Genomic DNA, 57,671 nt, shown 5'->3' with positions numbered 1-57,671 from the left:
GGCGGCCAGACCGGCGGCCCGGCATTGAATACCTCGCTCAACACCGCCGAGGCCGCAAAGGCCTACGCATTGGTCGCCGGCAAGCGCGATGCCTCGTTGCCGCTGCCCGCCCGCGAAGGCGCGGCCAGCGGTCTCGGCGCGACCCTGGGCGCGGCGGCCAAGCTCGGCGCAGGCGCACTGGGCGGCGTGGGCATGAGCCAGGTGCTGGACCTGATCGCCGGGCGCACCGGCAGCAGCGAGGCCGGCGGCGACGATGCTGCCGCGATGAGCTGGCCGTCGGCCAATGACCGCTGGACCGACGTGGCCGCCAGCGATGCCGCCGACGCCAATGCCGCGGTCAACGCGAGCGCCGCCAGCAACGCCGCCGCCAGCCTGGGCGAACGCACCCCGGAAGGCTTTGTCGCCAAGATCTGGACGCACGCGCAGAAGGCCGCGCGCGAACTGGGCGTGGACCCCCGCGCGCTGGTGGCGCAGGCCGCGCTGGAAACCGGCTGGGGCCGTCGCGGCATCGGCAATGGCGGCGATTCCAACAACCTGTTCGGCATCAAGGCCACCGGTTGGAACGGCGCCAGGGTCACCACCGGCACCCACGAATACGTCAATGGCGTCAAGACCAGCGAAACCGCCGATTTCCGCGCCTATGGCTCGGCCGAGGAAAGCTTTGCCGACTACGTGCGCCTGCTGAAGAACAACAGCCGCTACCAGGGCGCACTGCAGGCCGGCACCGATATCCGCGGTTTTGCACGCGGCTTGCAACAGGCTGGCTACGCCACCGATCCGGGCTATGCGGCCAAGATCGCGGCGATCGCCAACGGTCCGACCATCGACCGTGCGGTGGCCGCGATCGGCAACGCGGCGGCCGATCTGTCCAACCGCTATGCCAGTACCGCCGAGCCGGCCGGGCTCGGCACCATCCGCCGCTGAGGTAAACGTCCATGTCCATCATGTCCACCGGGACCAGCGCGCTGATCGCCTTCCAACGGGCGTTGTCGACCGTTAGCCATAACGTCGCCAACATCAATACCGAAGGCTACAGCCGCCAACGTGTGGAATTCGCAACGCGCACGCCCACCGACATGGGCTACGCGTTCGTGGGCAATGGCGCCAAGATCACCGAAGTGGGCCGGGTGGCCGACCAGCTGGCCATCTCGCGGCTGCTCGACTCCGGCGGCGAACTCTCGCGCCTGCAGCAGCTGTCCTCGCTGTCCAACCGCGTGGACGCGCTGTATTCCAACACCGCCACCAACGTGGCCGGGCTGTGGTCGAACTTCTTCGATTCCACCAGCGCGCTGTCCTCCAACGCCTCCTCCACCGCCGAGCGGCAGAGCATGCTCGACAGCGGCAATTCGCTGGCGACCCGCTTCAAGCAGCTCAACGGGCAGATGGACAGCCTGAGCAATGAAGTCAACAGTGGGTTGACGTCTTCGGTGGACGAAGTCAATCGCTTGACGCAACAGATCGCCAAGATCAACGGCACCATCGGCAGCAGTGCCCAGAGCGCATCGCCGGACATGCTCGACCAGCGCGATGCGCTGGTGTCCAAGCTGGTGGGCTACACCGGCGGCACCGCGGTGATCCAGGACGGCGGCTTCATGAATGTCTTCACCGCCGGGGGCCAGGCGCTGGTGGTGGGTACCACCGCGGCCAAGCTCACCACCGTGGCCGACCCGTACCAGCCCACCAAGCTGCAGGTAGCGATGCAGACGCAGGGCCAGAACGTCAGCCTCAGCGCCAATTCGCTGGGCGGCCAGATCGGCGGCCTGCTGGAATTCCGCAGCAGCGTGCTGGAACCGACCCAGGCCGAACTGGGCCGGCTGGCCGTAGGCATGGCCAGCACCTTCAATGCCGGCCACGCGCAAGGTATGGACCTGTACGGCGCGATGGGCGGCAACTTCTTCAACATCGGTTCGCCCACCACCGCCGCCAACCCCGCCAACACCGGTAGCGCCGCGCTGAGCGCCAGCTTCAGCAACATGTCGGCAGTGGACGGCCAGAACGTCACGCTCAGCTTCGACGGCGGCGTGTGGAAGGCCACCAGTGCCAGCACCGGCTCCACCGTGCCGATGACCGGCACCGGCACCGCGGCCAACCCGCTGGTGCTCAACGGCGTCAGCCTGGTGGTCGGCGGCACCCCGGCCAACGGCGACAAGTTCCTGCTGCAGCCCACCGCTGGGCTGGCCGGCACCCTGTCGGTGGCCATCACCGATCCTTCGCGGATCGCCGCGGCCACTCCGGTCAAGGCTACCGCCACGGTCGCCAACCTGGGCACCGGCAAGATCAGCGACGTCAAGGTCACCAACGCGCAGAACCCGGCGCTGTTGACCCCGTCGTCGGTGGAATTCATCGACGCCAACCAGTACACCATCGATGGCGCCGGCCCGTTCGCCTACACCGCCGGCCAGACCATCAGCGCCAATGGCTGGAGCTTTGCGCTGGATGGCGCGCCCAGGGCCGGCGACACCTTCGGCGTTGGCCCGATGGGCGCCGGCTCCAGCGACAACGGCAATGCCAAATTGCTGGCCAAGATCGACGACGCCAAGGCGCTCAGCGGCGGCACGGTCACGCTCAATGGCGCGCTGTCCGGCCTGACCACCTCGGTGGGTTCGGCCGCGCGCGCGGCCAGCTACGCCTCGGATGCGCAAAAGGTCATCGACGACCAGGCGCAGGCCAGCCGCGACTCGATCTCCGGCGTCAACCTCGACGAGGAAGCCGCCAACATGCTGAAGCTGCAGCAGGCCTACCAGGCTGCCGCACAGATGATCTCCACCGCCGACACCATCTTCCAAGCCATCCTGGGCGCCGTACGCTGATGACCGACCGTATCTCTACCAGCATGATGTACAGCCAGTCGGTCGCCTCGATGGGGGCCAAGCAGGCGCGGCTGAATCAACTCGAATCGCAGCTCTCCAGCGGGCAGCGCCTGGTCACCGCCAAGGACGATCCGGTTGCCGCCGGCACCGCGGTGGGCCTGGATCGCGCGCTCGCGGCCATCACCCGCTTCGGCGAGAACGCCAACAACGTGCAAAACCGGCTGGGGCTGCAGGAAAATGCCCTGTCGCAAGCCGGCGACAAAATGGCGCGCGTCACCGAATTGGCGGTGCAGGCCAATAATTCCTCGCTCAGCCCGGACGATCGCAAGGCGATCGCCTCGGAACTGACCGCGCTGCGCGACAGCATGGTGAGCCTGGCCAACAGCACCGACGGCACCGGCCGCTACCTGTTCGGCGGCACCGCAGATGGCAGCGCGCCGTTCATCAAGAGCAGTGGCGGCGTGGCCTACAACGGCGACCAGACCCAGAAGCAGGTCGAGGTCGCACCGGACACCTTCGTCAGCGACACCCTGCCCGGCAGCGAAATCTTCATGCGCATCCGCACCGGCGACGGTACCGTGGACGCGCACGCCAACGCCGCCAATGCCGGCACCGGCCTGCTGCTGGACTTCAGCCGCGATGCCAGCACCGGCAGCTGGAACGGCGGCAGCTACAGCGTGCAGTTCACCGCCGCCGACACCTATGAAGTGCGCGACAGCACCAATGCAGTGGTGGGCACCGGCACCTACAAGGATGGCGAAGACATCAACGCGGCCGGCGTGCGCATGCGCATCAGCGGCGCACCGGCGGTGGGCGACAGCTTCCAGATCGGCCCCTCGGGCACCAAGGATGTGTTTTCCACCATCGACGATCTGGTCGGCGCGCTCAACTCCGACACCCTGACCAAGCCGCAGAAGGCGGCGATGATCAACACCTTGCAGTCGTCGATGCGCGACATCGCGCAGGCCTCGTCGAAGATGATCGACGCGCGCGCCTCCGGTGGCGCGCAGTTGTCGGCCATCAACAATGCCAACTCCCTGCTCGCTTCCAACGAAGTCACGCTCAAGACCACCCTGTCGTCGATCCGCGATCTGGACTACGCCACCGCGATCGGGCAGTACGAACTCGAGAAGGCCTCCCTGCAGGCCGCTCAAACGATCTTCCAGCAGATGCAGTCGTCGACCTTGTTCAACATGATCCGCTGATTTCGCGCAGGAAACCTGCGTTTTGCTTCGCTCCTGCACGGCAGTCCCGGTGCAGGCGGACGGAGTTTATTGCTTGAAGTTTTATACCAACGCTAAAGATCCACGGGGTGCTGCCGAATAAACCAAACCCCTTGATACGCAACGCTTACGCTTTTCGTCCTGCGGCAGAAAAACAGTAAAAAGATACTGAATTTCGCTAAAGGTTCCTGACGCAACGCCGTTATTCATCTCAGCAGCGGCAACGGCCAACTTGATGGCCCCCCTGCGGAGGCTCCGGGCAAGTCCCCCTTGCCGGAAAAATCGCTTAGGAGAAATCAAAATGGCACAGGTAATCAACACCAACGTAATGTCGCTGAACGCTCAGCGTAACCTCAACACCAGCAGCGCCAGCATGTCGACGAGCATCCAGCGTCTGTCCTCTGGTCTGCGCATCAACAGCGCCAAGGACGACGCCGCCGGTCTGGCGATCTCCGAACGCTTCACCACCCAGATCCGCGGCCTGGACGTCGCCTCGCGCAACGCCAACGACGGCATCTCGCTGGCCCAGACCGCCGAAGGCGCGATGGTCGAAATCGGCAGCAACCTGCAGCGTATCCGCGAGCTGTCGGTGCAGTCGTCCAACGCCACCAACTCGGCCAGCGACCGTGACGCGCTGAACTCCGAAGTCAAGCAGCTCACCGCCGAAATCGACCGCGTTGCCAACCAGACCAACTTCAACGGCACCAAGCTGCTGAACGGCGACTTCTCCGGCGCGCTGTTCCAGGTCGGCGCCGACGCCGGCCAGACCATCGGCATCAACAGCATCGTCGACGCCAACGTCGATTCGCTGGGCAAGGCGAACTTCGCCGCCTCGGTGTCGGGCGCTGGCGTGACCGGCACCGCGACGGCCTCCGGCTCGATCACCGGCATCTCGCTGGCGTTCAACGATGCCAGCGGCACCGCCAAGACCGTCACCATCGGCGACGTCAAGATTGCCAACGGCGACGACGCGGCAGCGATCAACAAGAAGGTCGCAGCGGCGATCAACGACAAGCTCGACCAGACCGGCATGTACGCCTCGATCGATACCGGCGGCAACCTGAAGCTGGAATCGCTGAAGGCCGGCCAGGACTTCACCTCGCTGACCATGGGTACCTCCAGCGCCACCGGCGTCACCGTCGGTGCCGGCCTGCAGACCGCCTCGGCGGCCTCCGGCTCCGCCGCAGTGACCCTGAGCAACCTGGACATCTCCACGTTCGCCGGCTCGCAGAAGGCCCTGGAAATCGTCGACAAGGCGCTGACCGCGGTCAACTCCTCGCGCGCCGACATGGGTGCGGTGCAGAACCGCTTCACCTCCACCATCGCCAACCTGAGCGCAACCTCGGAAAACCTGTCGGCCTCGCGTAGCCGTATCCGCGACACCGATTACGCCAAGGAAACCGCCGAGCTGACCCGCACGCAGATCCTGCAGCAGGCCGGTACCGCGATGCTGGCCCAGGCCAAGTCGGTTCCGCAGAACGTGCTGAGCCTGCTCCAGTAATCGGCCGCACCGCTTCGCAGCAAGCCCAAAGCCCCTCTTCGGAGGGGCTTTTTTTTGGCGCAGAGCGGCGTGATATCGCGGTGCGCCGTCCCCGCGCAGTGTCCTTGACACCGTTCGCGGCATGGAAATTGCATCGACCGAGGTCGTGAACGAGATGGGTCGCTGCCGCTAAAGTCCTCGCGGATGCGGCCGATACCCGTCACGTAATCCCATGCGTCCGTCTGTTTCGGACGCCCAGACGAGGAACGCAACATGGCATCGGTGATCAGCACGTCCGCCTCGGGGCTGGATATCCCTACCGTGGTGTCCACCCTGGTGTCCCGGCAGAAAGACCCCGAGCAGGCGCGCATCAACAAGGCCGGCACCGCCGCGACCACGCAGCTGTCGGCGATCAGCCAGATCAAGAGCAGCATGACCACGCTCAAGTCTGCGCTGGACAAGGTCGTCAGCAGTGCCGATACCAATGCCTACAAGGCCACGGTGCCGACCGATGCCGGCTTCACCGCCACCACCACCAGTTCGGCCGCGCCGGGCAACTATTCGGTGGAAGTGGTGTCGCTGGCAACCGCGCAGAAGCTCGCCTCCGGCGCGTTTACCGCCGATGCCACGGTCGGCAGCGGCACGCTGACCATCGGTTATGGCGACCAAAGCATCACTGTGGACGTCAGTGGCACCGACAAGCTCACCGACATCGCCGCGGCCATCAACAAGGCGGCCGGCGGCAAGGGCGTCACCGCCAGCGTGGTGACCGCCAACGACGGCCAGCATCTGGTGTTCAACGCGGTCGAATCCGGCACCAAGGGCGCATTGACGGTCAGCGCCAGCGATCCGAGCCTGAGCGGCCTCACCTACGGGCCGGGCGTCACCGGCGGCTTGAACCAGACCGTGGCGGCAGCCGATGCGCTGGTGCGCGTGGACGGCTTCGAGCGTACCTCCAGCTCCAACACCATCAGCGACATCGTGCCCGGCGTGGTGCTCAACCTCACCAAGGCCGCTGCAGGCACCAAGGTCGATCTGGGCATTGCCGCCGATACCAGCGGCCTGAAGGGCAACCTCACCGCGTTCGCCGCGGCCTACAACACGGCCAACACGCTGCTGGCCAAGAGCAGCAGCTACGACGCCACCACCAAGACCGCCTCGGCGCTGACCGGCGACTCGCTGGTGCGCAGCCTGCAGCAACAGCTGCGCGGCCAGGTCAGCGGCAACCTCACCGAGCTCAAGGCGCTGGGCCTGACCATCGACAAGGATGGGGTGATGAGCTTCGACGGCGGCAAGTTCGATACCGCCATCGCCGCCGACGGTGGCGCCGCAGCCGAGGTCTTCGGCAAGGACAGCAAGTTCGGCGGCACCTTGACCAAGCTGCTGGACAGCAACGTCAACGTCACCAACGGCACCCTGACGCTGCGCTCGGACAGCCTGAACAAGGCCATCAAGGGCTATGAGTCGGAGCTGGACGATCTGGATGCCCGCATGGAGAAGCTCAGCGACCGCTATACCGCGCAGTTCACCGCGATGGAAACCATGATCAGCAAGCTGCAGAGCAGCACCAGCTCGCTCAGCAGCCTGCTGACGAGCTGATTTCCGTGATGCAGATCCTCAAGTCCTGTCAGGGTATTGCCGATACAAGAAGGGCCTATCGTGATTTCGGCCTTGTCTTCCGGCAGGAGCGTCGTCGCAGGAGCGCAGCGCTCCGGGACCCGCGAAGGTCAGCCCATTGAGGAGTCATCCATGTACGGTTCCAATCGTCAGTACGCCGAGCAATACCGCAAGGTCGGCGTGTCCACCAGCGTGACCGAAGCCGACCCGCACAAGCTGGTGTCGCTGCTGTTCGCCGGCGCCTGCCAGCGCATCCGTCTGGCCCAGGCCTGCCTGATACAGGGCGACCAGGCACGCAAGGGCAAGGCCATCGGCGAAGCATGCGCGATCGTCGGCCATTTGAACGGCTCGCTCGATCACGAAGCCGGCGGCGAGATCGCTGGTAACCTGTCGGCCCTATACGACTACGTCATGCAGCGCCTGACCGCCGCCAATCTGCACAACGACGACACCGCGTTGACCGAAGCGCTGGATCTGCTCAGCGAAATCGATTCGGCGTGGAACTCCATCCCCCTCGAACAACGCGGCCTTTCCGCCGTTTCGTGAGTCCGACCATGCATAGCGTGCAAAGCCTTCAGGCCGAAATGGCCGACATCCGGATCGCCATGGCGAACGAGGAATTCGAAGTCATGCCGCTGATGCTGGATGCGCACGACCTGCACCTGCGCCAGTACGCGCAGCACGTGGACCTCGACCAGGACCGCGATGCGCTGCAGACCCTGCTGACGATGCACCAGGACCTGATGCGGCTGATGCGCGAGCGCCAGCGCAAGTTGCTGGACCTGATTCGCGCGCAGCGCACCTCGTCTTCGGCCAGTCGCGCCTACGCACGGATCGGCCGGATCTGATGTCCGCACTCGGCACACTCGCGCCCGCGGCCGAGGCCGAGCTGTTTGCCGACACGCTCAGCTGCGAGTTGCGCCTGCCGGCCGGCTTCCGCGCCGGTGGCGACGCCGGCGCGCAAAGCGCCGCAGAGACCCTGCTGCGCAGCCTGGGCCAGGTCGAGGACCTGCGCAGCGAAGAAGCCAGCGAAGACCGCGGCGAGCTGCCGCTGCTGGTACAGCGCATGGATGCCAAGCTGGATCTGATGCTGGCGCTGATCGGCCGCCTGGTGCGCCAGGGCGACAGTGGCCTGGTCCAGAACCTGGTGCATTGGTCGGTGCGCGGCATTCGTCTCAATTGCGCGACCGGCCATGCAGCGGGCACCACCGGCGTGGTCTGCCTGCAACCGTCCGACTGGCTTCCTGAACTTGTACAGCTTCCCGCACAGGTGCTGGCAAGCGCGGGCGACGGCCACGACCAGTGGGTGTGGCTGCGCTTCGCACCGCTTGCACCGGGATTGCAGGATGCTCTGCAACGTCATCTGTTTCGTTTGCACCGCCGCCAGATCGCCGAAGCCCGCCGCCAGCGTTGAAGTCGCTAGTTGGCGTCAGGCGCCGGGTCGGCTAAGGTGCCCTATACCGAAAAAGGTCTCTTCTGCGCCGTGCGAGTCATCATCGTCGACGATCACACCCTTGTCCGTGCAGGCCTGTCCAGGCTGCTGCAAACCTTCGCCGGTATCGATGTGGTCGGTGAGGCGAGCAACGCGCAACAAGCATTGGATATGACATCCCTGCATCGCCCGGATCTGGTTCTGATGGATCTGTCGCTGCCAGGGCGCAGCGGACTGGATGCCATGACCGATGTGCTGCGCGCCGCGCCGCGTACGCACGTGGTGATGATGTCCATGCACGACGACCCGGTGCACGTGCGCGACGCACTCGATCGCGGCGCGGTGGGTTTCGTGGTGAAGGACGCAGCCCCACTGGAGCTGGAGCTGGCGCTGCGCGCCGCGGCCGCCGGCCAGGTGTTCCTGAGCCCGCAGATTTCCTCCAAGATGATCGCCCCGATGCTGGGCCGCGAAAAGCCGGTCGGTATCGCCGCCCTGTCGCCGCGCCAGCGCGAGATCCTGCGCGAGATCGGTCGCGGCCAGAGCAACAAGGAAATCGCCGCCGACCTGGGGATCAGCGTCAAGACGGTGGAAACCCATCGCGCGCGCATGATGGAGTCGCTGGGCTGCCGGCGTGCGAACGATCTGGTGCTACTGGCGGCCAAGCACCACAACGAGCTGGTCTGAGCGACTCGCCACACGCTGTTTGCCCGGCCGTCAGGATGGTGAAAAGGGTACCGGGGCCATTTCGGCCTCAAACAGTGACGGAATTCCGTCAGGCACGCTCGAGCTCGCCGAAAATGTCGGGAGATTCCCGACGCGCTGTCGGGAAAATCATGAGTTGCCTCACCCGACTCCCCGATTAGAAACCCGTCGTGTTGTCCTGCAAGATGCGTTCCATCGCTGCTGCATGCAGTGCCCTTCGGAAGCGCTTCGATGAAGACGACCATTTCCGCCCAGCTTGGCCAGCAACTGCACCTCACCCCGCAGTTGCTGCAGTCGATCCGTCTGTTGCAACTGGACGGCATGCAGTTGGAACTGGAGATTCGTCGCGCGCTGGAAACCAATCCGTTGCTGGAGTTGGAAGAGCTGGCCGATAACGGGGACGCGGCCACCACCGACGACGATGGCGCTACCGATGTGGCCGCGTTCGACGAGCTGCCGGAAAGCACGATGTGGGACGTGCAGGGCAGCAGTTGGAACGACGGCGACGACGACCGCATGCAGCGCGTGGCCGCGGGCGAATCCACCGACCCGCATGTGCGCATCCTGCGCGAGCTGGCACTGGACCTGGACGAGGCCGCATTGGGGGCCGCCGCGTTCTGGCTGGAGCATACCGACGATGCCGGCTACCTGACCGACGCACTGTCCACCTTGCAGCAACTCGGTGCCACGCGGTTGGGCATCAGCGTGCAGGCCGTCGAGGCGATCCGCCAGCGCCTGCTGCATGGCGATCCGGCTGGCCTGGCCGCCTGCGACCTGCGCGAATGCCTGCAGGCGCAGCTGGCCGCCCTGCCCGGCCGCGTGCCGGCCCGCCACCTGGCCGGCCGCATCCTGGCCGGCGATCTGGACCTGCTGGCCAGTCACGACTACGCGCTGCTGGCGCGCGCCCATGATGCGGAAGTGGACGATGCGCGCGAGGCGGTGCGGCTGATCCTGTCGCTGCAACCGCGCCCAGGCGACGACCTGCTGCAGGAAAGCAACGCCAGCGTGATCCCGGACGTGCTCGCCTGGCATGCCGACGACAGCTGGCGGGTGGCGCTGAACCCGGCCACCACGCACCGGGTCAGCATCAACCCGGTGCACGAACGCGCGCTGGCCGAGGCCGGCGAGGCCGCCCAGCCACTACGCGACATGCTGCAGGAAGCGCGCTGGCTGACCCGTGGCCTGTCGATGCGCTACGAGACCCTGCTGCGCGCCACCCGCGCCATCGTCGAGCGCCAGGCCGCCTTCCTGGCCCGTGGCGAGGAAGCGATGGCACCGCTGACACTGAAGGAAATCGCCGACGAGATCGGCATGCACGAATCGACGATTTCGCGCATCACCACCGGCAAGTACCTGCAGACCCCGCGTGGCACCTTCGAGCTCAAGCACTTCTTCGCCGTGCGCCTGGAAGGCGCCAGTGTCTCCGGCCAGGCGGTCAAGGCCATGGTGCGCCGCCTGATCGAGAGCGAGCCGGCCGGCCGGCCGCTGGCCGATGAAGCCATTGCCGGCCTGCTGTCGCGCCAGGGCGTTAATATTGCGCGCCGGACCGTGGCCAAGTACCGCGAACAACTGGACATCGCCCCGGCACGCGAGCGCCGCCGCACCACCAAACCGCTGCTTGCGCGAGCGGGATAAGGACTACTATGAGCAAACTCACCGTGCTGCTGGTCGACGACCACGAGGGCTTCATCAACGCTGCGATGCGTCATTTTCGCAAGGTGGAGTGGCTCAATATCGTGGGCAGTGCCGCCAATGGACTGGAAGCGATCGAGCGCTCTGAGTCGCTGCGCCCCAATGTCGTGCTGATGGACCTGGCCATGCCGGAGATGGGCGGCCTGCAGGCAACGCGTCTGATCAAGACGCAGGACGATCCGCCGTATATTGTGATTGCGAGCCACTTCGACGATGCCGAGCATCGTGAACACGCTCTTCGCGCGGGTGCTGACAATTTTGTCAGCAAGCTGTCCTACATCCAGGAAGTCATGCCAATCCTGGAGGGCCTGACGGAAGGAGCCAGGAATGAGTGAGTCCCGCATTCTGTTGATCGACAGCGACGCCGTCCGCGCCGAACGCACCGTCTCGCTGCTCGAATTCATGGACTTCAATCCCCGCTGGGTCACCGACGGCGCCGACATCAACCCTGGCCGCCACCGCCATGACGAATGGATGGCGGTGATGGTGGGGTCGGCGCAGGACGCTGCGCAGGCCGATAAATTCTTCGACTGGCTGGCCGATGCCAAGCTGCCGCCACCGGTGTTGCTGATGGAGGGCAGCCCAAGCGAGTTTGCGCAGGCGCACGGCCTGCATGAAGCCAACGTCTGGGCGCTGGACACGCCGTTGCGGCACGCACAGCTGGAAGCGCTGCTACGCCGCGCCAGCCTCAAGCGGCTGGATGCCGAGCACCAGGCCGGCGTGCAGCAGGACAGTGGCCCGACCGGCAACAGCGAGGCGGTGACCCGACTGCGGCGCTTGATCGACCAGGTGGCCGCGTTCGACACCACCGTGCTGGTGCTGGGTGAGTCCGGTACCGGCAAGGAAGTCGTCGCGCGCGCCATCCACCAGCACTCGCCGCGCCGCGACGGGCCATTCGTGGCCATCAACTGTGGCGCGATCCCTCCGGACCTGCTGGAAAGCGAACTCTTCGGCCATGAAAAAGGCGCGTTCACCGGCGCCCTGAGTGCGCGCAAGGGCCGCTTCGAGATGGCCGAAGGCGGCACGCTGCTGCTGGACGAGATCGGCGACATGAGCCTGCCGATGCAGGTCAAGCTGCTGCGCGTGCTGCAGGAGCGCAGTTTCGAGCGCGTGGGCGGTGGCCAGACCATCCGCTGCAATGTGCGCGTGATCGCCGCCACCCACCGCAACCTGGAGGCGCGCATCAGCGACGGGCAGTTCCGCGAGGACCTGTTCTACCGTCTCAACGTGTTCCCGATCGAAATGCCGGCACTGCGCGAGCGCGTGGACGATCTGGCCATGCTGGTGCAGACCATCGCCGGGCAGCTGGCGCGCACCGGTCGCGGCGAAGTGCGCTTTGCCGACGAAGCCCTGCAGGCGCTGCGCAGCTACGACTGGCCGGGCAACGTGCGCGAGCTGACCAACCTGGTGGAGCGCCTGGCGGTGCTGCATCCGGGCGGCCTGGTGCGCGTGCAGGACCTGCCGGCCCGGTATCGCGGCGATTTCGCCTCCGCCATTCCGGCCGAGCTACCGCCGGAACCAGCGATGCTCGCCGCCTCCGGCGATGCCGGTGCGTTGCCGAGCAACGTGGTGACCCTGCAGCCCAAGACCGCCGATGCGGAACCGGCCTCTGCAGCCAGCCTGCCCGACGACGGTATCGACCTGCGCGGGCATATGGCCAACATCGAGCTGGCCCTGATCAACGAGGCGCTGGAACGCACCCAGGGCGTGGTCGCCCACGCGGCGCAGTTGCTGGGGCTGCGTCGCACCACGCTGGTGGAGAAGCTGCGCAAGTACGGCATCGACCGCGAACAGACCGAGCTGGCCAACTGAGCGCAAGGCCGCTGAGGTCCGGCTCGCTGGCATAGCGCTTGCTTCCATCGGATCATCCCGTCCGCAGCTGGGGCTGCGGACGCTTCCCGACATTCACCCGCACCAGCGAGGCATTGATGCCCATTCCCGTCACCAGTCCGCTGCTGCCGCCGCTGGAGGAGTTCCTGCCCTACCTGGAACGGATCTGGACCAGCCGCATCGTCAGCAATGGTGGCGAAATGCATCATGCGCTCGAGAAGGCGCTGTGCGACTACCTGGGCGTGCCGCATCTGGCGTTGCTGACCAACGGCACCACCGCGCTGATCACCGCCCTGCAGGCGCTGCGCATCACCGGCGAGGTGATCACCACGCCTTACTCGTTCGTGGCTACCGCGCACTCGCTGCTGTGGAAGAGCATCACCCCGGTGTTCGTGGACATCGACCCGGTGACGCTCAACATGGACCCGTCCAAGATCGAAGCGGCCATCACCCCGCAGACCACCGCCATCATGCCGGTGCACTGCTACGGCACCGCCTGCGACACCAGCGCGATCACGCGCATCGCCGACATCTACAACCTCAAGGTGATCTACGACGCCGCGCATGCCTTCGGCGTGCGCGACGACGGCGGATCGATCCTGCGTCACGGCGACCTGAGCGTGCTGAGCTTTCATGCCACCAAGGTGTTCAACACCTTCGAAGGCGGTGCGATCGTCTGTCCCGACCAAAAGACCTATCAACGCATCGGGCACCTGAAGAATTTCGGCTTCGTCGACGAGACCACGGTGGTGGCGCCGGGCATCAATGGCAAGATGAACGAGATCAGCGCCGCCTTTGGTCTGTTGCAGCTGCAGCATATCGACGATGCCATCGCGCAGCGGGGCGCGATCGACGCGCAGTATCGGCAGCGCCTGGGCGAGGTGCGTGGCATCCATTGCGTCGCGCGCTCGGCGCGGTCCAGCGCCAACTATGCGTACTTCCCGATCCTGGTCCAGGACGACTACCCCTTGTCGCGCGATGCGCTGTACCGGTTGATGCGCGAACACGGCATCCTGGTGCGGCGCTACTTCTATCCATTGATCAGCGACTTTCCGATGTATCGCGCCCTGCCCTCGTCGGCTCCGGCGTGGCTGCCGGTAGCGCGTTCGGTGGCTGCGCAAGTATTGTGCTTACCGATCTTTCCCGGCCTCACCGCCGACCAGGTCGATGCCATCGCCGACCTGATCGCCGGCGAACAGACCACATGAGCGCGTCACGCTGTACCGTATCTCCGGACTTTCCCATCTACCAAAGGCAACAAGGCGAGATCGCATGACCCAGGCAACGTTTATCGAGAACTTCCTCTCCGCTACCGATTTTCAGGAACCAGTGGAGGTCACGCTGGACACCGTACTGCTGGAATTGCCGGAGTGGGACTCGCTGGCAGCGCTGGGCGTGATCGTCATGTTCGACATGGAATACGGCAAGACCATCACCGGCGAGGACCTGGCCGCAGCCGTGACCGTTGGCGATCTCTACAAACTGACCGAGGCGTAAGCACCATGCCGACCTCCACGCTGCACAACGTCCGCTTTGCCGGCATGGCGACCTGCGTGCCGAAGCGGGTCGTGTCCAACCTCACCGATTGCCGGCCGCAGATCCGCTCCGAACGCGAGCGTCTGGTGCGCAACATCGGCATCGAGACCCGGCGCATGTCCCAGCCCTGGCAGTGCTTTTCGGACCTGGCCTTCGATGCGACTGAGGTACTGCTGGAAAAGCTGCAGTGGAAGCGCGAGGAGATCGACGCGTTGATCGTGGTGACGCAGTCGCCGGATTACCCGATCCCGGCCACTGCCATCATTCTGCAGGATCGGCTGGGGCTATCGCATGCCACGGTCGCCTTCGACGTCAATCTGGGCTGTTCGGCCTACCCGTTCGGTATCAACCTGCTCGGCTCGATGATCGCCGCCGGCGGCGTCAAGAAGGGCCTGCTGCTGGTCGGCGACCGCAGCGCCAACCTGGAAGACCCGATCTTCTCGGACTCCGGCACCGCCACCGCGCTGGAGTTCGACCAGAACGCAGCGCCGATGTATTTCGACCTCAACAGCGACGGGAGCGGTTACAGAGCCATCATCCTGCCGGTGGGTGGTCAACGCGAGCCTGTCGCGATCCAGCACCTGATGCCTTATCGTGAAAACGAGAAGGATCGCTGGCACCAGGCCACCGATCTGCAGCTCGATGGCACCGCAGTGCTCAGCTTCTCGACTCAGCGCGTTCCTCCCGCAGTTGAAAAATTGATCGCTTATGCTGGTGTAAGCAAGGATGACATCGATTATTTCGTGTTTCACCAGGCTAACCGGATGATCAACGAGACCATTCGCAAGAAGCTCGGCCTTGCGGTCGAGAAGGTGCCGTCCACCCTGCGCGACTTCGGCAACACCAGCGGCGCATCGTTGCCCCTCACCATGACCGCACGGATCAACAAGGAACTGGAATCTGGCACCAAGCGTGTACTGCTGTCAGGTTTCGGGATCGGGTTGTCTTGGGGTACCTGCCTGGTCGATATCGAAGGTGGGATGTTTCCGGATTTAATCGAGTCGTGAATACCTCCCTCGATCCGAACGACCCGTTCTCATTGCAGGGCAAGCGCATCCTGGTCACGGGAGCGTCTTCAGGCATCGGACGGCAGATCGCACTGAGCTGCGCGGAGATGGGCGCGCAACTGATCATCAGCGGCCGCAACGAAGCGCGTCTGGCCGATACCTTCGCCACACTCGAAGGCACAGGGCATGAGCAGGTGATCGCCGACCTGGACAAGCAGGAGGACATCGACCATCTCGTGGCTTCGGTCGGTGTCCTGGATGGTGTCGCACACGCGGCCGGCATCGCCCGGCTAGCACCATTCCGGATGATCAACCGCGCGCATCTGGACGAAACCTTCGCCAGCAATGTCTATGCACCGCTGCTGCTGACGCGCGGCCTGCTGACGAAAAAGCGCATCAACGCAAAAGGCTCGATTCTATTTATCTCTGCGGTGGGTTCGCACATCGGCCCTGTGGCCACTGCCGCCTACTCGGCCAGCAAGGGAGCGCTGCTCGGCGCAATGCGCACTCTGGCGCTGGAAGTGGCAAAGCACGGTATTCGCGCCAACTGCATCGTGCCCGGCTACGTGCGCACACCGATGCTCGAGGGCCTCAACCAGAGCGGGGCCAACATCGACGAGCACGCCAAACTGACCCCGCTGGGACTGGGCGAACCGGAAGACGTGGCGTACGCGGCAGTGTTTTATCTGTCCGACGCAAGTCGCTGGGTCACCCGCAACTACTTCCTCGTAGATGGTGGCCTGACCGTGCCGATGGACATCTACGCATGAGCAATCCGACTCGCAACGCCTTTTCCCTGACTGGCAAGACCATCCTGGTCACCGGCGCATCATCCGGCCTTGGCCAGGAAATCGCACTCACCTGCGCACGGCGCGGCGCGCGCCTGGTCATCAGCGGCCGCGATCCCGAGCGCCTCCAGCAGACCCATGCGCAACTGGCCGGCGACGGGCATGTGCAGGTGCAAGCCGACCTGACAGTGTCGGAGGACCGCGAGCGGCTGGTGCAAGCCAGCCAGCGCATCGACGGCGTCGTGCACTGCTTCGGTGGGCAGATGCTGTCGCCGATCCGACAGCTGAAGGAGGAGCTGATGACGCGCATGTACCAGGTTCATTTCTTGGCACCGGTCATGCTGACGCAACGTCTACTGCAAGCCAATTCCATTAATGCTCAAGGCTCCATCGTGTTCATGCTGTCCACCTCCGCGCATATCGGTACACGCGGCGTGGGGCCGTACTCGGCAATGAAGTCCGGCCTGCTGGGCATTATCCGGTGCTTAGCGTTGGAACAGGCGAAGCACCGCGTGAGAGTCAATGGGATTTCACCATCGGCGGTGCCCACTCCGCGTCTTTGGGGTGAAGACGACGGACTCAACGAAATGCTGAACCAGCAACGCGCGCGCCATCCACTGGGCCTGGGCACGCCGCACGATGTCGCCAACGCTACAGTTTACCTGCTGGCCGACGCCAGTCGTTGGGTCACCGGCACCAGCTTGGTCATGGACGGCGGGGCGGTGCTCTGATGGAACGCGCACTCATTATCGGCGCCAGCGGCTGGGGCCGCGAAGTCCTGGAGCAAATGCGTGACGACGCAGGGCATGGCAAGGACTGGCTGATCGGCGGGTTTCTGGACAGCCGCGCCGATATCCTGGACAGCTACGGGGTCGACACTCCGATCGTCGGCGATCCGATGAGCTACCTGCCACAGCCTGACGATGTATTCGTCTGTGCGATGGGCAACCCCTACGATCGCCACCGCTATGCCCTGCCGATCCTCGAAAAAGGTGGGCGGTTCATTCCCATCCTTACCGATGTCCGTCTGAGTAGGCGGGTGCATTTCGGCCAGGGCTGCTTTTTTGGCCTCATGGTCCATTCCGGGCCAGACGTGCGCATCGGCGATTTTGTCACCATCCATGCCCAGAGCATGCTCGGGCACGACGTGCGCATCGGTGACTACGTGCACGTTGGCGCAATGGCATTCATGGGCGGCGGCGTCCAGATTGGTAACTTCGTCACCGTACATCCGCGCGCCACCCTGATGCCCGGCGTGAAGGTCGGTGACGGCGCGGTCGTCGGGGCCGGCGCGGTGGTCATGAAAGACGTGCCGGCCGGCGCAAGTGTGTTCGGCAACCCTGCCCGCATCGTGTTCCAGAAAGACATTTGACAAGGCAGTGACTCATGCGCTCGCGAATGCACCCCAGGTACTACCTGTCACCGGAGATTTTTGCCCGCGAGCAGGAAAAGATTTTTCGCAAGGTTTGGCTTTTCGCAGGTCTGAAGACCCTGCTGACGGAAAACAACAACTTCATCACCCGCAAGATCGCCGGCATCCCGGTCGTCATCCAGAATTTCAACGGTCAGTTGCGCGCATTCGAGAATGTATGTCTGCACCGCAGTGCGCCGCTGCAGACCGCGCCAACCGGACGACGTCCCTTGGTTTGCCCCTATCACGCCTGGAGCTACGACCAGGATGGCGCGATCAAGAATATTCCCGAATGTCGTGCCCTGTATCGCATAAGCCGGGCAGAACAGCAGAAGCTCAGGCTGCGTGAGTTCGCCTTGCACGCGATCGGCAACGTGCTGTTCGTCAACCTGGACAGTGACCCGATGCCAATCGAGGAACAGTTCCCCGCGCACTTCATTTCCATGCTGGAAAGCAGCTCCAACCTGTACGACGGCGAGGTGATGGTGACCACCTGGCACTGCAAGTTCAACTGGAAGCTGGCGTACGAGAACCTACGCGACGCCAATCACCCACGCTTTGTCCACCCCAAGAGCCTCGCCCGGGAATTCGACTTCATCCCCTATGTCGATACTGAACTGGCGGCCGAAGGCCTCCGTCCCCTGCCCGACACCAGCCCCACCGGGCTACGCGCGGAGATGCGCCGTTTCAGCTCGGCCGGCGCTGACGCGCCGATCACCGAGCCCAAGCCGATGCCGTTCCATGAGATGGTCGAGCGCTGGGGGGAACAGGACGCCTATTTCAACTGGCTTGCTTTTCCCAACATGCACATCGCCTGCCCCAACGGCGGCTATTCCTTCACCCTGGAACATCACATTCCCGTGGCCCCGGACAGGACCGACCTGGAAATCTATTGGTTCACCACGCGCAAGAAGAAGCCTTATGCTTTTTCCAGCTGGAACCTACTCTCGCACATGCATGGCAGCCGGCTGGTGACAGGCGAGGACGTGGAGATCATGGAGCATGTGCAATCGGCGCTGCACATGGACGCACCGATGCCGACCCAGGGGGTCTACGAATTCACCAACCGCTTGGTGGAGCGCTGGTACGCAACACTGATGGAGACAGAACATGGCCTCTAGATGCGTCATCGGAACCGGCATCTGCCTGGAGCAGGTCTTCAATGCCTGGAAGCAGGCCGAGCCGCAGGCCGACGTACGCAGGATCGAGGTTTCGCTACGCCCCGACTATAGCTTCGACCTGGACGCGCTAGATGGCCTGGACCCGGCTGCGGACAGACTGTTCATCGCCTACGACGAACGCTTCGGCAACTTCAAACGCATGGAGCTGATGCAGCTGGCGATGGCACGCGGCTTTAGCCTGGAGCCTTTCGTCAGCAGTTCGGCCGTAGTCGCTGCCGATGCCGTGATCGGCCGCAACTGCTTCATCGGCGACGGCGTGGTGGTCGGCGTGGGCAGCCGTGTCGATTACAACACCGTGCTGCATAGCGGGGTCAAGATCGGCGCCGGCGTACATCTGCGCCCCTCATGCTGGTGCGACATCGGCGTCAGTATCGGCCACGGCACCGAGATCGGCGCGCACGCCATTCTGCGTATGGGAGCGACGGTCGGCCCCGGCATCCGCATCGGCCGCCACTGTGAACTGGGCTGGCCACGGCTGTATGACCGGGACGTGCCCAGCCGCACGGTGTACGACACCCGCTATGACGAACCCATCCATGTCTATGGCAATTAGTCCCAAGGAGGCTGCACGATGAAAGATTACTCCCTGAAAAGCGGAGAGAGATATCACACGCTCGACCATAATCTGGTCGGCGGAGACCACTTGTGGCGATATCGTTACGCAGCCTCGCGCCTACCTAATGGTCATGCCCAGCTTTTCGGCGCGGACGTGTTCTGCGGTTCTGGATATGGATCAGCGTTGGTGGCGCGCGAAACCCAGGCTTCGATTCTCGCAATTGACGGATCGGAGGAAAGTGTTGCAGTAGCGCGCCGCAAGATTCACGCCCCAAACATCATTTGGGCAGCCAAGTTGTTTCCCTTCGATTTACCCGAGCAGTGCTTCGACTTCGTCATGAGCATGGAGTCGCTAGAGCATGTCAAGAATCATGAAGCTCTTTTCTGGGTGTTGAGCAAATCCCTGAAACGCGGCGGGCAACTTTTCATTTCCTGTCCCAATGAGAGTGTCATGCCCTACACGGGTTACAAATGGCATTACCGCCATTTTGTGCCGGACGAAGTACGCACGCTTGCACGCGAAAACGGGCTTGAAGAAGTCGCCGCATTCTCGACTCTGTGTTGCGGACTTAAAGATGGGCAAAGCGCAATCTTCTATCCCCACCAGATGCGCAACGACCAAGGTCTGGATATTGAAGTCGGCGACACCATGCTATTTGAATTCAGGAAGCCATGATGCGAATTTATGCAGCTGGCTGGGCGTTGCAGAGTCCGGCACTCAATTTCTTCAAACGGTTCCTAGTGCTGAATTCCATTCAGCTATCAGGCATCGTGTATCCGCGCCAAATCCCCGATGATTTGGATGGCATTCGAGTGCTGGACTTCGAAACTGCCAGGAGCGAGCTGCACGTGGGAGATATCGTCCTGGACTGCCATCGTCCTGGCGTAGATGACCTGCGCCTGGGCACTGCGCTAAGTGATTTTTTCGCAACGCTCGGTATCCAGACCATGAGCGTGACAGCCTTCATCTCCAGTTTGATCGAGAAGGATCAGGGCAATCTCCTGCGCTTCCCAGTTGTCGGCCTCACTTCGACCGACTTACGCGGCTTGCACGACGAACCTTCACCGCGGCTCATTGAAGACGGCTTCGTCGATCTGCGCTCTCATCAGATCGCCACCAGGCTCGATGCAATCGCCAGAAGCTGCGATTGGGACCAGATGCTCGCCTTCGATCAGGATCAGACTCTGGAGGATGAGCTGCGTGTCGTCCTAGCAGAACTGTACGCATATGGCATGTTGCAGCGTCTACATGTACTGAACACGCCGCTGCCCTTTCTGGAGGCGCTGCTGGCCCTGAAGATCCAGGCACCCGAAAGCGAGTTCGTGGTGGAACTGGCCGCGACTGCGGCACAGGCGCTAGGGCCGCAGCTGGAATTCTACCGGCGCAGCCTGGGCTGTATTCAGGTCGCTGAGGCATCTGCTGGCGTCACCTATTTATCCGGTTCAGCCAGTGCGATTGCCAGCGTGCTGCGCCCAGGACAGAGGAGTGCTCCTGCGGTTTTCTTAATGCGACGTTCAATCCTGGACATAGGCACGATTCGGCGCGCGAATGGCGCCCAGCCGTATCGCATCATGTTGCGTCAGCCGGACACCAGCCCTGGCAACTTGATCGCGGTGCTAATGAACTGAAAGCCGAAAAGTTCCCCTCCGTGGATACAGCATTTGACTGTTCAAGATGATCGATTACCGATGATTTGCGATGCCTTGGTCAGCATCGTCATGCCGACCTACAAGCCGCGCTACTTTGCGCAGGCGCTGGAGAGCGCGCTAGCGCAGACCTATCCGGCGCTGGAGTTGGTGGTCTGCGACGACAATGCCGATGGCGCGATCGAGGCAGTGGTGGCAACGCGGCTGGCCGGTGCGCCCTTCCCGATCCGCTACCACCGCAACACACCGCGGCTTGGCGAGCTCCTCAGCACGATCAAGGGGATTGGCCTGGCGCAGGGCGAATACGTCAAATTCCTGCACGACGACGATGTGCTGGCGCCGGAGTGCATTGCACAGCTGGTGGCGGCGATCGAGCGCAATCCGGGCACGGCCATGGCCTCTTCGCGCCGGCAGCGCATCGATGACGATGGCCAGCCACTGCCGGATATCCCGGCCACGTGTTTTCCGTTCGCCGACGATGTGTTGATCGACGGCCCGGAGCTGGTGTCGTTCCTGGCCGACCACGCCATCAACTTCATTGGCGAGCCGAGTTGCGTGCTGGCACGGCGTGCCGATCTGCTGGCGTTGGGCGACGGGCTGATGGCGCTTAACGGCAAGGCCATCGACTGGGTGGGCGATCTGGCGATCTACGTCAAGCTGCTGCGCCACGGCAACCTGGCGTTTCTGGCCAGTCCGCTCACGCAGTTTCGCGTGTCCAGCGCGCAGTTCAGCCAGGCCGGCCGCGATCAGGTCGGGGTCGGCGATCAGGGCCATGAGAACCTGCGCGAGGGCATCCGTCAGCTCGGCTGGCGACGCGAGCACGGCGACAACCGGCAGGTGCGGGTGGCGCCGCTCAGCCCGCACAAGGCGCGCGTGTTCAAGTCGGTGGATCTGGTCAATGCGCTGATGCGCAGCGCCGGCATGGTCGAGCAGGTCTCGCCGGCCACCTGGCTGGGTGTGCGCCATCCCAGCGATGTGCAGCGCGCACTGATCGATGCCCGGCTACAGGCGCATGGCGGCGGGCCGCGCATTGCGGTGATGCTGATTGATCGCGAGGGCGATGCCACGGCCGTGGCCGCCACGCTGGCCAGCCTGCAGGCGCCCGGCGGCTATCCACACCAGCAGGCCTGGGTGCTCAGCGCCTCGCCGGCGCAGGTCCGTGACGCCGAACGTGGGGTGCTGATCGACAGCGACGGCCTGGTGCCGGCGCTCAACCAGGCCGTCGCCACCCAGCAGGCCATCGATTGGGTGCTGCTGGTCGATGCCGGCGCGCTGTTTACCCTCAGCGGCCTGACCGTGGTGGCGTTGGGCCTGCTCGCGCTGCCGGATACCTGCCAGGCGGTCTATGCCGACGAAGTGGTCGCGCTGGACGACCGCCAGCTGGGGCTGGCGTTGCGGCCGGCGCTGTATCTGGACGCGCTGCTGAGCGCGCCTTCCACGCTGTCGCGGCATTGGCTGTTTCGCCAGGCCACGCTGGTGGCCGATGGCGGATTTCCCGCAGGTCCGGGCGCGGCCTTCGAGCTGGATTACCAGTTGGGGCTGGTCGAACGCCACGGGCTGGCCGGTGTGCAGCACATCGCCGAACCGCTGCTGGTGGCCTCCCCCCAGACCCGGCACGGCGATGCCGACGAACGCCAGGCCATTGCGCGGCATCTGGCCGCACGTGGGTATGTGGACGCGCAGGTACACAGCGCCGGCCCGGGCCGTCATGCGCTGGAGTACCGGCACGCGCAGCAGCCGTTGGTCAGCATTCTGGTGCTGGTCGATGGCCGCCTGGCACAGGTGCAGCGCTGCCTGGAAAGCATCCTGGCCAACACGGCGTACCCGCATTACGAAGTGCTGCTGCTGGACCGCGCCAGCAGCCAGCCGGAGCTGCGCGACTGGCTGGCCGGCATCGATGCGTTGGGGATGCAACAAATCCGTGTACTGCGCTTTGCCGCCGAGCCGTCGCGCGAAGCAGTCTGCAACGCAGCCGCCGAGCATGCGCGTGGGGATGTGCTGCTGTGGCTGGCCGCAGGCGCGGCAGTGATGAAGGCCGATTGGCTGGAGCAGTTGCTCAACCACTCACTGCGGCCGGAGGTGGGCGCGGTGGGCGGCAAGCTGTTGCGCGGCGACGGCACCGTGCACCACGCTGGCCTGTTGCTGGGCCTGGGGGCGCCGGTGGCGCGGGCCTTCGCAGGCAGTGCCTTCGACGACTCCGGTTACCTGCAACGCCTGCAGCTGGACCAGAACTATGCCGCGCTCAGTGGCGAGTGCCTGATGCTGCCGCGCCAGTTGTTCCTGGAAGCCGGCGGTTTTGCGCTGGAGCCGGAGCTGGCGCCATGGAGCGATGCAGACCTATGCCTGCGCCTGCACCAGGCCGGCTACCTCAATGTGTTCGCCGCACGCGCGCAGTTGCTGGTCGACCCGCTGGAGCCTCCTGCCGTCACCGCGCTGGACGAAGAAGCGATGTATGCGCGCTGGCTGCCGCTGATGGCCAACGACCCGGCCTACAACCCGGGGTTTTCGCTGGACCCGGGCGCCGGCTTCCAGCTGGCCGACCCGCGCGCCAGCTGGCGTCCACTGCAATCGTGGCGGCCGCTGCCGCGGGTGATGGCATTGCCGGCCGACATCGAGGGCTGCGGGCATTATCGGGTGATCCAGCCGCTGCGCGCCCTGCGCGAGGCCGGCCTGGCCGAAGGCGTACTGTTCAACGGCTATCTGGAGATCGCCGAACTGGCGCGTCAGGATCCCGACGTGGTGATCCTGCAACGGCAGGTCGGCGAGGCGCGACTGGAGGCGATGCGGCGGATGAAGGCGCTGTCGCGCGCGTTCAAGGTTTACGAGCTCGACGACTACCTGCCCAATCTGCCGCTGAAGAATGCCCATCGCGAACACATGCCCAAGGACATTCTCAAGACCGTACGGCGCGGGCTGGGCCTGGTGGACCGCTTCGTGGTCTCCACCCCTGCCCTGGCCGAGGCGTTTGCCGGGCTGCATCGCGATATCCGCGTGGCGGAAAACCGCCTGCCGCCGCATTGGTGGGAACATCTGCCTGCGCGGGCCGAACGCCAGGGTGGCAGGCCGCGGATCGGCTGGGCTGGCGGCGCCAGCCATACCGGCGACCTAGAACTGATTGCCGACGTGGTGCGCGAGTTGGCTGACGAAGTCGAATGGGTGTTCATGGGGATGTACCCGTTCGCGCTGCGCCAGCAGATTCACCAGTTCCAGCCGGGCGTGCCGATCGACCAGTACCCCGCGGCGCTGGCGGCGCTGGATCTGGATCTGGCGCTGGCGCCGGTAGAACAAAACCTGTTCAACGAGTGCAAGAGCAACCTGCGCCTGCTCGAGTATGGCGCCTGCGGCTATCCGGTGATCGCCAGCGACGTGCGCTGTTACCAGGGGACCCTGCCGGTGACGCTGGTGAAGAACCGCTATCGCGACTGGATCGGCGCGATCCGCGAGCACCTGGCCGACCCGGCCGCAGCGCGCGCCAAGGGCGAGACCTTGCGCGAGGTCGTGCGGCGCGACTGGATGCTCAGCGGCAGCCATCTGGACACCTGGCGAGCCGCCTGGTTGCCGGACTAGCGCAGGTGCGCTGCTGCTGCGTTTCTCCGTTTGCTTTAGAACGAATGTCTGACTGATGTGAATTGACGGCACGCCCTCATCCGGCGCTGCGCGCCACCTTCTCCCGCCAGCGGGAGAAGGAAAGGCTGGTGGCGCGGGGTCTGTTGGTTGCACAGCGACTGGTCGCCCATAGGCTCCCTCCCCGCTGGCGGGGGAAGGTGCCCGAAGGGCGGATGGGGGGCGTGCATCCGCACTGACGGAGATGTGGGTTTTCACTCCGATGCCAGGGGTTGCCATGCCTGCTGCCGCGTGGCGATGAAGGTGTGGCCCTCATCCGGCGCTGCGCGCCACCTTCTCCCGCCAGCGGGGGAAGGAAAGGCTGGTNCCCTTCCCCCGCTGGCGGGGGAAGGTGCCCGAAGGGCGGATGGGGGCGTGCATCCGCACTGACGGAGATGTGAGTTTTCACTCCGATCCCGCGGGTTGCCATGCCTGCTGCCGCGTGGCGATGACGGTGTTGCCCTCATCCGGCGATGCGCGCCACCTTCTCCCGCCAGCGGGAGAAGGAAAGGCTGGTGGCGAGTGGCCTGTAGGTTGCACAGCAACTGGTCGCCCACTGACTCCCTTCCCCCGCTGGCGGGGGAAGGTGCCCGAAGAGCGGATGGGGGGCGTGCATCCGCACTGACGGAGATGTGAGTTTTCACTCCGATGCCGCGGGTTGCCATGCCTGCTGCCGCGTGGCGATGACTGTGTTGCCCTCATCCGGCGCTGCGCGCCACCTTCTCCCCGCCAGCGGGAGAAGGAAAGGCTGGTGGCGAGTGGCCTGTAGGTTGCACAGCACCTGGTCGCCCACCGGTTCCCTTCCCCCGCTTGCGGGGGAAGGTGCCCGAAGGGCGGATGGGGGCAATAGCGACACGACTACGACAGGCGCCCAGAAACACAGGAACACACCCGCGTCGGAATCCCGGCGCCATTTCGGCACGCCGCTTGCATTGATGTGGATGCCTCCCTGGCAGACCGCACCCATGAGCGATTCCGTCACCTCCATCCTCTCGCAGATCCGCAGCTACCAGAGCCAGATGGGCCAAGGCCCGATGGGTGCGGTGGGCGATGCGGCGCGCGGCAATCAGATCCAGGGGCTGGCCGGGGCACAGGGAACGCCGGCCACGCAGGCGCCGAGCTTCAGCGAGACCCTGCGCGGCGCGCTCGGCAGCGTCAACGAGGCGCAGCAGAAGTCCGGCGCGCTGGCCAAGGCCTTTGAAATGGGCGACCCCAGTGCCGATCTGGCGCGGGTCATGGTCGCCTCCCAGCAGTCCCAGGTGGCCTTCCGCGCCACCGTGGAAGTCCGTAACCGTCTCGTCCAGGCTTACCAGGACGTCATGAACATGCCGCTGTAAGGATTGACGACACATGGCACTCGCGATCAGCAGAGAAAACGTGAACCAGAACGCCGAGAAGGCGGGTCAGTGGTTCGACCGTGTCCGCAGCCTGCAGATCACCCGCAAGCTGACCATGATGGCGATGATCGCCGTGGCAGTGGCGGCCGGTCTGGCGGTGTTCTTCTGGTCGCAGCAGCCCGGCTACCAGCCGCTGTACACCGGCCTGGATGAAAAGGGCAATGCCGAGGCGGCCGACCTGCTGCGCACCGCCCAGATCCCCTACAAGATCGACCAGGCCACCGGCGCCATCTCGGTGCCGCAGGACCGGCTGTACGACGCCCGCCTGAAGCTGGCCGGCTCCGGCCTGACCGGCAAGGAAACCGGCGGTGGCTTCGAGCTGATGGAAAAGGACCCGGGCTTCGGCGTCAGCCAGTTCGTGGAAAGCGCGCGCTACCAGCACGCGCTGGAAACCGAACTCTCGCGCACCATCGGCACCCTGCGCCCGGTGCGCGAGGCCCGCGTGCACCTGGCCATTCCCAAGCCCAGCGCGTTCACCCGCCAGCGCGAGGCGGCCAGTGCCTCGGTAGTGCTGGAGCTGCGCGGCGGCCAGGGACTGGAGCGCAACCAGGTCGATGCCATCGTCAACCTGGTGGCCTCCAGCATCCCGGACATGACCCCCGAGCGCGTGACCGTGGTCGACCAGAGCGGCCGCATGCTCTCCATCGCCGACCCCAACAGCGACGCCGCCCAGCACGCCGCCCAGTTCGAACAGGTCCGCCGCCAGGAAAGCTCCTACAACCAGCGCATCCGCGAACTGCTGGAACCGATGACCGGCCCGGGCCGGGTCAATCCGGAAACCAGCGTGGACATGGATTTCTCGGTGGTGGAAGAAGCCCGCGAGCTCTACAACGGCGAGCCGGCCAAGCTGCGCAGCGAGCAGGTCAGCGACACCAGCACCACCGCCACCGGTCCGCAGGGCCCTCCCGGCGCCACCAGCAACAGCCCCGGCCAGCCGCCGGCACCGGCCGTGGTCGGCGCCCCGGGCACTCCGGCGGCCGCCAATGGACAGGCCGCCGCACCGGCCACGCCGACCGAAAGTTCCAAGAGCGCCACCCGCAACTACGAATTGGACCGAACCTTGCAACACACCCGTCAGCCGGCCGGCCGCATCAAGCGGGTGTCGGTGGCGGTGCTGCTGGACAACGTCCCGCGCCCCGGTGCCAAGGGCAAGATGGTGGAGCAGCCGCTCACCGCCGCCGAGCTCACCCGCATCGAGGGCCTGGTCAAGCAGGCCGTGGGCTTCGACGCGGCACGTGGCGACACGGTGTCGGTGATGAATGCCCCGTTCGTGCGGGAAGCGGTGGCGGGCGAGGAAGGCCCGAAGTGGTGGGAAGACCCGCGCGTGCAGAACGGTCTGCGCCTGCTGGTCGGTGCGGTGGTGGTGCTGGCGCTGCTGTTCGGCGTAGTCCGCCCCACCCTGCGCCAGCTCACCGGCGTGACCGCGGTCAAGGACAAGCAGCGCAAGGCTGGCAACGATGGCACTCCACAGAGCGCCGACGTGCGGATGGTCGACGAAGACGACGATCTGATGCCCCGCCTGGAAGAAGACACCGCGCAGATCGGTCAGGACAAGAAGACCCCGATCGCCCTGCCGGATGCCTACGAAGAGCGCGTGCGCGTGGCGCGCGAAGCAGTCAAAGCCGATTCGAAACGTGTCGCACAAGTCGTGAAGGGATGGGTCGCCAGTGAAGCCTGAAACACAACCGATGACCGGAGTGCAGCGCGCCGCGGTGCTGTTGCTGTCGCTGGGTGAAAGCGACGCCGCCGAAGTGCTCAAGCACATGGACCCCAAGGAGGTGCAGAAGATCGGCATCGCCATGGCCACCATGACCGGCATCTCGCGCGACCAGGTCGAGAAGGTGATGGACGAGTTCAACGGCGAACTGGCCGGCAAGACCTCGCTGGGCGTGGGCGCCGACGACTACATCCGCAATGTGCTGATCCAGGCGCTGGGTGCCGACAAGGCCGGCGGCCTGATCGACCGCATCCTGCTGGGCCGCAACACCACCGGCCTGGACACCCTGAAGTGGATGGACCCGCGCGCGGTCGCCGACCTGGTGCGCAACGAACACCCGCAGATCATCGCCATCGTGATGGCGCACCTGGACAGCGACCAGGCCGCCGAATCGCTGAAGAACCTGCCCGAGCGCACCCGCGCCGACGTGCTGCTGCGCATCGCCACGCTGGACGGCATTCCGCCCAACGCGCTGAGCGAGCTCAACGACATCATGGAGCGCCAGTTCGCCGGCAACCAGAACCTGAAGTCCTCCAACGTCGGCGGCATCAAGGTCGCGGCCAACATCCTCAACTTCCTGGACACCGGCTCGGATCAGGGCGTGCTGGGCGAGATCAGCAAGATCGACGCCGACCTGGCCACCAAGATCCAGGACCTGATGTTCGTGTTCGACAACCTGGTGGACCTGGACGACCGCGGCCTGCAGACCCTGCTGCGCGAAGTCTCCGGCGAGCGTCTGGGCCTGGCCCTGCGCGGCGCCGACGTCAAGGTGCGCGAGAAGATCACCCGCAATATGTCCCAGCGCGCTGCCGAGATCCTGATCGAGGACATGGAAGCGCGCGGCCCGGTGCGCCTGGCCGACGTGGAAGCGGCGCAGAAGGAAATCCTCACCATCGTGCGCCGTCTGGCTGACGAAGGCGCCATCAGCCTGGGCGGCGCCGGTGCGGAGGCGATGGTATGAACGACGTGGTCACCCGCTGGCTGGCGCCCGACCTGCACATGGCCCCGGCCCTGCCGGAGCCGGAGTACGCCGAACCGGCCATGCTTGAGCCGGTGCTGCGCCCGCCGACCCTGGAAGAGATCCAGGCCATCGAGGACGCCGCCCAGCAGGAGGGCTTTGCCCGCGGTCATGCCGAAGGCTTCGCCCAGGGCCAGTCCGAGGTGCGCCGCCTGACCGCGCAGATCGACGGCATCCTGGACAACTTCACCCGCCCGCTGGCGCGGTTGGAAAACGAAGTGGTCGGCGCGCTCGGCGAGCTGGCCGTGCGCATCGCCGGCCAGCTGGTCGGCCGGGCCTACCAGGCCGATCCGCAGCTGCTGGCCGAGCTGGTCGGCGAGGCCGTGGATGCGGTCGGCGGCGCCGGCCGCGAGGTCGAGGTGCGCCTGCACCCGGACGACATCACCGCGCTGCTGCCGCACCTGGCGCCCAGCAGCACCACCCGCGTGGCCCCGGACATGAGCCTGAGCCGCGGCGACCTGCGCGTGCATGCCGAAAGCGTGCGCGTGGACGGCACCCTGGATGCGCGCCTGCGGGCCGCGCTGGAGACAGTCATGCGTAAATCCGGAGCAGGCCTGTGAGCGCCTTGTTGGGAGCCACCCCCGCCGACTGGCTGGACGCGCGCAATCTGCGCCTGGCCACCCGCCTGGGCGGCCTGGGCCTGGACCCGGCCGCCGGCCGCACCCTGATCCGCGAAGGCATCCTGCGCCGCGCGGTCGGCCTGACCCTGGAAGCCACCGGCTGCGAAGCGCCGATGGGCGCCACCTGCAAGGTGGAGGTGGACGGCGGCTGGGTGGATGCGGAAGTGGTCGGCTTCGCCGGCGAACGTACCTACCTGATGCCCAGCGCCGAGCTGCATGGCCTGCTGCCCAATGCCCGCGTGGTGCCTTCGCGGCGCCGTGGCGGCGTGGAAGTGGGCGAAGGCCTGCTAGGTCGCGTGATCGACTCCGACGGCACCCCGCTGGACGGCAAGGGCCCGATCCGCGCCGAAGGCAGCATCGGCATGGCCGGTGTGTCGATCAACCCGCTGGCGCGCGAACCCATCACCACCTCGCTGGACGTAGGCGTGCGCGCCATCAACGCGATGCTGCCGATCGGCCGTGGCCAGCGCGTGGGCCTGTTCGCCGGCTCCGGCGTCGGCAAGTCGACGCTGCTGGGCATGATGACCCGCTTCACCTCCGCCGACGTGATCGTGGTCGGGCTGATCGGCGAACGTGGCCGCGAAGTCCGCGATTTCGTCGAAACCACCCTGGGCGAGGAAGGCCTGCGCCGCGCCGTGGTCGTGGCCGCACCGGCCGACCGCCCGCCGCTGGCGCGCCTGCATGGCGCCTACCGCGCCACCGCCATTGCCGAATGGTTCCGCGACCAGGGCCTGAACGTGCTGCTGCTGATGGATTCGCTGACCCGCTTTGCGCAGGCGCAGCGCGAGATCGGCCTGTCGGTCGGCGAGCCGCCGACCACCCGCGGCTACCCGCCGTCGGTGTTCGCCAAATTGCCGGCGCTGGTGGAACGTGCCGGCAACGGCGCCAAGGGCCGCGGCTCGATCACCGCCTTCTACACCGTGCTGACCGAAGGCGACGACCCGCAGGACCCGATCGCCGACGCCGCCCGCGCCATCCTGGACGGCCACATCCTGCTCTCGCGCCGGGTTGCCGACAGCGGCCTGTACCCGGCCATCGATCTGGAATCCTCGGTCAGCCGCGTGGTTCAGGACATCGCCGACGAACCCTGGCGCCTGCGCATCCGCAAGCTCAAGCGCCTGCTCTCTGCCTACACCGCCAACCGCGACCTGATCGCCATCGGCGCCTACCAGCGCGGCAGCGACCCGGCCACCGACGAAGCGCTGGCGCGTTGGCCGGAGATCGTCGAATTCCTTGGCCAGGACGTGCACAAGGCCTCGCTGCTGAGCGACAGCCTGTCGGCGCTGCAGCAACTGGTGGAACCCGAGAATTAATCCATGATGCAGTCCAAGCGAATCGATCCCCTGCTGCGCCGCGCGCAGGAACAGGAAGACAAGGTGGCCCGCGACCTGGCCGAGCGCCAGCGCATGCTGGACACCCACCAGTCGCGCCTGGAAGAACTGCGCCGCTATGCCGAGGAATACGCCAACAGCCACATGGCCGGCACCAGCGCGGTGGCGCTGAGCAACCGCCGCGCGTTCCTCGACCGGCTCGACAGCGCCGTGCTGCAGCAGGCCCAGACCGTGGAAAGCAACCGCGCCAGGGTCGAATCCGAGCGTACCCGCCTGCTGTTGGCCAGCCGCGAGAAGCAGGTGCTGGAACAGCTGGCCGCCAGTTACCGCGCCCAGGAAAACAAAGTGATCGAACGCCGCGACCAGCGCGAAATGGACGACCTCGGCGCCCGCCGCGTGCGCCTGGCGCGCGCCGAAGATACCCACGGAGAATCCGCATGAATCCCCTGTCCGCCTTCGCCGCCGGCCTTGGCGCGCTCGCCGGTACCGGCAAGAAGTCCAGCTATAGCGACCCGTCGTCCGACCCGGATCCGGCCAAGGACCAGTTCGCGCGCATGCTGCAGCCGACCAATACCCCGCAGCAGGCACCCGAGCGGGTGCCGGCCAAGCAGGCCGCGCCCAAGTCCAGCCAACCCGACAGGCAGCGCGCCGACGACGATCGCGGCGATGACGCCACCGGCGATGCCACCGCACGTCCGCGTGCGCAGGACGGCGATGCCAAGCCCGCGCAGTCGGCCAAGGAGCCGGCCGCCACGGACGGCAGCACCGCCGCCGCGACCGCCAAACCAGGCACCGCCGGCAAGGACGGCCAGGACGGCAAGGAATCAGCGGCCGATGCCGCCACGGCCACCGAGGCCGGCTGGCCGCCGCCGGGTCTGGGCGGGTTCGGCCTGAGCCTGCTGGCCCAGGCCGTGCCGGGTGGCGATGCACTGGCCGCCGCTGCCGCTGCGCTGGCGGCCAGCGTGGCCAACGCCGCCGGCACCACCCCGACCGCAACCGCCGCGCCGACCGACGCGGCAGCACCGGCCGCCTCCGCCACCGTGGGCACCGCGCTGCCCTCGCTGGGCGCACTGGCACTGGCAGCAGCGACCGTTGCCAAGCCCACCTCCACCACCGCGGTGAGCGGCGATGCGCAGACGGCCGCGCTGATGAGTCTGGCCGCAAAGGCCTTGGCACCGGCCAAGGACGACGGCGCCGCAGCGGCGGGCCCGGACGCCCCGGCCTTCGTGTTGCCCACTGCCGCCGCGCCCGTGCTCAACCGCGTGCAGGACCCGGCACCGATCTTCAGCGCCTCGCCCACCCCGACCCCGGAGATGGGCAGCGACACCTTCGACGATGCCATCGGCGCCCGCCTGAGCTGGCTGGCCGACCAGAAGATCGGCCACGCCCACATCAAGCTCACCCCCAACGAGATGGGCCCGGTCGAAGTACGCCTGCACCTGGAAGGCGACAAGGTCAACGCCAGCTTCACCGCCGCCCATGCCGACACCCGCCAGGCGCTGGAGCAGAGCCTGCCGCGGCTGCGGGAAATGCTCGGCCAGAACGGCTTCCAGCTCGGCCAGGCCGATGTGGGCCAGCAACAGCAGAGCCAGTCCGGCAATCGCAACGGCGGCGGCAGCGAGGGCAATGGCCTTGCGCTGGACGACAGCCCGGTCGTCGGAATTCCGTCGGTCGTGTTACGCCAGCGTGGATTGCTGGATGCCTACGCCTGATCCCATGCGCGGCAGTCGTCCATGGCGGGCCTGTCGCGCCCGCCTGCTAGGAACGGTGTGCCCCCCCCCCCGCGGCGCAAGGCTTGCGGGGGGATTTTGCGTGGCCGCGCATACGTGCCAGGAAACCGACGCGGCTTTGGCACGCTGATTGCATCCATTGGGTGAGCATTCCCCCTGGAGCAGACCGTGGCAGCCGCAAAGAAACCCGAAAAGACCGAAGACAAAGACGAGAAGAAGAAGGGCGGCAAGAAGCCCATCCTGCTGATCGCCATCGGTGTGGTGGTGCTGGCGGCCGCCGGCGGCGGCGCTTGGTTCTTTCTCGGCCACAAGGGCGAGGAAAAAGGCGGCAAGCACGCCGCCCCCAAGGTGGCCGAAGTGCCAAAGCCGGCACAGTACTTCCCAATGGACCCGGCGATTGTGGTTAATCTGGCCGATCCTGGCGACGGCCCGCAGTATCTTCAGGTCGAAGTGCAGCTGGTCACCCGCGACCCGGAAGAACTCAAACTCATCACCGAGAACGCCCCTGCCATCCGTGCGCACCTGTTGATGCTGCTGTCCCAGGTCAAGGCCACCGACGTGGCCGACCTGGCCGGCAAGCAGAAGCTGCAGAAATCCGCGCTGGCCGAAGCGCAGAAGGTAATGACCAGCGAAACCGGCAAGAAATGCATCGAAGAATTGCTGTTCACCAGTTTCGTCACCCAGTAAGGCTGCCCCATGAGCGTGAGTGATCTGCTTTCCCAGGACGAAATCGATGCCTTGCTGCACGGCGTGGATTCGGGCGCGGTCAACACCGAGCCGGAGCCGTTGCCTGGCGAGGCCCGCCAGTACGACCTGTCCAGCCAGGACCGCATCATCCGCGGGCGCATGCCCACCCTGGAGATGGTCAACGAGCGTTTTGCACGCCTGTGGCGCATCGGCCTGTTCAACCTGATCCGGCGCTCGGCCGACCTGTCGGTGCGCGGCATCGACCTGGTCAAGTTCAACGAATACATGCACTCGCTGTACGTGCCGACCAACCTCAACCTGATCCGCTTCAAGCCGCTGCGCGGTACCGGGCTGATCGTGTTCGAGCCCACCCTGGTCTTTACCGTGGTGGACAACTTCTTCGGCGGCGACGGCCGCTTCCACACCCGCATCGAAGGCCGCGAATTCACCGCCACCGAGATGCGGGTGATCCAGCTGATGCTCAAGCAGACCTTCGCCGACCTGAAGGAAGCCTGGGCACCGGTGATGGACGTGGACTTCGAGTACATCAACTCGGAGATCAACCCGCATTTCGCCAACATCGTCACCCCGCGCGAATACGTGGTGGTGTGCCGCTTCCACGTGGAGCTGGAGGGCGGCGGCGGCGAGATCCACATCACCCTGCCGTATTCGATGCTGGAACCGATCCGCGAACTTCTCGATGCCGGCATCCAGAGCGACCGCAACGACCGCGACGACTCGTGGAACGTGATGCTGCGCGAACAGCTCGATACCGCCGAAGTGACCCTGTCCAGCGTGCTGGCCAGCAAGCGCATGAGCCTGCGCCAGCTCACCGGCCTGAAGATCGGCGACATCCTGCCGATCGACCTGCCCGCCCAGGTGCCGCTGTGCGTGGAAGAGATCCCCCTGTTCACCGGCGAATTCGGCGTTTCCAACGGCAACAACGCCGTGAAGATCACCGCCGTGCGCCCACCCGGCGTGCAAGCTCCGCGTGCCGTTCCATCCCAGGACCCCAACCCATGACCAACTCCGACATCCTCGACGCCGCGCCTGCCACCTTCGACAGCCTGCAGGCCGAGCACGACCAGAACGCCGCCGACCTCAACCTGGACGTGATCCTGGACGTGCCGGTGACGCTGTCGCTGGAAGTGGGCCGCGCGCGCATTCCGATCCGCAACCTGCTGCAGCTCAACCAGGGCTCGGTGGTGGAACTGGAGCGCGGCGCCGGCGAACCGCTGGACGTCTACGTCAACGGCACCCTGATCGCGCACGGCGAAGTGGTGGTCATCAACGACCGTTTCGGCATCCGCCTGACCGACGTGGTCAGCCCCAGCGAGCGGATCCGGAGGCTGCGTTGATCGGCCTGCTGGCCGCTGCCGCGCCCGCCGCGGCCAAGGCCACCCAGGTGGGCGCACAGGCCCCGGCCACGCCCAGCATGTTTGGCGCAGTCTTTGCATTGCTGCTGGTGCTAGCGCTGATCGTCGGCCTGGGCTGGTTGCTCAAGCGCATGCCCGGCAGCGGCTTCCGCAGCAGCGAGGGCCTGCGCCTGGTCACCAGCCTGGCGGTGGGCGCCAAGGAGCGCGTGGTGGTGGTGGAAGTCAACGGTCAGCAACTGCTGCTGGGCGTCACCCCTGGCGGCATCACCACCTTGCATACCTTGCCCGAACCGCTGCCGCCCACCCCGGCCCCCACCCTGCCCAACCTCAAGCAACTGCCCAATTTCGCCCAGCTGCTCGCCCAGAAGCTGCGCAAGGACCCGTGACATGTTCAGTAGCTGGAATCGCTGGGGGCGCAGCCTCCGCCTGGTGTTGATCCTGCTGGCGATGAGCTGCCCGCTGCTGGCCGCCGCGACCCCGGCCGCGCTGCCGTCGGTGGCGCAGGCCGCTGCACCGGCCGCCGCTCCCGCCGCCGCCCCGGCGGCGGTGCCGCCCGGCTCCAACCAGTTGCCGAACCTGCCGAACGTCAGCGTGGGCCGCATCGGCGACCAGCCGGTGAGCCTGCCGCTGCAGACCCTGCTGCTGATGACGGCCATCACCCTGCTGCCGTCGATGCTGCTGGTGCTGACCGCCTTCACCCGCATCACCATCGTGCTGGCCCTGCTTCGCCAGGCACTGGGCACTGGCCAGACCCCGTCCAACCAGGTGCTGCTTGGCCTGGCGATGTTCCTGACCGCGCTGGTGATGATGCCGGTGTGGCAGAAGATGTGGGGCGCCGGCCTGCAGCCCTATCTCAACAACCAGATCGACTTCTCCAGCGCCTGGACACTGACCACCCAGCCCTTGCGCGCCTTCATGCTGGCGCAGATCCGCGAGACCGACCTGATGACCTTCGCGGGGATGGCCGGCGACGGCAAGTACACCGGCCCGGACGCGGTGCCGTTCCCGGTGCTGGTAGCCTCGTTCGTGACCAGCGAGCTGAAGACCGCCTTCGAGATTGGCTTTCTGATCTTCATCCCGTTCGTGATCATCGACCTGGTGGTGGCCAGCGTGCTGATGTCGATGGGCATGATGATGCTGTCGCCGATGCTGATCTCCGCTCCGTTCAAGATCCTGCTGTTCATCCTGGTGGATGGATGGGTGTTGGTGGTGGGGACGCTGGCGGCGAGCTTCAACGCGTCGTAGCTGTGGATGGCGCGCTGTGCTTTTGTTCTTTGCTCGTCCGGGGCCCCATACCGCAGCGGCAAGGCCGGCAGATACAACCCGCAGGGCGGCGCGCATGGATGCGCGTCGTTTTTGTAAGGGACATGGATGTCCCTTACAAAAATTTCTGCCGGCCTTGCGCACCCGCAGCGCCGCAGGCGCGGAGGGCGCGAGGACGGGGTGTGCTTTCTTTTGGTTACTTTTCTTTGCACAAGCAAAGAAAAGTGACTCGCGCCCGACAGGGCGTGAAAGCCGTTGATTTGCTGTTCCAATCTCATAGCAACCGTTCAAGCAAAAACACTAGCGAAGGCAGAAGCAGAGCTTTCGTCCCCCTTCGGGGGGCGAGTCACTTTCTTTGCTTGTGCAAAGAAAGTAACCAAAGAAACACACCCCGTCCTCGCGCCTTCCGCGCTGCGCGCTCCAGGTCCGCAATCCGGGTAGAAATTTTTGTAAGGGACATCCATGTCCCTTACAAAAACATCGCGCATCCTTGCGCGATGCCCTGCGGGTTGTATCTACCCGGATTGCCGCTGCGGTATGGGGGCCCGTAAAGCGAACAGCAAAGGCACAGCAACGGCAACGGCAACGGCAACGGCGAAACGCGTCGAAGACGCTGCGTCAACATGCCGCAAGCAAAAGTCCGCGCTACCCTCTAGCTCCCAGCCAAACCACCGACCCGAATCCCCAATCCCGAATCCCCAATCCCCGCCCCTTTGGCACCCGACTTGCATCACCACCGCCCATGAGCCCTGAAATCGCCCTGACTGAATTGCGTGGTGGCCTGGTCACCGTCCTGTGGATTGCCGGACCGATGTTGCTGGCGGTGCTGGTGGTGGGTGTGGTGATCGGCGTGGTCCAGGCCGCCACCCAGTTGAACGAACCCACCATCGCCTTCGTCGCCAAGGCGGTGGCGTTGACGGCCACCCTGTTCGCCACCGGCAGCATGCTGCTGGGGCATCTGGTGGAGTTCACCATCGCGCTGTTCCAGCGCATTCCGCATCTGATCGGCTAGCGGGCCGGACCGGATGGATGCCGCCACCCAGATGGTGATCGACGGCCAGCGCGCGTTCGCGATGGTCGGGGCGATCATGTGGACGATGCTGCGCACCGGTGCGTTGCTGACCGCGATGCCGCTGATCGGCACCCGGGCGGTGCCCGGGCGGGTGCGGGTGATGCTGACCGGGACCCTGGCGATGGCGCTGGCGCCGATCCTGCCGCCGGTGCCGGAGTGGGATGGCTTCACTGCCAGCGCGGTGCTCAGCATCGCGCGCGAACTGGCGGTCGGCGCCAGCATGGGATTCATGCTCAAGCTGATCTTCGAAGCCGGCGCGCTGGCCGGCGAGCTGGTGTCGCAAGCCACCGGCCTGTCGTTTGCGCAGATGTCCGACCCGATGCGCGGAGTGACCTCCGGCGTGATCGCGCAGTGGTTCTATATCGGTTTTGGGCTGTTGTTCTTCGCCGCCAACGGGCACCTGGCGGTGATCGCGCTGCTGGTGGACAGCTACAAGGCGTTGCCGATCGGCACCGCCATTCCCGACGCCAGCGCCTTCGCCGAAGTCGCTCCCACCCTGTTCCTGCAGATCCTGCGCGGCGGGCTGACCCTGGCGCTGCCGATGATGGTGGCGATGCTGGCGGTGAACCTGGCCTTCGGTGCGCTGGCCAAGGCCGCGCCAGCCCTGAACCCGATGCAGTTGGGCCTGCCGCTGACGGTGTTGCTGGGGATGTTCCTGCTGTCCAGCTTCGCCAGCGAGTTCGCACCGCCGGTGCAGCGCCTGTTCGATATCGCCTTCGATGCTGCCAGGGAGCTGACGGCCTAGCCGCGCCGGCTCAAGTTTTGCGCAGGGTCGCCGTCAACGCTGGGGACGATCGACCCGTTCCGTCATATCGCCCCTCGCCCCGCGGAAGCCGATGCCCAACCCTGCCCTGTTCGCCTGTCCTGTCCTGCGATGCGCAGTGTCGCGGGCGCGTCTGTGGTTGGCGGCGGCAGTGCTGCTGCTGGCCTGCACGTGCGGTGCCCATGCGCAGAGTTACAGCTTCCGCGATTACGGCCAGGCGGACGGCCTGCAGGGCATGACCGTCAACGGGCTGGTCGAAGACCGGCGCGGCGTGGTGTGGGTGGCAACCGAGCTGGCGCTGCACCGGTTCGAACGCGATCGCTTCATCGCGGTCGAGCGCGATACCGGGCTCGATGCCCGCTACACCCGCGCCCTGACACTGGATCACGCAGGACGGCTGTGGGTTGCCACCGCCAACGGCGTTTTCGTGCGTATCGGCGACAGGTTTGTGCAGGTGTTCAACGAGGGCGAACGTATCAGTGCCGATGCCGGCAACGTGATCGCGGCCTATCGCAATGGCGTGGCGGTCGTCAGCGACGGCGCGTTGCTGGCGTTGACCCCTACCGACGGCGACCACTGGCAGGTGCAGACGCTGGAGCTGGGAACAGCCGACGGCAACGTGCTCAAGGTCGGCCGTACCCTGCTGGCCGATGGGCAGTCGCTGTGGGTGTCCTGCAACGCCGGTGTCTGCCGCCTGGACGCCGACGGCAGGGTGGTCGAAACCTTGTTCGAAGCCGATGGCGTACCGGCCAAGCGTTGGCGTGTGATCTTTCGCGAGCGTGGCGGCCGGCTGTGGCTGCGCGGCGGCGGCATCATGGTCTCGCGCGAACCCGGCGCGTCACGTTTTCAGGAGCGCCCGGCCAATCCGCACAACAGCTTCAAAACCATGTCCGGCGCGACCACGATGGTGGAAGACCCGCAGGGCCGCATGTTGACGCGATCGGATCAAGGGTTGGTGCGCTGGGAGGGCTCACAGTGGTCCGACATCGGCAACGACCAGGGCATGCAGCTGGATGCGCTGGTCGGCCCATTGCTGTTCCAGAGCACCGGCACCTTGTGGATCGGCACGCGCGGCACCGGGCTGCAGCGTCTGCTCGGCTACGGCACCATCGAGCATCTCACCGAAGCGCAGGGCATGGCTGCGGCGCCCATCTGGTCCATGCAGCGCCTGCCGGACGGCACGCTTGCGGTAGGCGCCGATGGCGGCGCCAACCTGCTCGCGCCACGCGCCACGCACGCCCAGCCCTGGCACCTGGAGGACGGCAAGCCGTTGTCGCAGACGCTGAGCATCGCGGTGGCGCCCGATGGCGCGGCCTGGGTGTCGTATTACTCCGGCGCCATCGCGCGGCGCGACCCGGCGACCGGATTGACCCGGCGCGTGATGGATCTGCCGCGGCCTGGCTACAAGATCCTGTTCGATCGCGACGATTCGGTCTGGATCGCGACACCGCGCGGGCTGGCGCACGGCCAGGCCAGCCCGCCCTACGGGTTGATCTCCGACCCGGCAATGGCGACGACGTTCGTTGGCGACATCGACTTCGACCCCCAGGGCCGCCTGTGGGCTGCCACCGGCGATGGCCTGTACCGCCGCGACGGGACGCGCTGGGTGCATGTGCCGGTCACCGGTCGCCTGCCCACCCAGGACATGTACCAGATCGATTTCGCACCCGATGGCGAAATCTGGCTCTCGTTGCGCGAAACCGGGTTATGGCACGGCCGCCTGCAGGCAGACGGCAGCCTGCCGGTACAGGCGGTGGACGACCCGTTGCTGTCCAGGGTGATGCCTTTCATCCTGCGCCACGACCGCAAGGGCCGCTTGTGGGTAGGCAGCAGCCAGGGGCTGGATCTGTACCAACGTGGCCGCTGGTCGCGGATCACCCACGCCGAAGGTCTGTTATGGGACGACCTGGCGTCCAATGCATTTTTCGAAGACGACGACGGCAGCATCTGGATCGGCAGCAGCAGAGGGCTCAGCCATCTGCGCGACCCGCAGCAGTTGTTCGCGTCGCAGGCGCTCAGGGTCGAGGTCAGCCAGGTCCGTCGCGGCACCCAGATCGTACCGGCCGGCGGCGTGCTGGACTGGTCGGAAACGCCGCTGGACATCGAGCTGGACACGCCCGGCGTCGAGGGCGGCGCCGACCGCATCAGTTTCCGCTACCGCGTGCAGGGCCATCAGGCGCGCTGGACCACCACCTCGCTCAGCCATCTCACCTATCCGCTGCTGCCACCAGGCCATTACACGCTCGAAGTGCAGGCGCTGGATGCCTATCAACGCAGCGCAAGCGAGGTGGCGCGCTTCCACTTCGTGCTGCGCCCACCCTGGTGGCGCAGCATCCCCGCGCTGATCGGCTATGTGGTGCTGGCCATCGCCGCGGTGATCGTGCTGCTGCGTTGGCGTACCGCCAAACTGCTGCGTCGCAAGCGCGAGCTGGAGCAGTTGGTGGCCCAACGTACCGCAGAGTTGGAGCAGGACAAGCGCGATCTGGAATCGGCCCGTGCCGCGCTGGCACTCAAGGCCACCCATGACGAACTCACCGGCCTGCTCAACCGCGCAGGCATCCTTGCTGCCCTGCGCGACATGCTGGAGCGCGCCGACGCGACCGCCCAACCGCTGGCGGTGGTGCTGATCGACCTGGATCACTTCAAGCTGGTCAACGATCAGCACGGCCACCTGGCCGGCGACGCGGTGCTGGCCGGAGTCGGCCGCCGCATGGATACGCTGGTGCGCGGCGACGACCGCATCGGCCGCTATGGCGGCGAAGAATTGCTGGCAGTGCTGCCGGGGTTGACCCAACAAGCCACCCATCGGCTGGATGCCCTGCATCGCGGCATCTGCGGCGACTACCCTATCGATGGTGGCTGGCTGCATGTCACCTGCTCGATCGGGGTGGCGTGGTTGCAGCCCGGCGAAACGCTCGAGCAACTGCTGGCGCGCGCCGATGCTGCGCTGTACCGCGCCAAGCGCAGCGGCCGTAACCGCATCGATTACGACAATGGTCAACTGCCGGCAGTGGTGATCGCCGACAGCGATGGCTGAGCGCCTGGGTCGCAGAACCTCCAGCTGCACCTGGCCATCTCCGCCCTATGCGATGACTCCGCTGGCCGTGCAGTGCGCACAGACAGACCCGATGCGGCGCGTATCGCGCTGATCTGCCACCTGTGGCGTGGCGCGACGCCCGCAGCGGGTCGACCGCGTTGCCAGCCTGCGCGGGCCGGTTCGCCGCCTTCGTACACCGGATGCGGGCGGTCACGCCTGCCGGCGGCGGCTGGTCGCCACCGCCTGCGTGCGCACGGCATGCACCCGCTGCGGCCGGCATCGAGCACCTGGCTTGATCGTGGTCGCAGCCAGTCTAGGCAGGATCTGCGCAGCGGTTGCGCTCGCCGATTCATCGCGTCAATTGATTGCCGCATGCAATTAAAGTAAACCGCGTGAACAGCCGCTAGTCGCTATATCGCGGCCTGCGATGGGGCCGCCCATGGCAAGCGTGAGACACCGCGCGAGGGGCGCGGACCGCACACACCGATGCGTGGGAGACAGCAACGCTCGTGGGGTTTTTGCAGCGCCAACGGAGGTCGCCGGGCCGGAGTGCATCGTTTGCTGCGGTGCTGCTGGTGGCGTTGCTGTCGTTGTCGGAACTGGCCAGCGCGCAAAGCGCCAGCATCCGCCGCTATGCGCACGACCAGGGCCTGCTCGGCCTGGCGGGCACCTGCCTGCTGCAATCCCGCAACACCTTGTTGTGGGTGTGCACCGAAAGCGGGCTGTATCGCTATAACGGCCGTCTGTTCCAGCAGGTTGTGCTGGACGGCCTGCGCAACGAACCGATCACCGCGATGAGCGAAGCGCCCGACGGGCGGCTGTGGGTGGCTGGATTCCAGGCCTTGTTCGTGGGCGACGAGCGCGGCTTTCGCAAACTGGCGCGCGATGAGGCCGAACACCTGCAGGACGGCATGCTGCTGGCCAGCCTGTCCTGGGGCACGGTGCTGGCCAACGGCGGCACCCTGGAACGCCTGAGCGAACGCGCCAACGGCCGTTGGCACAGCGAGCCGCTGCTGGACACCGCAACCCGGGTCAAGGTGCCCGAGTTGTCCAAGGTGATCAGCCTGTCGGTGGACGGCGACACGCTGTGGGCAGGCTGCGCGCACAAGCTGTGCGCCATCGATGCGCAGCGCAAGGTGCAGGTCTACGGCCCCGAGCAAGGCGTCCCCGACGATCGCTGGTACAGCGTGCTGCGCGATCGCGACGGTGCGCTGTGGGTGCGTGGCGCCGGCACCCTGCTGTATCGCGCGGCCGGTGCCAGCCGCTTCAGCGTGCGACCGCTGCCGCTGCTGGACGGCACCACCGTCGGGCAACAGGCGCCGCTGGTGATGGACCGCGAGGGACGCGTCCTGGTCCGTCGCAACGATGGCCTGGCGCGCTGGGAAAACGGTCACTGGCGCAGCTTCGGCGCAGGCAACGGGCTGCCGCCGGGCAGCAGCGATGCGATCGTGGTGGACCGCGATGGCGATGTCTGGATGACCGTGGACGGCGAAGGCCTGGTGCGCTGGGCCGGCTACGAATGGATCGAGAACTGGGACGCTTCGCAAGGCATGCCGGCCGCGCCGACCTGGTCGATCGCACGCGATGCGCACGGTGCGCTGGTGGTGGGCAACGAACACGGCGCCGGGCGCAAGGACACCCCGGGCGGACGCTTCGTGCCGGCCCTGCCGGAGTCGGGCATCCAGATCGTGGGCATGGCGCGCAGCGCCGACGGCAGCCTGTGGACGATCAATTCGGCCGGGTTCCTGCGCCGCAACTGGCCCGATGGCCGTAGCACCGCGGTCGCCAGGCTGCCCCGCACCGCCCGGCGCCTGCACAGCGATCGTGAGGGCCGGCTGTGGATCCTGACCGCTGGCGGCCTGTTCGTGATCGAGCAGCCGCTGGAGGGCGGCGTGCCGCAGGCGGTGGCCGATATGCCCACCATCGCCTACACCGACATCCAGCAGACCGCTGACGGCACGCTCTGGATCTCCAGTGCCAATGGCCTGTTCCGGTTGCAGGGCCAGCGCTGGTCCAAGCTGCGGGTGAAGGTCAACGGCGGCGATGCCGACCCCTGGATCAGCAAATTCCATATCAGCGACAGCGGCGAAGTATGGCTGGCGTTCTATCGGCCCGGCGTCTGGCACGGCATGTTGCTCGCCGATGGCCTGGACCTGCAGGCGATCAGCGACGAAGCGCTGCGCGATGTCGGGGTGTATCTGCTGCGCGGCGACAGCGTCGGCCGGGTCTGGGTCGGCCATGCCCGCGGCGTGGAGGTCTACAACGGCGAGCACTGGGCGCATCTGTCGCAGTCGCAGGGCCTGCTGTGGGACGATGTCTCCGAAGCGGCCTTCGCCGAAGATCCGGACGGCTCGGTGTGGATCGGCACCGCGCGCGGGGTCAGTCATCTGCACGACCCGGCCCGGCTGTTCGACCAGCGCCAGCCCAGCGTACGCATCGACAGCGTCAGCCGCGGCGGTGAGCCGATCCGCAGCGGGCAACTGCTGGGCTGGAGCGACAAGCCATTGCATATCGAACTGTCGACGATGGAGGTCTACGACGACCCGAGCAGGCTGACCGTGCGCTATCGCCTGCTCGGCCTGCACGAGGAATGGATCCAGAGCGATGACCTGTCGATCGACCAGCCGCCGCTGCCGGCCGGGCACTTCCGCCTGCAGGTGCAGGTGCTGGACCGCTACCGGCGCACCGCCTCGCCGGTGGTGGACCTGGCCTTCGCGGTGGCGCCGCTGTGGTGGCGCAGTCCGCCGGCGATCGCGCTGTACCTGCTGATCGGCGGCGGCCTGCTGATCGGGCTGTGGAGCTGGCGCCACCGCCACCTGGTGGCCCGCGAACGCATGCTGGCCGAGCTGGTGGCCGAACGCACCTATCAGCTGGAGCGGGAAAAACGCGACCTGGAAAGCGCACGCGCGGCGTTGGCCCTGAAGGCCAGCCACGACGCGCTGACCGGCCTGCTCAACCGCTCCGGCGTGCTCGAGGCGATGACCGAGGAACTGCAGGCCTGCGCGCATGCCGAGCATCCATTGGCGGTGGTGCTGATCGACCTGGACCACTTCAAGCAGGTCAACGACGAGCACGGCCATCTGGTCGGCGACGCGGTGTTGGCCAAGGTCGGCGCGCGGCTCACCGCCTGCCTGCGCGATTCGGACAAGGTGGGCCGCTACGGCGGCGAAGAACTGCTGTTACTGCTGCCCGGCATGCATCGGCAGAGCCAGCACCGGCTGCGCGCGATCCACGAAGCGATCAGCCTGCCGCCCTACGACGTGGGCGCCGCGCGTCCGCTGCAGGTGACCTGCTCGATCGGGGTGTCGTGGTTCCGCGTCGGCGACACCGCCGCCACCCTGCTGGCTCGCGCGGACGAGGCGCTGTACCGGGCCAAGCGCCACGGCCGCAACCGTATCGAACCGGAAGAACCTGAAGTTTCCGTGGCCTGATCCACAGCGTTGCGGTAGACGACCTCAAGAACACACGCAGCGGGTCGCTAGCTCCTTGAGCAAGCGCATCTGTCGGCGCTGGAACTGGATGGGTGGTCGCAACCTACAACCTTGGCATGGTGCTGTTGTCGCTGCTGGTGGCGGTGATGGCCTCCTACACGGCATTGCACATGGCCGCACGCACCTGCGCCAGTCGCGGCGGGATCGCCGCTGCCTGGCTGGTGGGCGGTGCCATCGCCATGGGCATCGGCATCTGGTCGATGCACTTCGTCGGCATGCTCGCCTTCCGCCTGCCCATTCCGCTGGGCTACGACGTGGCACTGACCGCGTACTCGATGCTGGCGGCCGTGCTGGCTTCGGCACTGGCGCTGTGGCTGACCTCGCAGCCCCAGCTGCCCTGGTTGCGGCTGGGCCTGGGAGCCGTGCTGATGGGGCTGGGCATCGCGCTGATGCACTACATGGGCATGGGCGCGCTGCGCATGGCGCCGGCCATCACCTATGACCCGTTGCTGTTCGGCCTGTCGATCGCGATCGCCATCGGCGCCTCCGCCGCCGCGCTGTGGATCGCGTTCCGGCTGCGCCACGAAGGCCGTCGCTACAGCCTGCGCCTGATCGCCGCCCTGATCATGGGCGTGGCCATCGTGGGCATGCATTACACCGGCATGGCCGCCGCGCAGTTCGCGCCGGGCAGCATCTGCGGTGCCGCCGCCGGAGCGCATCTGCCGTTGTCGTGGCTGGCCGCGCTGGTCATCGCGGTGACGCTGGGCCTGCTGATCCTGGCGCTGGTGATCTCGGTGCTGTCGCGCCGCTACCAGCAGCGTACCGACGTATTGGCGCAATCGCTGGCACAGGCCAACGCCGACCTGGCCCTGGCCGCCCTGCACGACCCGCTCACCCGCCTGCCCAACCGCGTGTTGCTGCACGAGCATGTGCTGCAGAACATCGAACGCGCGCAGCGCGATGGGCAGCGCTTTGCGGTGATGTTGATCAACCTGGACGGCTTCAAGGTGGTCAACGACGGCTATGGCCACCAGTTCGGCGACCGCCTGCTGGTGGTGGTGGCCGAGCGTCTGAGCGCGCACCGCAGCGCGCACGGCAGCCTTGCGCGCCTGGGCGCGGACGAGTTCGTGCTGGTGGTCGATATCGCCGACCCGGAAGACGCCGCCGCGACCGCCGGGCATCTGCTGCGCTCGCTGGCGGTGCCGTTCCTGGTCGGCGACCACGAACTGCGTCTGAGCAGCAGCATCGGGATCGCGCTGTATCCGGAAGACGCCGGCAGCGAGCACCAGCTGATGACCCATGCCGACGCGGCAATGGGCCACGCCAAGCAGGCCGGCCGCAACCGCTACAGCTTCTTCGAGCGCTCGATGACCGGCACCACCGGCGAGCGGCTGCAACTGCTGCAGGACCTGCCGCGTGCGCTGGAATCGGGCCAGTTCGTGCTGCACTACCAACCCAAGTACAGCGCCGACGACGGCCGCCCGCTCGGTGCCGAGGCATTGATCCGCTGGCAGCATCCCGAGCGCGGCCTGGTGCCGCCGGACAGCTTCATTCCGCTGGCCGAACGCAGCGGCATGATCGGCCCGCTCGGCAGCTGGGTGCTGCAACAGGCCTGCCGGCAGATGCGCGCCTGGCGCGAGGCCGGCCACGGCGACTGGCGGGTGGCGGTGAACCTGTCGGCCACCCAGCTCGCCTCGCCCAGCCTGCTGGAGGAAGTGGCGACCACGCTGGACCGCCACGCCATCGCCCCCGGACAGCTCACCCTGGAAATCACCGAGACCATGGCCATGCGCGATGCCGATACCTGCCTGCGCACGCTGGGGCAGCTCAATGCGCTGGGTGTGCGCATCGCCATCGACGACTTCGGCACCGGCTATTCCAATCTGCTGTACCTGCGCAAGCTGCCCGCCCACGAGCTCAAGATCGACCGCAGCTTCGTGCAGGCCATGGACAACGGCGCCGAAGACATCGCCATCGTGGCCGCGGTGGTGGCGCTGGCCCACACCATGCGCCTGCAGGTGGTGGCCGAAGGCGTGGAGACCCCCGCCCAGCGCAACACCCTCGAACGCCTGGGCTGCGACCAGCTGCAGGGCTACCTGCTGGGCCGCCCGATGCCGGCCGAGCACTTCATCGCCCTGGTCGTCGCCCAACGCGACGGCCCAGGACGCCTGGCCAGCTGAGCCAGGCCCCAAGGCGCCACGCCCCGAGCACGACGTGGCATCATCCATTCGGCCCGTCAGCCGCGTCCCGATCAGCCCGCAGCCAACCGCTCCTACGAATCCCAAATCCCGACTCCCAAATCCCGCTTCTGGAACACCGCTTGCATCAGCCCAGGCTGATCCCCCACCGGCATCTCCATGTCCGAGTCCGAAGACGGCGGCGAGCGCACAGAGCTTCCCACCGAAAAACGCCTGCGCGAGGCCCGTGAGCAAGGCAACATCCCGCAATCGCGCGAGTTGTCCACTGCCGCGGTATTCGGCGCCGGCGTGTTCGGCCTGATGGCCCTGGCCGGCGGCATCGGCGATGGCGCGGCGGTGTGGATGAAGACCGCGCTCAGCCCGGACCCGAAGATGCGCGAGAACCCGATGGCGCTGTTCGGCCACTTCGGCGACCTGCTGCTGCAGCTGATGTGGGTGATGCTGCCGCTGATCGGCGTCTGCCTGCTGGCCGGCCTGGCCGGGCCGCTGCTGATGAGCGGCATGCATTTCTCCGGCAAGGCGCTGATGCCCGACCTCAACAAGCTCAACCCGATGAATGGGGTCAAGCGCATGTGGGGCAGCAATAGCCTGGCCGAGCTGGTCAAGTCGGTGCTGCGCCTGCTGTTCGTCGGCCTGGCTGCCTGGCTGTGCATCTCCAAGGGCCTGCACGGCCTGCGCGCGCTGGTGAACCAGCCGCTGGAACAGGCAGTCGGCAATGGCCTGGATTTCACCAAGAGCCTGCTGTTCTACACGGCAGGCGCGCTGGTGCTGCTGGCCGCCATCGACGCGCCCTACCAGAAATGGAACTGGATGCGGAAGCTGAAGATGACGCGCGAGGAGATCAAGCGCGAGATGAAGGAAAGCGAGGGCAGCCCGGAGGTGAAGGGCCGCATCCGCCAGATGCAGATGCAGATGTCGCAGCGCCAGATGATGGAGGCGGTGCCCAAGGCCGACGTGGTGCTGATGAACCCGACCCACTACGCAGTGGCGCTCAAGTACGAGGGCGGCAAGATGCGCGCACCGATCGTGGTGGCCAAGGGCGTGGACGAAATGGCCTTCCGCATCCGCGAAACCGGCGAGCAGCACCGGGTGGCCATCGTCACCGCCCCGCCTTTGGCACGCGCCTTGTATAGGGAAGCCCAAATCGGCAAGGAAATTCCCGTGAGACTCTATTCGGTCGTGGCCCAGGTGCTCTCCTACGTCTACCAGCTGCGCGGGTGGAACGGCGGCCCGATGCCGGAATTGCCGTCGCTGGACGTGGATGAGTTCGGCAAGGGGGCCAGCGCATGAGCGCCCAGCCCGCCCCGATGAATGCACGGCGCATCATGGAGTTGCTGCGCAACGGCCTGGGCGCCCCGCTGGCGCTGATGGCCATGCTGGCCATGCTGATGGTGCCGCTGGCCGCGCCGGTGCTGGATGCGTTGTTCACCTTCAACATCGCCATCTCGCTGATGGTGCTGCTGGCGGTGGTGTACGTGCAGCGCCCGCTGGAATTCACCATCTTCCCGATCGTGCTGCTGATGACCACGATGCTGCGGCTGGCGCTGAACGTCGCCTCCAGCCGCGTGATCCTGATCAACGGCCAGGACGGCCACGCCGCGGCCGGCAAGGTGATCGAGGCCTTCGGCCAGTTCGTGATCGGCGGCAACTACGCGGTGGGTATCGTGGTGTTCGCGATCCTGACCATCATCAACTTCGTGGTCATCACCAAGGGGGCCGGGCGCGTGTCGGAAGTGACCGCGCGCTTCATCCTGGACGCCATGCCCGGCAAGCAGATGGCCATCGACGCCGACCTCAACGCCGGTTTGCTGACGCGCGAGGAGGCCAAGGCCCGCCGCGAGGAAGTGCGCGAAGAAGCCGACTTCTACGGCGCGATGGACGGTGCCAACAAGTTCATCCGCGGCGACGCCATCGCCGCCATCCTGATCCTGTTCATCAACCTGGTCGGCGGCATGGCCGTGGGCATGCTGCAGCACGGCATGTCGTTCGTGGATGCGGCCTCCACCTATACCTTGCTGTCCATCGGCGACGGCCTGGTGGCGCAGCTGCCGGCACTGCTGGTGTCGTCCTCGGTCGCCCTGCTGGTGACCCGCGCCTCGCGTGCGCAGGACATGCGCGGGGCGATGATCGGCCAGGTGTTCGGCCAGCACCGCGCCCTGGCCGTGGCCGCCTCCATCCTGGGCCTGGTCGGCCTGGTGCCGGGCATGCCCAACGTCGCGTTTTTGACGCTGGGCCTGATCCTGGGCGTGATCGCCTGGAAAATGTACAAGCGCAGCCTGGCCGCGCCGGCCGCCGGCGATGCCGCCGCCGATCCGCAGGCCGCTGCCACCGCCGCCACCGCCCAGGCCAGCGCCGAACTGAGCTGGGACGAACTGCGCCCGATCGACCCGCTGGGCCTGGAAGTGGGCTACCGGCTGATCCCGCTGGTGGACAAGCACCAGGGCGGCGAACTGATGGCGCGCATCAAGGGCGTGCGCCGCAAGCTCACCCAGGACATCGGCTTTTTGGTGCCACCGGTGCATATCCGCGACAACCTGGAACTGTCGGCCAACGCCTACCGGCTGCTGGTGCACGGCGTGCCGGTGGCCACCGCCGAGATCCACCCCGACCGCGAGCTGGCACTGGACCCGGGCGGTGCGCTCGGCCAGCTGGACGGCATCCCCGGCAAGGACCCGGCGTTCGGCCTGGATGCCACCTGGATCCAGCCGCATCAGCGCGCCTATGCCGAATCGATGGGCTACACCGTGGTCGACCCGGCCACCGTGGTCGCCACCCACCTGTCGCACCTGATCCGCGAACACGCCCCGGAACTGCTCGGCCACGAGGAAGTGCAGCAGTTGCTGGCCACCCTCGGCAAGACCGCGCCGAAGATGGTCGAAGACCTCACCCCCAAGGCCTTGCCGCTGTCGGTGGTGGTGCGGGTCCTGCAGAACCTGCTGATCGAGCGCATTCCGGTACGCCAGCTGCGCAAGATCGTCGAAGCGCTGGTCGAGCATGCACCGCACAGCCAGGACCCGGCCGCCCTAACCGCCGCGGTACGCACCTCGCTGGGCCGCTTCATCGTGCAGGAAATTGCCGGCATGTCAGCCGAGCTGCCGGTGTTCACCCTGGCCCCGCAACTGGAGCGCGTGTTGCAGGAATCCACCCACGGCAACGGCGTGGCGCTGGAGCCCGGCCTGGCCGAGCGCCTGCACCAGAGCCTGGCCGATTGCGTCGGCAAGCAGGAAGCCCGCAACGAACCGGCCGTGGTGCTGGTCCCCGGCCAGGTCCGCGCGGCCCTGGCCCGCCTGGTCCGCCACAGCGTGCCGAGCCTGTCGGTACTGGCCTACAGCGAAGTGCCGGAAGACAAGCGCCTGAAGCTCGTCGGCACGATCAGCTAAGGACCAACGCCTCTCCCTTCCCCCGCCTACGGGGGGAGGTGCCCGAAGGGCGGATGGGGGGGGCGGCCGTCTGGCGATGTTCCCGCAGGTGTGACTCGCACGGCACCAGGAGCCCCCTCATCCGGCGCTGCGCGCCACCTTCTCCCGCACGCGGGAGGAGGCGATGGGTTGCCAGCGCTGCAGCAGCGTGTCGGACCAACCGCTCCCTTCCCTCGCCTGCGGGGGAAGGTGCCCGAAAGGCGGATGGGGGCAGCCGCCTGGCGATGTTCCCGCAGATGTGACTCGCACGGCACCGGGAGCCCCCCTCATCCGGCGCTGCACGCCACCTTCTCCCACACGCGGGAGAAGGCAATCGGTTGCCAGCGCTGCAGCGGCGTGTCGGACCAACCGCTCCCTTCCCTCGCCTGCGGGGGAAGGTGCCCGAAAGGCGGATGGGGGCAGCCGCCTGGCGATGTTCCCGCAGGTGTGACTCGCACGGCACCGGGAGCCCCCCTCATCCGGCGCTGCGCGCCACCTTCTCCCACACGCGGGAGAAGGCAATCGGTTGCCAGCGCTGCAGCGGCGTGTCGGACCAACCGCTCCCTTCCCCCGCCTGCGGGGGAAGGTGCCCGAAGGGCGGATGGGGGGCAGCCGCCTGGCGATGTTCCCGCAGGTGTGACTCGCACGGCACCAGAAGCCCCCTCATCCGGCGCTGCGCGCCACCTTCTCCCACATGCGGGAGAAGGCAATCGGTTGCCTGCGCTGCAGCAGCTTCAGGCCAACGTCGCTCCCTTCCCCCGCCTGCGGGGGAAGGTGCGCGAAGGGCGGATGGGGGCCGCAGGGGAAGCCGCCGCACGCGCCAGCGTCCTGAGCGAGCGCCAGAAATCCAGCGCTGCGGTTTTGGCACACCGCATGCATTAGCTCTGGCGAGACCGCAGACAGCACCACCGCTGCGGGGCGGATGGCAGGACTTGGAACTACCCACGGGACAGGCAACTCATGACGCTGGCAACACACCCACATTCAACCCGCACCCGTCCGGCGTCCGGCGGGTCCCGTTCCTGGAGGCAACTGGCATGAAGATCAAACGCTTTGTCGCCCCGGATATGCGCACCGCATTCCGCATGGTGCGTGAGGAACACGGCCCGGATGCCGTGATCCTGTCCAACCGTCGTACCGCCGAAGGCATCGAGATCGTCGCCGCCAGCAACTACGACGAAGAGCTGGTGCAGCGCGCCCTGGAAACCGCCCGCGAAACCCCGGCCGCCGCCGCGCCGGTGCAGCAGGCTCCCGTGCAGCAGGCTCCGGCCCAGCCGGTGCAGGCTGCCGCCCGTCCCGCAGCGCCGGTCCACGCCCCGCTGAAGCCGGCTGCCGAGACCGGAATGAGCCACCGCCAGCGCGTGGCCAGCGCCGCCGAAGACATGATTGCCGCCATGGCCCTGCGCCAGCCGGCCAGCGTGCCGCGCCAGGCCCCGGTCGCCACCCCGATCCGCAGCGCCGCGCCGATGCCGGCCGTGCAGGAACTGGCCGCGCCGGTGGTGCAGCGCCAGGAACACGCGCTGTCGGCGGTGCCGGAGCAACTGTTCGCCGACTTTTTGACCACCGCCCCGGTGCAGCGCCCGGCCGTGCAGGCCGCCCCGACCCCGGCCCCGGTCGTGGCCGCCACGGTTGCCGCCCCCACCCCCGCCTACGCCGCCCAGGACCAGGACGACGACGCCTTCGACGACGAAGCCGATTTCGATCTGGACGACGCCCTGCCGCAGATCCTGCCGCCGGCCGCGCTGCCGCCGATCGTGGTCGCCCCGCCCGCCCCCGCTGCGCTGGCCGCAGTGCCGGTGGCTGCCGCGCCGATCCCGCAGAACGACGAAGAACTGAAGCAGCTGCGCGGCGAGCTGGCGCTGATGCGGCAGATGATCGAGCGCGAAATGAACCGCCTCACCGACGAGCGCCTGCGTGGCTCCCCGGTGCGTGCGCAGGCGCTGGAACTGATGGACGACTATGGCTTCGACGCCGGCCTGACCCGCGACGTCGCCATGCAGATCCCGGCCGATACCGAATTGCACCGTGGCCGCGGGCTGATGCTGGGCCTGCTGTCCAAGCGCCTGCCGGTGGCCCCGGTCGACCCGCTGGAACGCGGCGGCGTGATCGCCCTGGTCGGCCCGACCGGTGCCGGCAAGACCACCACCATCGCCAAGCTGGCGCAGCGCTTCGCCGCCCAGCACGCCCCGCGCGACGTGGCCCTGGTCACCACCGACACCCTGCGCGTCGGCGGCCGCGAGCAGCTGCATAGCTACGGCCGTCAGCTCGGCATCGCAGTGCACGAGGCCGACAGCGCCGAAAGCCTGCTCGAGCTGCTGGACCGCCTGCGCGACTACAAGCTGGTGCTGATCGACACCGCCGGCATGGGCCAGCGCGACCGCGCCCTGGCCGCCCAGCTGAACTGGCTGCGCGCCGCCCAGCAGGTCACCTCGCTGCTGGTGCTGCCCGCCAACTCCCATTTCGCCGACCTTGACGAGGTCGTGCGCCGCTTCGCCCACGCCAAGCCCCAAGGCGTGGTGCTGACCAAACTCGACGAGACCGGCCGCTTCGGCAGCGCCTTGTCGGTGGTGGTCGATCACCAAATGCCCATCACCTGGGTGACTGACGGACAGCGGGTCCCCGACGACCTGCACCGCGCCAATGCCGCCAGTCTCGTTCTTCGTCTTGAAGATTTGCGGCGCGCTGCCGATAAGCCCTGTACTCCGGAGCACAACCATGCAGTCGCGTGAATACGCCAAGCTGACCAACGCCTTCCCCCTGTCGGCGACCCGTCCCGAGCCTTTGGGCCCGGTGCGCACCATTGCCGTGACCGGTGGCAAGGGCGGCGTGGGCAAGACCAACATCTCCGCCAACCTGGCCGTAGCGCTTGCCGACATGGGCAAACGCACGCTGCTGCTGGACGCCGACCTTGGCCTGGCCAACCTGGACGTGGTCTTGGGGCTCTCGCCCAAGTACACCCTGGCCGACCTGATCGCCGGCCGCTGCACGCTCGATGAAGTGATCATCGAAGGCCCCGGCGGCGTGCTGGTGGTTCCGGCCGCCTCCGGTCGCCGCCACATGGCCGAACTGGCCCCGGCCCAGCACATCGGCCTGGTCAACGTGTTCTCCGAACTGGAACGCGACCTGGACGTGATGGTCATCGACACCGCCGCCGGCATCACCGACAGCGTGCTGACCTTCTGCCAGGCCGCCCAGGACACCGTGGTAGTGGTCTGCGACGAGCCGGCCTCGATCACCGACGCCTACGCGCTGATCAAGGTGCTCTCGCGCGAACGCGGCGTGGACCGCCTGCAGATCATCGCCAACATGGTGCGCGACCCCAACGAGGGCCGCCTGCTGTACGACAAGCTCTCGCGCGTCTGCGAGAAGTTCCTCGGCGATGTGTCGCTGAACTACCTCGGCCACGTGCCGCAGGACGACTGGTTGCGCCTGTCGGTACAGCGCCAGCAACCCGTCATCAAGGCCTACCCCGCCAGTCCGTCGGCGCAGGCCATCGCAGAAATCGCACGCCGTACCTCGCGCTGGCAGGCCCCCACCGTGCCGCGCGGCAACGTCGAGTTCTTTGTCGAACGCATCATTCAACGGGGAGTGGCCGCATGAGCACCGCCACCGCAACGAGCGCCACCGCGCAGTACCGTGCCGTCCAACGCAACAACGCCAACGACGTGGTGACCCAGCACGCCGACCTGGTGCGCCGCATCGCCCACCATCTGGCCGCCCGCCTGCCGGCGAGCGTGGAAGTGGACGACCTGATCCAGGCCGGCATGATCGGCCTGATCGAGGCCTCGCGCAGCTACGACTCCGAACAGGGCGCCTCGTTCGAGACCTATGCCTCGATCCGTATCCGCGGCTCGATGATCGACGAGATCCGCCGTGGCGACTGGGTGCCGCGCTCGGTGCACCGCCGCGCCCGCGACGCCGCTGCTGCAGTGCGCAAGATCGAGCAGAACACCGGCCGTGCCGCGGCCGCCACCGAAGTGGCCGCCGCGATGGAAATGCCGCTGCCGGAGTATCTGCGCCTGATGGAAGATGCCGCGCGCGGCCAGGTGCTGAGCCTGGAATCGCGCATCGAAGATCACGGCGAGCTGGACACCACCGCCAAGGGCGGGCCCAATCCGCAGCAGATGATGGAGCGTGGCGAATTCGGCCGCGAGCTGGGCAAGGCCATCGGCCAGTTGCCCGAGCGCGAGCAGCTGGTGCTGTCGCTGTACTACGAACAGGAATTGAACCTGAAGGAAATCGGCGCCGTGCTCGGTGTCAGCGAATCGCGCGTGTGCCAGATCCATGGCCAGGCCGTGGTGCGTCTGCGCGGCCGCCTCAAGGTATTCGAACTGGCCGATGCCGGTGTCGAAAATGACGATTGATTTTTTTCGTGTTAGGAGCTTGATGTGAACAAGAACATGCGGATCCTGATCGTGGACGACTTCTCGACGATGCGACGTATCGTCAAGAATCTGTTGGCGGATCTTGGCTTCACCAATACCGCAGAGGCCGAAGACGGCAACAGCGCGCTGGCTGCGCTGCGCGCGGGCCCGTTCGACTTCGTGGTGACGGACTGGAACATGCCCGGCATGACCGGCATCGACCTGCTGCGCAACATCCGCGCCGACGCCAAGCTCAAGCACCTGCCGGTGATGATGGTGACCGCCGAAGCCAAGCGCGAGCAGATCATCGAAGCCGCGCAGTGCGGCGTGAACGGCTACATCATCAAGCCGTTCACCGCCCAGACGCTGGAAGAGAAGCTGGGCAAGGTGTTCGAACGTCTGGCGGCGACCGCCTGATGAACGCCACCGTGGAAGCCGATGCCGAACGTGCCGCGTTGATCGAGCGCCTGCAAAGCGCGCTCGATGCACTGGAAAGCGGTGACCAGATCGCCTGGCGTCGCGAGGTCGATCACCTCGCCGCCCTGCGCACACGCCCGATGATGCAGAGCCTGAGCCGGCTCGCCCGCGAACTCGGACAAGCCCTGGGCGAATTGCCCACGTTGCCCGAAGAAGCCGGCGAACTGGACGATGCCTGCTCGCGCCTGGACCACGTGGTGGAAATGACCGAAAAGGCCAGCCATCGCACGCTGGACCTGGTCGAGGAGTGCCGCGTGCTGGCCAACCAGCTGCGCGACGGTGGCCTGAATCAGGACCAGGGCGCGCTGATGGACAAGATGCGCCATAACCTCACCGAGCTGTCGCTGGCGCAGAGCTACCAGGACCTCAGCGGGCAGATCATCCGCCGCGTGGCCGGGATCGTGCGGCGCGTGCACGAGGGCTTCGGTGCGCTCGGCCTGCCGCCGAAGAACACCGAACCGAAGAAAGACGACGGCGGTCTTGCCGGTCCTGCAGTCAAGGGCCTGGACCGTCACGCGGTGTCGCAGGACGACGCCGACGACCTGCTGTCCGGATTGGGGTTGTAACCATGAGTGCCGTTCCAGACGATATTGCTGCCGATTTCATCGTCGAGGCCCAGGAGATCCTGGACCGCCTCGGCGAACAGCTGGTGTCGCTGGAACAGGCGCCAGACGAAGCCGACCAGCTCAACGCGGTGTTCCGCGGCTTCCACACCCTCAAGGGCGGCGCCGGCTTCCTGGCGATCAAGCCCATGGTGGAGCTGTGCCACGCCGCCGAGGAAACCCTGGGCATGGCGCGCTCTGGCCAGGCAGTGCTGCAGGCGCATCACTTCGATGCCGCGCAGCAGTCACTGGATTATCTGCAGGCCATGCTGGACGCGATGGGCTCGGGCGAACCCGTGCCGCACGCACCGGCCACGCTGATTGCGCAGTTCGATGCCAAGAGCGGCCCGCCAGCGGTCAAGGCGGCGCCCAAGGCCGCTGCCGCTCCGGCACACGATGATGCCCACGCACCCGCGGCGCCCGGCACCAAGGCCGGCCCCAAGGCGGCCGCCAAGGCCGGTGCCGAAGCCGAACAGACCGTGCGCGTGGACACCAAGCGCCTGGATGCCATCGTCAACCTGATCGGCGAACTGGTGCTCTCGCGCAATCGCCTCAAGACCTTGCGCACCCGCCTGCGCGACGAAGAACTCGACCGCGCGGTGAGCACGCTGGACATCGCCACCGCGCGCCTGCAGACCGCCGTCATGCGCACCCGCATGCAGCCGGTCAGCAAGGTGTTCGCGCGCTTCCCCAAGGTGGCCCGCGATGTCGCGCGCACCCTGTCCAAGGAAGTGGAGCTGGAATTGATCGGCGCCGAGACGGAGCTGGACCGCAACCTGGTCGAAGCCCTGGCCGACCCGTTGGTGCACCTGGTGCGCAATGCCATCGACCACGGCATCGAATCGCCGGCCCTGCGCGAAGCCACCGGCAAGCCGCGTAGCGGCCATGTGCGCCTGTCCGCGCAGCAGGAAGGCGACTACGTCAGTATCGAAATCCAGGACGACGGCGCCGGCATCGACCCCGAGCGCCTGCGCGAGATCGCCCGCGGCAAGGGCCTGATCGACGCCGAGGCCGCCGCGCGCCTGAGCACCGACGAGTGCCTGCACCTGATCTTCATGCCGGGCTTTTCGACCAAGGCCGAGGTCACCGATATCTCCGGCCGCGGCGTGGGCATGGACGTGGTGCAGTCGCGCATCCGCGAACTCAGCGGCCAGATCCAGATCCAGTCCGAACTGGGCCGCGGCAGCCGCTTCATGATCCGCGTGCCGCTGACCCTGGCCATCCTGCCGACCCTGCTGGTGCAGGCCGGCGAAGCCGTCTACGCCTTGCCGCTGGCGCGCGTGGTGGAAGTGCTGCACGCACCGCAGACCTCGCTGGGCTGGTTCGACGGCCGCGCCGTGCTGGATCGCCGCTCGCACACGCTGCCGCTGATCGACCTGCGCCGCTGGCTGGGCGTGACGGCGGACCAGCCGCCGCTGCTGACCGTGGTGCTGCTGCAGGCTGGCGAAACCCGCTTCGGCCTGGTAGTGGACCAGGTCCGCGGCCGCGAGGAAGTGGTGATCAAACCCCTGCCCCGTGCCCTGCGCGGCCTGCCCGGCTACGCCGGCGCCACCCTGATCGGCGACGGCCGCATGGCGCTGATCCTGGATGTGGATGGCTTGCGCTCTAGCGATCATTGAGCTTCGGGATTCGGGATACGCCCCCGGTTGCCTGAGTGATGACAACGGCCGCACACAGCGGCCGTTGTCGTTTCCGAAGATCTCGCTGCGCGCTCGTGCAGACGATTTCCCGCATGGGTTCCTCCTTTTTCCCGCGACCGTTCCACCTTCCCCCGCTTGCGGGGGAAGGTGCCCGGAGGGCGGATGGGGGCAGCGGTCTCGCGTTGTCCCCAGATGCAGCGCACGACCTCAACCGCCCTCATCCGGCGCTGTGCGCCACCTTCTCCCACGCGCGGGAGAAGGCGATGGATTGCCAGCGCTGCAGCAGTCCGGCCAACGCCTCTCCCTTATTGTCCTAGGGGACTGTTATTTCTCCCCCGTTATCTCGTTGCGAAACACTCAGCGCGTCATCGACGGACCAGCCTGGCTGACGGCTTGCTGGGACTGCTCCAGCGCCTGCTGCTGTTCGCGCGCCTGGGCCTGAGTCTGGTTGATTGCCTGCAGGCGATCGAACGACCGGGTCTCTGGTGTCTGCACGGCGTCCACGGTTGGCATATAGGCACGCTGGTGAGCCGGGTCATTCAGAGCGCCCTGCACGACGAAGACCCTTTCGCCGCCGGCCAGCTTGGACGTGGGGGTATTGAGAACGACATGGTCCACCCGCGACAGTCCTTCCTCTTTCGCTAGCGCAAGCAGGCTGGCGGTCATGCGCTCACTTGATGCATCCCACTGCCTGCCATGTTCGGTATCGAGCTTCTGCACCCCATCCTTGATCTGCCGGTAGAGCTGGTGATCCTCATGACCTGGGTCTGCCGGAAGGCGCTGAGTTGATGTTCCTTGCGATTGGGCTTCACGTGCACGGAGCTCCTGCTCCAGCTCTTGTGCAGAGATCGGCGAGACATGCAAATGCGCGTTCTTGCTGTGCTGGAACAAACCCGGCGTCGGTGGCTGGGTGCTGCTATCCAGGTAAGGCATCGGGCGCGTATTGCTGCCTAGAGCGTGTTATGAACTTTGAAATAGAGACGCGGCATTTCCAAGCATGAGGATGGAGAAGACGACGAAGTGGAGTCCTGCCAGG

Annotated in this window: 48 protein-coding genes and 1 pseudogene (1 of these 49 running past the window's edge); 48 read left to right on the top strand and 1 reads right to left on the bottom strand. The window is 66.5% G+C overall.

Annotated features, from left to right (window positions below; translation table 11 throughout):
• From XcodCFBP4690_RS11695 to XcodCFBP4690_RS11455, 48 genes are all read left to right on the top strand, one after another.
• Positions 1-924: the 3' portion of a flagellar assembly peptidoglycan hydrolase FlgJ gene (locus tag XcodCFBP4690_RS11695; RefSeq protein WP_104541101.1), read on the top strand. It extends 255 nt beyond the left edge of the window; 924 of the gene's 1,179 nt are visible here — the last part of the coding sequence; its start codon lies beyond the left edge, outside the window; its stop codon occupies positions 922-924.
• A gap of 11 nt (positions 925-935) precedes the next feature.
• Complete coding sequence (flgK, locus tag XcodCFBP4690_RS11690) at positions 936-2,810, top strand: flagellar hook-associated protein FlgK (protein WP_104541100.1); 1,875 nt, start codon at positions 936-938, stop codon at positions 2,808-2,810.
• Positions 2,810-4,015, top strand: coding sequence for a flagellar hook-associated protein FlgL (flgL, locus tag XcodCFBP4690_RS11685; protein ID WP_104541099.1), 1,206 nt, complete (start codon positions 2,810-2,812; stop codon positions 4,013-4,015). The genes flgK and flgL overlap by 1 nt, the downstream gene beginning before the upstream one ends.
• A gap of 319 nt (positions 4,016-4,334) precedes the next feature.
• Positions 4,335-5,534 carry a flagellin gene (locus XcodCFBP4690_RS11680; RefSeq protein WP_104541098.1) on the top strand — a complete coding sequence of 400 codons (1,200 nt, stop codon included), beginning with the start codon at positions 4,335-4,337 and terminating at the stop codon, positions 5,532-5,534.
• Between the two features lie 252 nt (positions 5,535-5,786).
• Positions 5,787-7,112 carry a flagellar filament capping protein FliD gene (gene fliD / locus XcodCFBP4690_RS11675; RefSeq protein ID WP_104541097.1) on the top strand — a complete coding sequence of 442 codons (1,326 nt, stop codon included), beginning with the start codon at positions 5,787-5,789 and terminating at the stop codon, positions 7,110-7,112.
• Positions 7,113-7,262: 150 nt separating this feature from the next.
• Positions 7,263-7,676, top strand: coding sequence for a flagellar export chaperone FliS (fliS, locus tag XcodCFBP4690_RS11670; RefSeq protein ID WP_104541096.1), 414 nt, complete (start codon positions 7,263-7,265; stop codon positions 7,674-7,676).
• An 8-nt stretch (positions 7,677-7,684) separates the two neighbouring features.
• The gene (locus tag XcodCFBP4690_RS11665) at positions 7,685-7,978 is read left to right on the top strand and encodes a hypothetical protein (RefSeq protein WP_104541095.1); all 294 of its coding nucleotides are present in this window, start codon (positions 7,685-7,687) and stop codon (positions 7,976-7,978) included.
• Complete coding sequence (locus XcodCFBP4690_RS11660; RefSeq protein WP_104541094.1) at positions 7,978-8,544, top strand: PilZ domain-containing protein; 567 nt, start codon at positions 7,978-7,980, stop codon at positions 8,542-8,544. Before XcodCFBP4690_RS11665 ends, XcodCFBP4690_RS11660 begins: the two co-directional genes overlap by 1 nt.
• Before the next feature lie 69 nt (positions 8,545-8,613).
• The gene (locus XcodCFBP4690_RS11655; RefSeq protein ID WP_003482986.1) at positions 8,614-9,246 is read left to right on the top strand and encodes a response regulator transcription factor; all 633 of its coding nucleotides are present in this window, start codon (positions 8,614-8,616) and stop codon (positions 9,244-9,246) included.
• 249 nt (positions 9,247-9,495) lie between these two features.
• Complete coding sequence (rpoN, locus tag XcodCFBP4690_RS11650; protein ID WP_104541093.1) at positions 9,496-10,899, top strand: RNA polymerase factor sigma-54; 1,404 nt, start codon at positions 9,496-9,498, stop codon at positions 10,897-10,899.
• An 8-nt stretch (positions 10,900-10,907) separates the two neighbouring features.
• Positions 10,908-11,291: a response regulator gene (locus tag XcodCFBP4690_RS11645; protein ID WP_005997154.1), complete on the top strand. Its 384-nt coding sequence runs from the start codon at positions 10,908-10,910 to the stop codon at positions 11,289-11,291.
• On the top strand, positions 11,284-12,768 hold the full coding sequence (locus tag XcodCFBP4690_RS11640; RefSeq protein ID WP_104541092.1) for a sigma-54 dependent transcriptional regulator: 1,485 nt from the start codon (positions 11,284-11,286) through the stop codon (positions 12,766-12,768). The genes XcodCFBP4690_RS11645 and XcodCFBP4690_RS11640 overlap by 8 nt, the downstream gene beginning before the upstream one ends.
• 116 nt (positions 12,769-12,884) lie before the next feature.
• Positions 12,885-13,994, top strand: coding sequence for a DegT/DnrJ/EryC1/StrS family aminotransferase (locus tag XcodCFBP4690_RS11635; RefSeq protein WP_104541091.1), 1,110 nt, complete (start codon positions 12,885-12,887; stop codon positions 13,992-13,994).
• Between the two features lie 64 nt (positions 13,995-14,058).
• The gene (locus tag XcodCFBP4690_RS11630; RefSeq protein WP_104541090.1) at positions 14,059-14,283 is read left to right on the top strand and encodes an acyl carrier protein; all 225 of its coding nucleotides are present in this window, start codon (positions 14,059-14,061) and stop codon (positions 14,281-14,283) included.
• A gap of 5 nt (positions 14,284-14,288) precedes the next feature.
• Positions 14,289-15,329, top strand: a complete 1,041-nt coding sequence (locus XcodCFBP4690_RS11625; protein WP_104541089.1) for a ketoacyl-ACP synthase III — start codon at positions 14,289-14,291, stop codon at positions 15,327-15,329.
• Positions 15,326-16,099, top strand: a complete 774-nt coding sequence (locus XcodCFBP4690_RS11620; protein WP_104541088.1) for an SDR family NAD(P)-dependent oxidoreductase — start codon at positions 15,326-15,328, stop codon at positions 16,097-16,099. The genes XcodCFBP4690_RS11625 and XcodCFBP4690_RS11620 overlap by 4 nt, the downstream gene beginning before the upstream one ends.
• On the top strand, positions 16,096-16,848 hold the full coding sequence (locus XcodCFBP4690_RS11615; RefSeq protein WP_104541087.1) for an SDR family NAD(P)-dependent oxidoreductase: 753 nt from the start codon (positions 16,096-16,098) through the stop codon (positions 16,846-16,848). Before XcodCFBP4690_RS11620 ends, XcodCFBP4690_RS11615 begins: the two co-directional genes overlap by 4 nt.
• On the top strand, positions 16,848-17,489 hold the full coding sequence (locus tag XcodCFBP4690_RS11610) for an acetyltransferase (protein ID WP_104541086.1): 642 nt from the start codon (positions 16,848-16,850) through the stop codon (positions 17,487-17,489). The genes XcodCFBP4690_RS11615 and XcodCFBP4690_RS11610 overlap by 1 nt, the downstream gene beginning before the upstream one ends.
• Before the next feature lie 14 nt (positions 17,490-17,503).
• Complete coding sequence (locus XcodCFBP4690_RS11605) at positions 17,504-18,649, top strand: aromatic ring-hydroxylating oxygenase subunit alpha (protein ID WP_104541085.1); 1,146 nt, start codon at positions 17,504-17,506, stop codon at positions 18,647-18,649.
• Positions 18,639-19,262 (top strand): LbetaH domain-containing protein, encoded by a 624-nt coding sequence (locus XcodCFBP4690_RS11600; RefSeq protein ID WP_104541084.1) that lies wholly within the window; start codon positions 18,639-18,641, stop codon positions 19,260-19,262. Before XcodCFBP4690_RS11605 ends, XcodCFBP4690_RS11600 begins: the two co-directional genes overlap by 11 nt.
• Before the next feature lie 18 nt (positions 19,263-19,280).
• Complete coding sequence (locus tag XcodCFBP4690_RS11595; protein WP_104541083.1) at positions 19,281-19,940, top strand: class I SAM-dependent methyltransferase; 660 nt, start codon at positions 19,281-19,283, stop codon at positions 19,938-19,940.
• On the top strand, positions 19,940-20,893 hold the full coding sequence (locus tag XcodCFBP4690_RS11590; protein WP_146091885.1) for a hypothetical protein: 954 nt from the start codon (positions 19,940-19,942) through the stop codon (positions 20,891-20,893). The genes XcodCFBP4690_RS11595 and XcodCFBP4690_RS11590 overlap by 1 nt, the downstream gene beginning before the upstream one ends.
• Before the next feature lie 90 nt (positions 20,894-20,983).
• Complete coding sequence (locus tag XcodCFBP4690_RS11585; protein WP_104541149.1) at positions 20,984-24,478, top strand: glycosyltransferase; 3,495 nt, start codon at positions 20,984-20,986, stop codon at positions 24,476-24,478.
• Positions 24,479-25,479: 1,001 nt separating this feature from the next.
• A complete protein-coding gene (gene fliE / locus XcodCFBP4690_RS11580) occupies positions 25,480-25,851 on the top strand; it encodes a flagellar hook-basal body complex protein FliE (protein WP_167394582.1) in 372 nt (123 codons plus the stop codon).
• Between the two features lie 13 nt (positions 25,852-25,864).
• Positions 25,865-27,589 (top strand): flagellar basal-body MS-ring/collar protein FliF, encoded by a 1,725-nt coding sequence (gene fliF, locus XcodCFBP4690_RS11575; RefSeq protein ID WP_104541081.1) that lies wholly within the window; start codon positions 25,865-25,867, stop codon positions 27,587-27,589.
• 10 nt (positions 27,590-27,599) lie between these two features.
• Entirely contained in the window at positions 27,600-28,589 is a 990-nt protein-coding gene (gene fliG, locus XcodCFBP4690_RS11570; protein ID WP_104541080.1) for a flagellar motor switch protein FliG, read from the top strand.
• Entirely contained in the window at positions 28,586-29,206 is a 621-nt protein-coding gene (locus tag XcodCFBP4690_RS11565; protein WP_104541079.1) for a FliH/SctL family protein, read from the top strand. The genes fliG and XcodCFBP4690_RS11565 overlap by 4 nt, the downstream gene beginning before the upstream one ends.
• On the top strand, positions 29,203-30,579 hold the full coding sequence (locus XcodCFBP4690_RS11560; protein ID WP_104541078.1) for a FliI/YscN family ATPase: 1,377 nt from the start codon (positions 29,203-29,205) through the stop codon (positions 30,577-30,579). Before XcodCFBP4690_RS11565 ends, XcodCFBP4690_RS11560 begins: the two co-directional genes overlap by 4 nt.
• Positions 30,580-30,582: 3 nt before the next feature.
• Positions 30,583-31,038 carry a flagellar export protein FliJ gene (fliJ, locus tag XcodCFBP4690_RS11555; RefSeq protein ID WP_104541077.1) on the top strand — a complete coding sequence of 152 codons (456 nt, stop codon included), beginning with the start codon at positions 30,583-30,585 and terminating at the stop codon, positions 31,036-31,038.
• On the top strand, positions 31,035-32,309 hold the full coding sequence (locus XcodCFBP4690_RS11550; RefSeq protein WP_104541076.1) for a flagellar hook-length control protein FliK: 1,275 nt from the start codon (positions 31,035-31,037) through the stop codon (positions 32,307-32,309). The genes fliJ and XcodCFBP4690_RS11550 overlap by 4 nt, the downstream gene beginning before the upstream one ends.
• 186 nt (positions 32,310-32,495) lie before the next feature.
• Positions 32,496-33,014, top strand: a complete 519-nt coding sequence (locus XcodCFBP4690_RS11545) for a flagellar basal body-associated FliL family protein (RefSeq protein ID WP_104541075.1) — start codon at positions 32,496-32,498, stop codon at positions 33,012-33,014.
• A 9-nt stretch (positions 33,015-33,023) separates the two neighbouring features.
• On the top strand, positions 33,024-34,037 hold the full coding sequence (fliM, locus tag XcodCFBP4690_RS11540) for a flagellar motor switch protein FliM (protein ID WP_104541074.1): 1,014 nt from the start codon (positions 33,024-33,026) through the stop codon (positions 34,035-34,037).
• Positions 34,034-34,372, top strand: coding sequence for a flagellar motor switch protein FliN (gene fliN / locus XcodCFBP4690_RS11535; protein WP_104541073.1), 339 nt, complete (start codon positions 34,034-34,036; stop codon positions 34,370-34,372). Before fliM ends, fliN begins: the two co-directional genes overlap by 4 nt.
• Positions 34,369-34,776, top strand: coding sequence for a flagellar biosynthetic protein FliO (gene fliO / locus XcodCFBP4690_RS11530; protein ID WP_104541072.1), 408 nt, complete (start codon positions 34,369-34,371; stop codon positions 34,774-34,776). The genes fliN and fliO overlap by 4 nt, the downstream gene beginning before the upstream one ends.
• A gap of 1 nt (position 34,777) precedes the next feature.
• The gene (gene fliP, locus XcodCFBP4690_RS11525) at positions 34,778-35,635 is read left to right on the top strand and encodes a flagellar type III secretion system pore protein FliP (RefSeq protein WP_104541071.1); all 858 of its coding nucleotides are present in this window, start codon (positions 34,778-34,780) and stop codon (positions 35,633-35,635) included.
• A 760-nt stretch (positions 35,636-36,395) separates the two neighbouring features.
• Entirely contained in the window at positions 36,396-36,665 is a 270-nt protein-coding gene (locus tag XcodCFBP4690_RS11520; protein WP_005917968.1) for a flagellar biosynthetic protein FliQ, read from the top strand.
• 13 nt (positions 36,666-36,678) lie between these two features.
• Positions 36,679-37,470 carry a flagellar biosynthetic protein FliR gene (gene fliR, locus XcodCFBP4690_RS11515; protein WP_104541070.1) on the top strand — a complete coding sequence of 264 codons (792 nt, stop codon included), beginning with the start codon at positions 36,679-36,681 and terminating at the stop codon, positions 37,468-37,470.
• 91 nt (positions 37,471-37,561) lie between these two features.
• Complete coding sequence (locus XcodCFBP4690_RS11510; RefSeq protein ID WP_104541069.1) at positions 37,562-40,525, top strand: ligand-binding sensor domain-containing diguanylate cyclase; 2,964 nt, start codon at positions 37,562-37,564, stop codon at positions 40,523-40,525.
• 509 nt (positions 40,526-41,034) lie between these two features.
• Positions 41,035-43,956 (top strand): ligand-binding sensor domain-containing diguanylate cyclase, encoded by a 2,922-nt coding sequence (locus XcodCFBP4690_RS11505; protein ID WP_104541068.1) that lies wholly within the window; start codon positions 41,035-41,037, stop codon positions 43,954-43,956.
• 92 nt (positions 43,957-44,048) lie between these two features.
• Positions 44,049-46,136, top strand: a complete 2,088-nt coding sequence (locus XcodCFBP4690_RS11500) for a putative bifunctional diguanylate cyclase/phosphodiesterase (protein WP_104541067.1) — start codon at positions 44,049-44,051, stop codon at positions 46,134-46,136.
• 177 nt (positions 46,137-46,313) lie between these two features.
• A complete protein-coding gene (gene flhB / locus XcodCFBP4690_RS11495; RefSeq protein WP_104541066.1) occupies positions 46,314-47,444 on the top strand; it encodes a flagellar biosynthesis protein FlhB in 1,131 nt (376 codons plus the stop codon).
• A gap of 17 nt (positions 47,445-47,461) precedes the next feature.
• Entirely contained in the window at positions 47,462-49,534 is a 2,073-nt protein-coding gene (flhA, locus tag XcodCFBP4690_RS11490; RefSeq protein ID WP_208622730.1) for a flagellar biosynthesis protein FlhA, read from the top strand.
• A 1,055-nt stretch (positions 49,535-50,589) separates the two neighbouring features.
• On the top strand, positions 50,590-52,281 hold the full coding sequence (flhF, locus tag XcodCFBP4690_RS11480; protein ID WP_104541063.1) for a flagellar biosynthesis GTPase FlhF: 1,692 nt from the start codon (positions 50,590-50,592) through the stop codon (positions 52,279-52,281).
• Positions 52,268-53,152, top strand: coding sequence for a MinD/ParA family protein (locus XcodCFBP4690_RS11475; protein WP_010374294.1), 885 nt, complete (start codon positions 52,268-52,270; stop codon positions 53,150-53,152). The genes flhF and XcodCFBP4690_RS11475 overlap by 14 nt, the downstream gene beginning before the upstream one ends.
• Entirely contained in the window at positions 53,149-53,916 is a 768-nt protein-coding gene (locus XcodCFBP4690_RS11470) for an RNA polymerase sigma factor FliA (RefSeq protein ID WP_104541062.1), read from the top strand. Before XcodCFBP4690_RS11475 ends, XcodCFBP4690_RS11470 begins: the two co-directional genes overlap by 4 nt.
• Before the next feature lie 24 nt (positions 53,917-53,940).
• Entirely contained in the window at positions 53,941-54,333 is a 393-nt protein-coding gene (gene cheY / locus XcodCFBP4690_RS11465) for a chemotaxis response regulator CheY (RefSeq protein WP_014507662.1), read from the top strand.
• Positions 54,333-54,959, top strand: a complete 627-nt coding sequence (locus XcodCFBP4690_RS11460) for a protein phosphatase CheZ (RefSeq protein ID WP_104541061.1) — start codon at positions 54,333-54,335, stop codon at positions 54,957-54,959. Before cheY ends, XcodCFBP4690_RS11460 begins: the two co-directional genes overlap by 1 nt.
• Before the next feature lie 2 nt (positions 54,960-54,961).
• Positions 54,962-56,614 carry a chemotaxis protein CheA gene (locus tag XcodCFBP4690_RS11455; protein ID WP_104541060.1) on the top strand — a complete coding sequence of 551 codons (1,653 nt, stop codon included), beginning with the start codon at positions 54,962-54,964 and terminating at the stop codon, positions 56,612-56,614.
• Positions 56,615-56,992: 378 nt separating this feature from the next.
• On the opposite strand, the pseudogene XcodCFBP4690_RS11450 reads toward XcodCFBP4690_RS11455, so the two are convergent.
• Positions 56,993-57,589, bottom strand: a pseudogene (locus tag XcodCFBP4690_RS11450) (XVIPCD domain-containing protein); the annotation flags it as partial.
• Positions 57,590-57,671 lie beyond the last annotated feature (82 nt).

Origin of the sequence: Xanthomonas codiaei, assembly GCF_002939785.1 — a bacterium.
Classification (GTDB): domain Bacteria; phylum Pseudomonadota; class Gammaproteobacteria; order Xanthomonadales; family Xanthomonadaceae; genus Xanthomonas; species Xanthomonas codiaei.
The sequence above is the reverse complement of the archived record's forward strand: the minus strand, read 5'-3'. Positions and strand labels throughout refer to the sequence as shown.

Excerpts from the sequence above, each read along its gene's own strand:
- XcodCFBP4690_RS11625 (WP_104541089.1), top strand. The coding sequence starts at position 14,289 with ATGCCGACCTCCACGCTGCACAACGTCCGCTTTGCCGGCATGGCGACC.
- XcodCFBP4690_RS11520 (WP_005917968.1), top strand. The coding sequence starts at position 36,396 with ATGAGCCCTGAAATCGCCCTGACTGAATTGCGTGGTGGCCTGGTCACC.
- fliR (WP_104541070.1), top strand. The coding sequence starts at position 36,679 with ATGGATGCCGCCACCCAGATGGTGATCGACGGCCAGCGCGCGTTCGCG.
- XcodCFBP4690_RS11595 (WP_104541083.1), top strand. The coding sequence starts at position 19,281 with ATGAAAGATTACTCCCTGAAAAGCGGAGAGAGATATCACACGCTCGAC.
- XcodCFBP4690_RS11565 (WP_104541079.1), top strand. The coding sequence starts at position 28,586 with ATGAACGACGTGGTCACCCGCTGGCTGGCGCCCGACCTGCACATGGCC.
- XcodCFBP4690_RS11645 (WP_005997154.1), top strand. The coding sequence starts at position 10,908 with ATGAGCAAACTCACCGTGCTGCTGGTCGACGACCACGAGGGCTTCATC.
- flgL (WP_104541099.1), top strand. The coding sequence starts at position 2,810 with ATGACCGACCGTATCTCTACCAGCATGATGTACAGCCAGTCGGTCGCC.
- XcodCFBP4690_RS11635 (WP_104541091.1), top strand. The coding sequence starts at position 12,885 with ATGCCCATTCCCGTCACCAGTCCGCTGCTGCCGCCGCTGGAGGAGTTC.
- XcodCFBP4690_RS11470 (WP_104541062.1), top strand. The coding sequence starts at position 53,149 with ATGAGCACCGCCACCGCAACGAGCGCCACCGCGCAGTACCGTGCCGTC.
- fliM (WP_104541074.1), top strand. The coding sequence starts at position 33,024 with ATGAGCGTGAGTGATCTGCTTTCCCAGGACGAAATCGATGCCTTGCTG.
- XcodCFBP4690_RS11585 (WP_104541149.1), top strand. The coding sequence starts at position 20,984 with ATGCCGACCTACAAGCCGCGCTACTTTGCGCAGGCGCTGGAGAGCGCG.
- XcodCFBP4690_RS11630 (WP_104541090.1), top strand. The coding sequence starts at position 14,059 with ATGACCCAGGCAACGTTTATCGAGAACTTCCTCTCCGCTACCGATTTT.
- fliN (WP_104541073.1), top strand. The coding sequence starts at position 34,034 with ATGACCAACTCCGACATCCTCGACGCCGCGCCTGCCACCTTCGACAGC.
- XcodCFBP4690_RS11640 (WP_104541092.1), top strand. The coding sequence starts at position 11,284 with ATGAGTGAGTCCCGCATTCTGTTGATCGACAGCGACGCCGTCCGCGCC.
- rpoN (WP_104541093.1), top strand. The coding sequence starts at position 9,496 with ATGAAGACGACCATTTCCGCCCAGCTTGGCCAGCAACTGCACCTCACC.
- fliD (WP_104541097.1), top strand. The coding sequence starts at position 5,787 with ATGGCATCGGTGATCAGCACGTCCGCCTCGGGGCTGGATATCCCTACC.
- XcodCFBP4690_RS11680 (WP_104541098.1), top strand. The coding sequence starts at position 4,335 with ATGGCACAGGTAATCAACACCAACGTAATGTCGCTGAACGCTCAGCGT.
- fliJ (WP_104541077.1), top strand. The coding sequence starts at position 30,583 with ATGATGCAGTCCAAGCGAATCGATCCCCTGCTGCGCCGCGCGCAGGAA.
- XcodCFBP4690_RS11550 (WP_104541076.1), top strand. The coding sequence starts at position 31,035 with ATGAATCCCCTGTCCGCCTTCGCCGCCGGCCTTGGCGCGCTCGCCGGT.
- XcodCFBP4690_RS11460 (WP_104541061.1), top strand. The coding sequence starts at position 54,333 with ATGAACGCCACCGTGGAAGCCGATGCCGAACGTGCCGCGTTGATCGAG.
- flgK (WP_104541100.1), top strand. The coding sequence starts at position 936 with ATGTCCATCATGTCCACCGGGACCAGCGCGCTGATCGCCTTCCAACGG.
- fliS (WP_104541096.1), top strand. The coding sequence starts at position 7,263 with ATGTACGGTTCCAATCGTCAGTACGCCGAGCAATACCGCAAGGTCGGC.
- XcodCFBP4690_RS11510 (WP_104541069.1), top strand. The coding sequence starts at position 37,562 with ATGCCCAACCCTGCCCTGTTCGCCTGTCCTGTCCTGCGATGCGCAGTG.
- fliE (WP_167394582.1), top strand. The coding sequence starts at position 25,480 with ATGAGCGATTCCGTCACCTCCATCCTCTCGCAGATCCGCAGCTACCAG.
- XcodCFBP4690_RS11610 (WP_104541086.1), top strand. The coding sequence starts at position 16,848 with ATGGAACGCGCACTCATTATCGGCGCCAGCGGCTGGGGCCGCGAAGTC.
- XcodCFBP4690_RS11665 (WP_104541095.1), top strand. The coding sequence starts at position 7,685 with ATGCATAGCGTGCAAAGCCTTCAGGCCGAAATGGCCGACATCCGGATC.
- flhF (WP_104541063.1), top strand. The coding sequence starts at position 50,590 with ATGAAGATCAAACGCTTTGTCGCCCCGGATATGCGCACCGCATTCCGC.
- XcodCFBP4690_RS11660 (WP_104541094.1), top strand. The coding sequence starts at position 7,978 with ATGTCCGCACTCGGCACACTCGCGCCCGCGGCCGAGGCCGAGCTGTTT.
- fliF (WP_104541081.1), top strand. The coding sequence starts at position 25,865 with ATGGCACTCGCGATCAGCAGAGAAAACGTGAACCAGAACGCCGAGAAG.
- XcodCFBP4690_RS11600 (WP_104541084.1), top strand. The coding sequence starts at position 18,639 with ATGGCCTCTAGATGCGTCATCGGAACCGGCATCTGCCTGGAGCAGGTC.
- XcodCFBP4690_RS11455 (WP_104541060.1), top strand. The coding sequence starts at position 54,962 with ATGAGTGCCGTTCCAGACGATATTGCTGCCGATTTCATCGTCGAGGCC.
- flhB (WP_104541066.1), top strand. The coding sequence starts at position 46,314 with ATGTCCGAGTCCGAAGACGGCGGCGAGCGCACAGAGCTTCCCACCGAA.
- XcodCFBP4690_RS11590 (WP_146091885.1), top strand. The coding sequence starts at position 19,940 with ATGCGAATTTATGCAGCTGGCTGGGCGTTGCAGAGTCCGGCACTCAAT.
- fliG (WP_104541080.1), top strand. The coding sequence starts at position 27,600 with ATGACCGGAGTGCAGCGCGCCGCGGTGCTGTTGCTGTCGCTGGGTGAA.
- XcodCFBP4690_RS11475 (WP_010374294.1), top strand. The coding sequence starts at position 52,268 with ATGCAGTCGCGTGAATACGCCAAGCTGACCAACGCCTTCCCCCTGTCG.
- XcodCFBP4690_RS11605 (WP_104541085.1), top strand. The coding sequence starts at position 17,504 with ATGCGCTCGCGAATGCACCCCAGGTACTACCTGTCACCGGAGATTTTT.
- flhA (WP_208622730.1), top strand. The coding sequence starts at position 47,462 with ATGAATGCACGGCGCATCATGGAGTTGCTGCGCAACGGCCTGGGCGCC.
- XcodCFBP4690_RS11615 (WP_104541087.1), top strand. The coding sequence starts at position 16,096 with ATGAGCAATCCGACTCGCAACGCCTTTTCCCTGACTGGCAAGACCATC.
- fliP (WP_104541071.1), top strand. The coding sequence starts at position 34,778 with ATGTTCAGTAGCTGGAATCGCTGGGGGCGCAGCCTCCGCCTGGTGTTG.